Source organism: Sphingopyxis bauzanensis, from assembly GCF_002205675.1.
Taxonomy (GTDB): domain Bacteria; phylum Pseudomonadota; class Alphaproteobacteria; order Sphingomonadales; family Sphingomonadaceae; genus Sphingopyxis; species Sphingopyxis bauzanensis.
The window spans coordinates 1-57058 of sequence record NZ_NISK01000006.1; the positions used below are offsets into that span (position 1 = coordinate 1).

At 58.9% G+C, this 57058-nt stretch carries 54 protein-coding genes and 4 pseudogenes (1 of these 58 cut by a window edge); 26 read left to right on the plus strand and 32 right to left on the minus strand.

The window, feature by feature from the left end; translation table 11 throughout:
• A partial coding sequence (locus CDQ92_RS19110; RefSeq protein ID WP_144035835.1) for an IS3 family transposase occupies positions 1-443 on the plus strand: 443 nt, incomplete at its 5' end.
• Between the two features lie 70 nt (positions 444-513).
• Here the strand turns inward: CDQ92_RS19110 and istB are convergent.
• The 7 genes from istB to CDQ92_RS19150 all read right to left on the minus strand — a co-directional run bounded on the left by istB (position 514) and on the right by CDQ92_RS19150 (position 9025).
• A complete protein-coding gene (gene istB, locus CDQ92_RS19115; RefSeq protein ID WP_088443804.1) occupies positions 514-1350 on the minus strand; it encodes an IS21-like element helper ATPase IstB in 837 nt (278 codons plus the stop codon).
• Positions 1347-2771, minus strand: a complete 1425-nt coding sequence (gene istA / locus CDQ92_RS19120; protein ID WP_088443806.1) for an IS21 family transposase — start codon at positions 2769-2771, stop codon at positions 1347-1349. The genes istB and istA overlap by 4 nt, the downstream gene beginning before the upstream one ends.
• Positions 2772-3421: 650 nt before the next feature.
• Entirely contained in the window at positions 3422-4828 is a 1407-nt protein-coding gene (locus CDQ92_RS19125) for an MFS transporter (RefSeq protein ID WP_158213906.1), read from the minus strand.
• Between the two features lie 355 nt (positions 4829-5183).
• Positions 5184-6107, minus strand: a complete 924-nt coding sequence (locus CDQ92_RS19135; RefSeq protein WP_088443812.1) for a fatty acid desaturase — start codon at positions 6105-6107, stop codon at positions 5184-5186.
• A 233-nt stretch (positions 6108-6340) separates the two neighbouring features.
• On the minus strand, positions 6341-6838 hold the full coding sequence (locus CDQ92_RS19140; protein WP_229667515.1) for an aromatic-ring-hydroxylating dioxygenase subunit beta: 498 nt from the start codon (positions 6836-6838) through the stop codon (positions 6341-6343).
• Positions 6835-8010: an aromatic ring-hydroxylating oxygenase subunit alpha gene (locus tag CDQ92_RS19145; protein WP_088443813.1), complete on the minus strand. Its 1176-nt coding sequence runs from the start codon at positions 8008-8010 to the stop codon at positions 6835-6837. The genes CDQ92_RS19140 and CDQ92_RS19145 overlap by 4 nt, the downstream gene beginning before the upstream one ends.
• 28 nt (positions 8011-8038) lie before the next feature.
• Positions 8039-9025: a dihydrodipicolinate synthase family protein gene (locus CDQ92_RS19150; protein ID WP_088443815.1), complete on the minus strand. Its 987-nt coding sequence runs from the start codon at positions 9023-9025 to the stop codon at positions 8039-8041.
• A gap of 166 nt (positions 9026-9191) precedes the next feature.
• Between CDQ92_RS19150 and CDQ92_RS19155 the strand changes: the two genes are divergently transcribed.
• Positions 9192-9977 carry a 1,6-dihydroxycyclohexa-2,4-diene-1-carboxylate dehydrogenase gene (locus tag CDQ92_RS19155; RefSeq protein WP_088443817.1) on the plus strand — a complete coding sequence of 262 codons (786 nt, stop codon included), beginning with the start codon at positions 9192-9194 and terminating at the stop codon, positions 9975-9977.
• Between the two features lie 26 nt (positions 9978-10003).
• Here the strand turns inward: CDQ92_RS19155 and CDQ92_RS19160 are convergent, their stop codons facing one another.
• A complete protein-coding gene (locus CDQ92_RS19160) occupies positions 10004-11230 on the minus strand; it encodes an NAD(P)/FAD-dependent oxidoreductase (protein ID WP_088443819.1) in 1227 nt (408 codons plus the stop codon).
• 106 nt (positions 11231-11336) lie between these two features.
• Positions 11337-12977: a sigma-54-dependent Fis family transcriptional regulator gene (locus tag CDQ92_RS19165; protein ID WP_088443821.1), complete on the minus strand. Its 1641-nt coding sequence runs from the start codon at positions 12975-12977 to the stop codon at positions 11337-11339.
• 218 nt (positions 12978-13195) lie between these two features.
• Here CDQ92_RS19165 and CDQ92_RS19170 point away from each other — a divergent pair, with 218 nt between their 5' ends.
• The 6 genes from CDQ92_RS19170 to CDQ92_RS19195 all read left to right on the plus strand — a co-directional run bounded on the left by CDQ92_RS19170 (position 13196) and on the right by CDQ92_RS19195 (position 19409).
• On the plus strand, positions 13196-14542 hold the full coding sequence (locus CDQ92_RS19170; protein WP_088443823.1) for an aromatic ring-hydroxylating dioxygenase subunit alpha: 1347 nt from the start codon (positions 13196-13198) through the stop codon (positions 14540-14542).
• Positions 14535-15062 (plus strand): aromatic-ring-hydroxylating dioxygenase subunit beta, encoded by a 528-nt coding sequence (locus tag CDQ92_RS19175; protein WP_088443825.1) that lies wholly within the window; start codon positions 14535-14537, stop codon positions 15060-15062. Before CDQ92_RS19170 ends, CDQ92_RS19175 begins: the two co-directional genes overlap by 8 nt.
• A gap of 26 nt (positions 15063-15088) precedes the next feature.
• Positions 15089-16456, plus strand: a complete 1368-nt coding sequence (locus CDQ92_RS19180) for an aromatic ring-hydroxylating dioxygenase subunit alpha (protein ID WP_088443827.1) — start codon at positions 15089-15091, stop codon at positions 16454-16456.
• A 14-nt stretch (positions 16457-16470) separates the two neighbouring features.
• Positions 16471-17022: a 3-phenylpropionate/cinnamic acid dioxygenase subunit beta gene (locus CDQ92_RS19185; protein ID WP_088443829.1), complete on the plus strand. Its 552-nt coding sequence runs from the start codon at positions 16471-16473 to the stop codon at positions 17020-17022.
• A gap of 111 nt (positions 17023-17133) precedes the next feature.
• A complete protein-coding gene (locus CDQ92_RS19190; protein ID WP_088443831.1) occupies positions 17134-18237 on the plus strand; it encodes an alkane 1-monooxygenase in 1104 nt (367 codons plus the stop codon).
• 131 nt (positions 18238-18368) lie between these two features.
• Positions 18369-19409 carry a 2Fe-2S iron-sulfur cluster-binding protein gene (locus CDQ92_RS19195; protein ID WP_088443833.1) on the plus strand — a complete coding sequence of 347 codons (1041 nt, stop codon included), beginning with the start codon at positions 18369-18371 and terminating at the stop codon, positions 19407-19409.
• A gap of 131 nt (positions 19410-19540) precedes the next feature.
• Here CDQ92_RS19195 and CDQ92_RS21875 read toward each other — a convergent pair whose 3' ends face one another.
• Together CDQ92_RS21875 and CDQ92_RS19200 are read right to left on the minus strand one after the other, a co-directional pair.
• Positions 19541-19675 carry a hypothetical protein gene (locus CDQ92_RS21875; RefSeq protein ID WP_268239179.1) on the minus strand — a complete coding sequence of 45 codons (135 nt, stop codon included), beginning with the start codon at positions 19673-19675 and terminating at the stop codon, positions 19541-19543.
• A 35-nt stretch (positions 19676-19710) separates the two neighbouring features.
• Positions 19711-20202 (minus strand): annotated as a pseudogene (locus CDQ92_RS19200) (ATP-binding protein); the annotation flags it as partial.
• A 118-nt stretch (positions 20203-20320) separates the two neighbouring features.
• Here CDQ92_RS19200 and CDQ92_RS19205 point away from each other — a divergent pair.
• Positions 20321-21346 (plus strand): annotated as a pseudogene (locus CDQ92_RS19205) (IS256 family transposase); the annotation flags it as partial.
• Positions 21347-21444: 98 nt separating this feature from the next.
• Here the strand turns inward: CDQ92_RS19205 and CDQ92_RS19210 are convergent.
• Positions 21445-22632: an IS110 family RNA-guided transposase gene (locus CDQ92_RS19210; protein ID WP_229667517.1), complete on the minus strand. Its 1188-nt coding sequence runs from the start codon at positions 22630-22632 to the stop codon at positions 21445-21447.
• Positions 22633-22692: 60 nt separating this feature from the next.
• Between CDQ92_RS19210 and CDQ92_RS19215 the strand changes: the two genes are divergently transcribed.
• The 3 genes and pseudogenes from CDQ92_RS19215 to CDQ92_RS19225 form a co-directional block, all read left to right on the plus strand.
• Positions 22693-23876, plus strand: a protein-coding gene (locus CDQ92_RS19215) for an IS3 family transposase (protein ID WP_088443920.1) whose coding sequence is annotated in 2 segments (ribosomal slippage) — positions 22693-22987 and positions 22987-23876 — 1185 coding nt in all. Because the reading frame shifts where the segments join, the coding sequence is not laid out codon by codon here.
• Positions 23877-24193: 317 nt separating this feature from the next.
• A pseudogene (locus CDQ92_RS19220) lies at positions 24194-24415 on the plus strand (transposase); the annotation flags it as partial.
• Positions 24416-24458: 43 nt separating this feature from the next.
• A pseudogene (locus CDQ92_RS19225) lies at positions 24459-24893 on the plus strand (integrase core domain-containing protein); the annotation flags it as partial.
• Positions 24894-25291: 398 nt separating this feature from the next.
• Here CDQ92_RS19225 and CDQ92_RS19230 read toward each other — a convergent pair.
• A complete protein-coding gene (locus CDQ92_RS19230) occupies positions 25292-26152 on the minus strand; it encodes an alpha/beta fold hydrolase (protein WP_088443837.1) in 861 nt (286 codons plus the stop codon).
• Between the two features lie 129 nt (positions 26153-26281).
• On the opposite strand from CDQ92_RS19230, the gene hpaH reads away from it, so the two are divergent.
• Genes hpaH through CDQ92_RS19245 form a run of 3 tightly spaced genes read left to right on the plus strand, consistent with a single transcriptional unit; the run spans position 26282 to position 29099 of the window.
• Entirely contained in the window at positions 26282-27124 is an 843-nt protein-coding gene (hpaH, locus tag CDQ92_RS19235) for a 2-oxo-hept-4-ene-1,7-dioate hydratase (protein ID WP_088443839.1), read from the plus strand.
• Positions 27125-27132: 8 nt separating this feature from the next.
• Positions 27133-27930: an HpcH/HpaI aldolase family protein gene (locus tag CDQ92_RS19240; protein ID WP_229667637.1), complete on the plus strand. Its 798-nt coding sequence runs from the start codon at positions 27133-27135 to the stop codon at positions 27928-27930.
• A complete protein-coding gene (locus CDQ92_RS19245) occupies positions 27927-29099 on the plus strand; it encodes a CaiB/BaiF CoA transferase family protein (RefSeq protein WP_088443841.1) in 1173 nt (390 codons plus the stop codon). Before CDQ92_RS19240 ends, CDQ92_RS19245 begins: the two co-directional genes overlap by 4 nt.
• A gap of 368 nt (positions 29100-29467) precedes the next feature.
• Here the strand turns inward: CDQ92_RS19245 and CDQ92_RS19250 are convergent, their stop codons facing one another.
• The 19 genes from CDQ92_RS19250 to CDQ92_RS19340 all read right to left on the minus strand — a co-directional run bounded on the left by CDQ92_RS19250 (position 29468) and on the right by CDQ92_RS19340 (position 45599).
• A complete protein-coding gene (locus CDQ92_RS19250) occupies positions 29468-29848 on the minus strand; it encodes a hypothetical protein (RefSeq protein WP_088443843.1) in 381 nt (126 codons plus the stop codon).
• Between the two features lie 58 nt (positions 29849-29906).
• Positions 29907-30722: a 3-(cis-5,6-dihydroxycyclohexa-1,3-dien-1-yl)propanoate dehydrogenase gene (hcaB, locus tag CDQ92_RS19255; protein WP_088443845.1), complete on the minus strand. Its 816-nt coding sequence runs from the start codon at positions 30720-30722 to the stop codon at positions 29907-29909.
• Between the two features lie 24 nt (positions 30723-30746).
• Positions 30747-32246 (minus strand): aldehyde dehydrogenase family protein, encoded by a 1500-nt coding sequence (locus CDQ92_RS19260; protein WP_088443847.1) that lies wholly within the window; start codon positions 32244-32246, stop codon positions 30747-30749.
• An 18-nt stretch (positions 32247-32264) separates the two neighbouring features.
• Positions 32265-32546, minus strand: coding sequence for a 2Fe-2S iron-sulfur cluster-binding protein (locus CDQ92_RS19265; protein ID WP_088443849.1), 282 nt, complete (start codon positions 32544-32546; stop codon positions 32265-32267).
• A gap of 1 nt (position 32547) precedes the next feature.
• Positions 32548-32760 carry a 2-hydroxymuconate tautomerase gene (locus CDQ92_RS19270; RefSeq protein WP_088443851.1) on the minus strand — a complete coding sequence of 71 codons (213 nt, stop codon included), beginning with the start codon at positions 32758-32760 and terminating at the stop codon, positions 32548-32550.
• Positions 32761-33531 (minus strand): 2-keto-4-pentenoate hydratase, encoded by a 771-nt coding sequence (locus tag CDQ92_RS19275; protein ID WP_088443853.1) that lies wholly within the window; start codon positions 33529-33531, stop codon positions 32761-32763.
• Between the two features lie 9 nt (positions 33532-33540).
• Positions 33541-34572, minus strand: a complete 1032-nt coding sequence (gene dmpG, locus CDQ92_RS19280) for a 4-hydroxy-2-oxovalerate aldolase (protein ID WP_088443855.1) — start codon at positions 34570-34572, stop codon at positions 33541-33543.
• Complete coding sequence (locus CDQ92_RS19285; protein WP_088443924.1) at positions 34569-35507, minus strand: acetaldehyde dehydrogenase (acetylating); 939 nt, start codon at positions 35505-35507, stop codon at positions 34569-34571. The genes dmpG and CDQ92_RS19285 overlap by 4 nt, the downstream gene beginning before the upstream one ends.
• 22 nt (positions 35508-35529) lie before the next feature.
• Positions 35530-36342: a 2-keto-4-pentenoate hydratase gene (locus CDQ92_RS19290; protein WP_088443857.1), complete on the minus strand. Its 813-nt coding sequence runs from the start codon at positions 36340-36342 to the stop codon at positions 35530-35532.
• 4 nt (positions 36343-36346) lie between these two features.
• Positions 36347-37831, minus strand: coding sequence for a 2-hydroxymuconic semialdehyde dehydrogenase (locus CDQ92_RS19295; protein WP_088443859.1), 1485 nt, complete (start codon positions 37829-37831; stop codon positions 36347-36349).
• 39 nt (positions 37832-37870) lie between these two features.
• Positions 37871-38263, minus strand: a complete 393-nt coding sequence (locus CDQ92_RS19300; protein ID WP_229667638.1) for a GlcG/HbpS family heme-binding protein — start codon at positions 38261-38263, stop codon at positions 37871-37873.
• A 41-nt stretch (positions 38264-38304) separates the two neighbouring features.
• Positions 38305-39228, minus strand: a complete 924-nt coding sequence (locus tag CDQ92_RS19305; protein ID WP_088443863.1) for a catechol 2,3-dioxygenase — start codon at positions 39226-39228, stop codon at positions 38305-38307.
• Between the two features lie 20 nt (positions 39229-39248).
• Positions 39249-40100 carry an alpha/beta fold hydrolase gene (locus CDQ92_RS19310; RefSeq protein WP_088443865.1) on the minus strand — a complete coding sequence of 284 codons (852 nt, stop codon included), beginning with the start codon at positions 40098-40100 and terminating at the stop codon, positions 39249-39251.
• 180 nt (positions 40101-40280) lie between these two features.
• The gene (gene gstA, locus CDQ92_RS19315; RefSeq protein ID WP_088443867.1) at positions 40281-40886 is read right to left on the minus strand and encodes a glutathione transferase GstA; all 606 of its coding nucleotides are present in this window, start codon (positions 40884-40886) and stop codon (positions 40281-40283) included.
• A 56-nt stretch (positions 40887-40942) separates the two neighbouring features.
• Complete coding sequence (locus tag CDQ92_RS19320; RefSeq protein ID WP_088443869.1) at positions 40943-41422, minus strand: aromatic-ring-hydroxylating dioxygenase subunit beta; 480 nt, start codon at positions 41420-41422, stop codon at positions 40943-40945.
• Positions 41419-42699, minus strand: a complete 1281-nt coding sequence (locus CDQ92_RS19325; protein WP_088443870.1) for an aromatic ring-hydroxylating dioxygenase subunit alpha — start codon at positions 42697-42699, stop codon at positions 41419-41421. Before CDQ92_RS19325 ends, CDQ92_RS19320 begins: the two co-directional genes overlap by 4 nt.
• Positions 42696-43712 carry a PdxA family dehydrogenase gene (locus tag CDQ92_RS19330; RefSeq protein WP_229667639.1) on the minus strand — a complete coding sequence of 339 codons (1017 nt, stop codon included), beginning with the start codon at positions 43710-43712 and terminating at the stop codon, positions 42696-42698. The genes CDQ92_RS19325 and CDQ92_RS19330 overlap by 4 nt, the downstream gene beginning before the upstream one ends.
• Positions 43696-44181, minus strand: coding sequence for an aromatic-ring-hydroxylating dioxygenase subunit beta (locus CDQ92_RS19335; protein WP_229667643.1), 486 nt, complete (start codon positions 44179-44181; stop codon positions 43696-43698). Before CDQ92_RS19335 ends, CDQ92_RS19330 begins: the two co-directional genes overlap by 17 nt.
• A gap of 5 nt (positions 44182-44186) precedes the next feature.
• Positions 44187-45599, minus strand: coding sequence for an SRPBCC family protein (locus CDQ92_RS19340; RefSeq protein WP_088443874.1), 1413 nt, complete (start codon positions 45597-45599; stop codon positions 44187-44189).
• A gap of 302 nt (positions 45600-45901) precedes the next feature.
• Between CDQ92_RS19340 and bphC the strand changes: the two genes are divergently transcribed.
• The 11 genes from bphC to CDQ92_RS19395 form a co-directional block, all read left to right on the plus strand.
• Positions 45902-46801, plus strand: a complete 900-nt coding sequence (gene bphC / locus CDQ92_RS19345) for a biphenyl-2,3-diol 1,2-dioxygenase (protein WP_088443876.1) — start codon at positions 45902-45904, stop codon at positions 46799-46801.
• Between the two features lie 53 nt (positions 46802-46854).
• The gene (locus CDQ92_RS19350; protein ID WP_088443878.1) at positions 46855-47181 is read left to right on the plus strand and encodes a non-heme iron oxygenase ferredoxin subunit; all 327 of its coding nucleotides are present in this window, start codon (positions 46855-46857) and stop codon (positions 47179-47181) included.
• Position 47182: 1 nt separating this feature from the next.
• Positions 47183-47671: an aromatic-ring-hydroxylating dioxygenase subunit beta gene (locus tag CDQ92_RS19355; protein ID WP_088443880.1), complete on the plus strand. Its 489-nt coding sequence runs from the start codon at positions 47183-47185 to the stop codon at positions 47669-47671.
• Positions 47672-47692: 21 nt separating this feature from the next.
• Positions 47693-48955: an aromatic ring-hydroxylating dioxygenase subunit alpha gene (locus CDQ92_RS19360; protein ID WP_088443882.1), complete on the plus strand. Its 1263-nt coding sequence runs from the start codon at positions 47693-47695 to the stop codon at positions 48953-48955.
• Entirely contained in the window at positions 48952-49539 is a 588-nt protein-coding gene (locus CDQ92_RS19365; RefSeq protein ID WP_088443884.1) for a 2-hydroxychromene-2-carboxylate isomerase, read from the plus strand. The genes CDQ92_RS19360 and CDQ92_RS19365 overlap by 4 nt, the downstream gene beginning before the upstream one ends.
• A gap of 348 nt (positions 49540-49887) precedes the next feature.
• Complete coding sequence (locus CDQ92_RS19370; protein ID WP_088443886.1) at positions 49888-52341, plus strand: TonB-dependent receptor; 2454 nt, start codon at positions 49888-49890, stop codon at positions 52339-52341.
• A 149-nt stretch (positions 52342-52490) separates the two neighbouring features.
• Positions 52491-53096 (plus strand): UbiX family flavin prenyltransferase, encoded by a 606-nt coding sequence (locus CDQ92_RS19375; RefSeq protein ID WP_272897564.1) that lies wholly within the window; start codon positions 52491-52493, stop codon positions 53094-53096.
• Positions 53097-53227: 131 nt separating this feature from the next.
• Positions 53228-53665, plus strand: a complete 438-nt coding sequence (locus tag CDQ92_RS19380; RefSeq protein WP_229667640.1) for a hypothetical protein — start codon at positions 53228-53230, stop codon at positions 53663-53665.
• Positions 53662-55221 (plus strand): FAD-binding oxidoreductase, encoded by a 1560-nt coding sequence (locus CDQ92_RS19385; protein ID WP_088443890.1) that lies wholly within the window; start codon positions 53662-53664, stop codon positions 55219-55221. The genes CDQ92_RS19380 and CDQ92_RS19385 overlap by 4 nt, the downstream gene beginning before the upstream one ends.
• A gap of 43 nt (positions 55222-55264) precedes the next feature.
• On the plus strand, positions 55265-56710 hold the full coding sequence (locus CDQ92_RS19390) for an aldehyde dehydrogenase family protein (protein WP_088443892.1): 1446 nt from the start codon (positions 55265-55267) through the stop codon (positions 56708-56710).
• A gap of 24 nt (positions 56711-56734) precedes the next feature.
• Positions 56735-57058, plus strand: the 5' portion of a protein-coding gene (locus tag CDQ92_RS19395; RefSeq protein ID WP_072673796.1) for a non-oxidative hydroxyarylic acid decarboxylases subunit C. It continues 1131 nt past the right edge of the window; only the first 324 of its 1455 coding nucleotides appear in the window; its start codon is at positions 56735-56737; the stop codon falls past the right edge of the window.

Sequence of the window (57058 nt, forward strand, 5' to 3'; positions counted from 1 at the left end):
TCTGGCTCGCCGACATCACCTATATCGCGACCGGCGAAGGGTGGTTGTATCTGGCCGCGGTGCTCGACCTTGCAACCCGCAAGATCGTTGGATGGGCAATGCGCGATCACATGCGGACCGAGTTGCCACTGGCGGCCATGATGATGGCTGCCCAGCGGCAGAGGCCCGACCGCGGTCTCATCTGTCACTCGGATCGCGGATCGCAATACGCAGCGGGCGCCTATGTCGATCACTTGGCCGTGATCGGTGCGACGCCCTCGATGAGCCGCACGGGCAATTGTTACGATAATGCCCCAATGGAAAGCTTCTTCCACACCCTCAAGGTCGAACTTGTCCATCAGTGCCGATGGACGACGCAGGCCGAAGCGCGGCAGGCCCTGTTCGGATACATCGAAGGCTATTACAACCGGCACTGTAGCGCGACGATCTGGATGAGACGTTAGCGACGATCAGGATGAGAAGCGCTGATCGCGACGAGGTCGTTTTGGTGTGTTTGATTGCCGCTGGCAAGACCTATGTCTCAGGTTGATTGTCGGGGAGCGACACACCGGTATTTTTGGCTGTGGCGACCTTGGCAGGGCGACCTGCCCCCTGCTGTTTTCGCTCAATAGCCGTGCGCCGCCGATAGCTTTCGACATTCATCTCGAAGATGGTGGCGTGGTGCACGAGGCGGTCGACGGCGGCCAGCGTCATCGCGGGATCGGGGAAGACCCGGTTCCATTCGCCGAACGGCTGGTTGGCGGTAATCATCAGCGAACGCCGCTCGTATCGCGCGCTGATCAGCTCGAACAGAACCGAGGTTTCAGCCTGATCCTTGGCGACATAGGCAAGCTCGTCGAGGATCAGAAGATCGAAGCGATCAAGCCGATTGATCGCGTTCTCGAGCGCGAGCTCGCGGCGCGCGACCTGCAGTTTCTGGACGAGGTCGGAGGTGCGGACGAACAGCACCCGCCAACCCTTTTCGATCAGCGCGAGCCCGATGCCCGACGACAGATGCGATTTTCCTCCGCCGGGCGGGCCGAACAGGATCAGGTTTGCGCCATTTTCGAGCCAGCTGTCTCCGGCGCAGATCGCCATCACCTGCGCCTTCGATATCATCGGAACCGCGTCGAAGTCGAACGTATCGAGCGTTTTTCCCGGCAGCAGTTTCGCCTCCGCCAGATGCCGCTCCATGCGGCGGCGACCGCGTTCGGCGATCTCATGCTCGGTGATCGCGCTGAGGAACCGCGCCGCCGGCCAGCCCTCCTTGTCGGAACGCTCGGCGAACGTCGGCCAGAGCTGTTTGATTGTCGGCAGTCGCAGCTCGTTGAGCATCAGCGTGAGCTTTGTGACATCAATGCCCTGGGTCATGCCATTTCCTCCGCGCGAGGAGCCAGTAGCGCTTCATAGGCGCTCAGCGGGACGAGCTCGACGATGACCTCGGGCAACGCCGCGGGGTCGGGCGCGAACCGCGCTCTAAGCGCTGCCATGTCCGGCATGCCTTGCGGCGTCGCTAGCAGGGCTTCCAACACAGCGGCGAGCTCAGCCTCGCACGCCCGCTCATGCGCGAGGCTAAGAAGCTCGACCATTGTCCGGCACGCGACCCGTTCGGCGAGCCGCTCCAGCAGCCGATCGAACATGCGCCGGTAGGCCTCGCGCGGGAAGAGCTGGTGGCGATAGACAAGATTCAGCAGCGCCATCGGTTTGCGCCGAAGCGCATGGATGACATGGCGATAATCGACGACATGGCCATGTTTGCCGCTGCGTTCGGCGCGGCCGCGCGGAAGCGTAAAGAGCGGTGTGCCGCCGAGGAACAGCTCAAGCCGATCGTCGTAAAGTCGCACTCGCAGTCGATGGCCGATCAGCCGCGACGGCACGGTGTAAAACACCTTGCGCAGCGTGAACCCGCCCGAGGAGGTCACCATGACAAGCACCTCTTCATAATCGCTGGTGCGCATGCTCGGTAGCGACTGAAGCACCGCCCGTTCGGCGTCGATCCGCTTCGCGCACCGCGCATTCTTGCGCGCGACGATCTCGTCGACGAAGCAGCGATATTCCGCAAGATCGTTGAAGTCGGCCGATCCGCGCATCAACAGCGCGTCGCGCACCGCCGCCTTCAGATGCCCGTGCGCGCTCTCGATCGCGCCATTTTCATGCGCAACACCGCGGTTATTGCGGGTCGGCTCCATCCGGTAATGACGACAAAGCGCGTCATATCTATGCGTCAGATCCTCGCGCGCCGATGCATCCAGATTGCGGAACGCCGCCGACAGACTGTCGCTGCGATGCTCGCGCGGCGCGCCGCCCAGTGCCCACAGGGCATTCTGCAGCCCCTCCGCCAACGCGATATAACTCTCGCCGCCCAGGATCACATGGGCATGCTCGAAGCCAGAACAGGCGAGCCGGAAGTGGTACAGCCGGTGATCGAGCCCGACCCCGGCGATGTGTACGCCCAGATCGGCCATGTCGGTAAAATCCGACAGCCCCATCCGCCCCGGCTCGTGCACCTGGCGGAAGATCACGTCGCGATCCGGGCCTTGCAGCGCCCGCCAGCTTCGAACCCGACGCTCCATCGTCCGCCGCACCCCATCGGGAAGCTCAGGATGACGACGCTGCATTTCTTCGAACACCGCGACAGCCCGGAGTCCCGGCGCCGCCTCCAGCAGCGGTACAACTTCGCTATCGAAGATATCCGCCAGCGGATCGGGGCGCCGGCGACCGCGCGGCGACACTGTCTGTCTCATCTTCATATATAATCTCACCTGATGATCGTTGATATGTCTCCCGGGCACCGCATCTCCCCTTCCAAAGGAGGCGGCACCTGGCAGGTCACGATCACCAAAAGCGCCCTTCCAAAAGAAAAGACGCTTGCGGGGGTGTGTCTGTCGCTCCTCGGGGCTTCGCCCCTCGTCCCGACAGACACACCCCCGCCATTCTCATCTAGATTGTCGCGCTGTTCTCACCTTGATTGTCGCGCAGCACGGCACCGCATGCACTCGGCCCTCGGGTATCTAACCCCCGAGCAAGCCGAGCAGAGCATGACCGGATAACCCAGTGTGTCCGCCGAAACGGGGGACGATCAGTTCAGCGTTGCCGCTACATGACCCTTGAGAGCGTCTCGGGATTAAGCGATGATGCCATCATCACATTGCCCGCTATGGCAGCATGATCAACCCGGCTTCGCCAGAGATCGCTAAGGCTACGCCGGCGAACCTACACCGTCAAATGGGACACGACCAAACTCCCGACCCACGTGGCCCAAGGTTGGGCAGCAGTGCATGTTTGGCATTGGCCGGGCCAGTTTCTTCGGATGAAAGAGCGCTTATTAGCAAGATGGTGTTCGTGACATCTTTCAGGGCCGATCATGCCCAATCAGCTTTTTGTCAGCCGTCAACTGCCCCGCCCGCAACCTACGGTCAAACCCCAACCGCAGCGATCAGCGTCAGGTCCCTGCGGCCGGGGTTGCCTCGGATTTCGCGCTGGGCGGGATGTGCCTCCTCACCAGCAGCAACGCGATCGCCGTCACGGCCATGGCGGCGGCCACTACATAATAGAAGCCCACCGGGCCGAAGCCGGACAGGGCCGCTGCACCGATAAAGCTGCTCAATACCGCACCGACCCTGCCGATTCCCGCCGAAAGGCCAACCCCGGTTGCGCGCAGCAACGTCGGATAGACGTGCGACGCGAGCACGTAGAGTATAACTTGAAGGCCTACGATACAGCCACCAAGCAGGGCCAGCGCCGTCAAGAGCAGCAGCTTGGGCGCGGCCGGGTCAAACCCTATGCGGCTCAACGCCAAGGCTCCCCCGGCACCGCCAAGCGCCATAATCAGCATTGGCAACCGCGACCCGGTGAAAAGTATTATCCAGGATACCAGCACCGCAGCCACAATCGCCCCCACATTGAACGTCAGCAGGCCGCGGCTCGATGTCGAAAGGTCGAAGCCGGCATCGGCGAGCATCGTCGGAAGCCAGTTAAACGACATGAACACCGCCAGCAGGCAGCCAAAAAATGCCAGCCATAAGAGCAATGTATCGCCCAAGTAGGGAGGGCGGAGAAGGGTTGTCGCCGAGGGCTTGTTGACCCCCGATTCGGTGCGATCGACAAACACTGCGTCCGACGGCACGTCTAACCGCATCCGTTCGAAGATCTGGCGCAATTCGTTCGACTTCTCCGGCCGGGTCACCAGAAATCGCGGAGATTCCGGTAGCAACAGAAACAGCGCCAATGCCAGCACCAGCGGTAAGGCGCCCGCCACAGCGAACAATCCTCGCCAGCCCAATGCCGGAAGCGCTTCGGCAGAAACAAACCCGCCGAACACTCCGCCGACCGCCATGCAAACCAAACTAAGAGTAACCGCAAAACTGCGACGGTGCTGGGGCGTATACTCTGCAACCAGTGCGGTGACATTTGGGAGCGCTCCGCCCAGACCGATACCCGCAATAAAGCGGAATAGTCCCAGCGTCGGCAAGTCATTGGCAAAAGCGATGGCGCCCGTCATTGATCCGAAGATGATCGTGCTGACCAACAGGGCTATCTTGCGTCCAAACTTGTCGCCGAGGATCCCGCCGATTGCGGCGCCGATGGTCATGCCGATCAGGCCGATCGCCAGCACCGGCGCAAGTTCTTCCTTGGTAAGGTTAAGGTCGGGCAGCATCGCCGGGGCAGCAAACCCGAGTGCCAGTGCATCGAAACCATCGAGCACTATCACCAAAGAGCACAGCAGCAGCACCAGCTTCTGATAGGGCGCCCACGACGATGTGTCTGAAGCAAACCCGACGTCGAATTCGGGGCGACCCGCCGGGGTGACATTAGATGGCACGCCGCCCCCAATCTCTTTGGCACTCATAATGGACATCCTCGCCTTTGCTGTTTTCGCTGGCCTGCATGTTGAGCAAAATTGCGCCGTCCTGCCTAACGCCCCTTTGCTTGGTTCCCAAATACTCTTCGTCGGCCGACTTTATCCGCTCGAGCTTCGTGGGGATGATGCTCCGCCCCGTCGATTGTGCCAGCACCTTAACCAGCCGGGGCTGGCAATCGCCTGGCTTGTGCCTTGGATCGGCGCAGTGGGACGGCGGGAACTCCCGCAGCGTAGAGCCCGTCCACGATTCGCCGAGCTTGGCCGATCACGCCGAGGGGCAGTTCGCAGCGGCAAGAACGGCGAAGACAGCAGTGATCTGACGGGCAGCCGGTCGAGCCAGCTATTATTCAGCAGGCTGCAATGCCGCGTCTCTTTCCTGTCGGTAGGCTAAATGAGACGCCATGTTTTCCGGTTTGACCCCGAAGGCTGTTTGCCGACTGATGTTCTGGCGGTTTATTTCATCGAACTTGATGAAATAGGCCTTATGCATCCTGTAAAAGGGGATCTCTGGATAAAGGTGATGGATGAGATGGTAATTCTGATAGACCAGCAACGGTGTCAGCAGCCATTCCCATCCGTAGCGCATCGTCGTCGCCATATAGGGCTCTTCATCTTGGGCGACCATTGCCGGATAGTGGGGCAGGATGACGAAAACGACGGCAATCAGGAACAGCGTGATCCGCGAGGGAAGAAACCACAGCATAAAGAGTTCGAATCCGAATCCGAAGTAAATCGCTGCCCCGAACAACGCGAACAAAGCTCCGTAAAAAGCAACAAGTTCCCTGCCATGCTTCTTTCGAACGTTTTGACCGTGCTTGATGAAGTAATAAATGTAGGCACCGTCAAACATGGTCCAGCGAAACGGTACCTGCCACCATGGCGACTCGTGTTCATAGAGATCAGGGTCTAGTGGGCCATTGGCATAGCTGTGGTGCTTGTTGTGCACCCAACGCAGAAGTACCATCGGCGCATAGGGAAACAAAAAGAAAAGGCCGATCGCCCCAATCGTCTCGTTTAACCATTTGACCCTTGAAAGGGACATATGGGCCGCATCATGTATTACGCTGAAAAGCAGATAGGTGATCAGGCCGTTGGCGATGGTTCCGTACCAGATCGGTATTTGCCCGGTCATTGCGAGATACCAGACAAGTCCGATGCCACCCATCGAGGCAACGAAAAGCAAGGCGGTCGGCAGCGCTAGTAACGGTGCCCTTCGCAACTGCTCGAAATACTCTTCCTGGTTTTTTGGAAAAACACTCGCCACCATATGATCTCTCCCAGAATCTGGTCCATCCATGGCCGCCAATTCGTATTTTAGCTGTCCATGATACGCCATCGCTCGCCAAGCGCACCCAGCACCCGAATGATAGCCGTTTGTTGGATAATATGCAACTCTTATCCCGCATTGCCTTCGCAATCGGGCAGGCCATTGGACGCCCGATCGTCCTGTACGCAGGGGCAGCCGATCTGGAAACAAGCGAGGAGCCTTTGGTAGCTCCGTTAGATCGGATAAACGAGGTATCGCGGCAATACCGAGGTGTCGAGTTCAGCCCGGCGTGATAGCAGCTTGAGTTCACCGTTCTTGCCTTGGCGCACAGAATCGAGATACTGTCCCGCCGCCAGAACCTGGGTAATCCCGGTGTCCTTAGGCGTCATGAACACCGAAAAGTTGGATCGCATTCCCAGGGTGGTTGCATCGATACGATCAAAGCTGGTGAGCTGGACGAAATGACGGGTGCGATAGTCCTGAAAGGTTCCGGCCCAGATGTCGTTCACGAAGGTAACGCGATCCTCGAGCCTAGAGCGGCAATCGTCGTACATGAAGCCGAGCGCGAACCCGTGCTCCGAATTCTCTGCCGAACGACAGTAGTATGAGGCAGCCTCCTCTTCCGCATAATTCCCTAACCAACCCGACATGTCTTTGCCGTCGAGTGCGTGCGCATCGGCCAGCAGCAAGGCGTTGAGCGCCGCTTCGAGCGATATATCTGCCTGCATCATGCCGCCGCCCTTTTGAAACCCATGACCGAACGATAATATTCCCAGCGCGGCAAGTTGCCGCTCTCATCATTCTGAAGAAACTCGGATTCCAGCTTCAAAGGGTCGTGCACGCCCTTCTGGAAAATAGCCGAACCGGGGGTGTGGTTTCCGATGTGGATGCGGTGAAAGACCGAAGCATCCTCCATACTGATCAAGCCGCACGGTCCGAGCAGGTTGGAACTTTGCCGCAGGCGATGGCGAACCATTTCCTCGTCGTCATCCTGATGGGCGAAATAGGCATAGTGGACTTCAACCGTCTCCGCATCGATCGGTGTGGCGAAGCGCAAATTGATGACATCAAGATGCTTGGTCGAAACAAAGGTTGGAAATAGCGAGACGATCCGGGAACCGACCGCCGGATCCTGGCCCTTGAACTCGATCAACGACTTGTCCTTGAGCACGGATGGGCCGGTTGCCACCGAAAGCGCCGATTCGAAGCAGATGTGGCCGCGGTGCGTTGCCGTGTATTGGCGACCCTTGCCGCCTTGCCAGTTGAGCATCTTGAACGCCTGATGCAGCAAAGGAGCATGATAGCCATCGTTATCGGTATACGACTTCCAGTTCGTATCATAACGGACCTTCTGGTAGCCCAGCAGCTTGAGCCGCCCGTCTCCCGCAAGCAGCTCGCGCAAGCAATTCTGCGAGTCGCCCAGATAATCGAGCAGCGCCTCGGTTTCCGCCGAAATCGTCACGAAGATCAGGCCGAAAAAGATGTCGAACCGCGGCTGGGCCAGCGGATAGTCGGCTTTGTTGAAGCCGGGCAGAAATTCCCGTGGGTTGGGGCACCCGACCAGGTCACCCTTGGAATCGAACAGCCAGCGGTGGTACGGGCATTCGAATTCGGTCTTGTTGCCCATGACCGCCGTCTCGAGCTGATTGCCGCGGTGCGAGCAGGCGTTGTAAAAAACCCGCACCACGCCATCGACGTCCCGACCAATAAGGAGCGGCACGCCGGCTAAGCGGTAGGTCTTGAAATCCCCTGGGTTGGGCAATTCGCTTTCATGGGCGACCGGGTGCCATTCGGTGCCATGAAAAATGCGCTTGACCTCTTCCGCATAGATATCTTCGCGAACGAAGGCTTCCTTAGGAATTTCATTATAGTTCTTCGGCCACGACAGCTTGATGTCCGTCATCCACTTTCTCCCATTTTTCGCGCTTATTTTATTTCTCGGCTTCGAGTGCCTTGCCAAGTTCAGCCCACATTCTGCCCGAAAGACGCGCGCCCTCGAGGTAGGGTTCGGGACAAAGATGGTAGGGCGGGCGGACCGGACCGGCGTTCATCCAGCCGCCTGCGTTCATGCGTGCTTTTTCAAGCGCTATGTTGTAGGTCGAGAATTCCTTGAAGCTGCCGTTAGGGAACAGCGGCGCCGCCGTTGGGCCGAGCCGGCCCATAAAAGCCCGCGCCGCGCTCCAATCACCGCTCGCGCGCGCTTGCGACACAAGGTCGCGCAATGTCGTGGTCACCAGCGGGTGACACACGGCACCGCTCGACCAAAAGGCGTCGATCGAGTCGTCCATACGGGCTGCGCCGTAGTAATCGAAGTCGATCGGCAGCAGTTTGATACGGCCCCGAATCGCTGCAAGGTCTGGCAACAGGTTGCCGACGCCGATATACTTTGCTGTGACGACCTGCGGAAGCTCAGCCACCTGGCCCCAGAATCCACGCGGGAAATCGAACTTGAAGGCTTCGGGATTGGCGTAGATGGCAATGTTCATTTCGGGAACGGCCTCAGCGACATCCTTGTAGAACTGGACAGCAACATCAAGGCTGGGCGCGCACCACATCGGAATTCCGAGCATCGTGCCATCCGCGCCGAGTTCCAGCGCTTGCCGGGTCAACGCGACCGTGTCGCGGGTGTTGATGCAAGTGGTGCCAACGAAAATCGGCACCCGGCCGGCTGCTGCGTCTACCAGCGCCTTCATGAAATCGAGCTTTTCGTCGTGGGTCATAGTCGCCGCTTCACCAAGCGTCCCCATGCTCAAAATTCCGTTGATTCCTGCATCAATCAGGCCGTTCACCACGCGCGCGGTCTCATCGAGATCCACCGTATTTGTCGCGCGCCAATCGGAGGCGTTATCCTTCGCCGGAGTGGGAATTATCGCCCATGCGCCTTTGACGTCGTTCGGGTCAATAAGTGTACGGGCCATTTCGTTTCTCTCCTCAAATCCGGTCCGGTGATCGCCACTGCAGCGTCCGATCATTCGACATTGCGCAACGCATTTCCTTGCATGACATAGATCATGAATATAGGCAAGGCAACCATCCAGCCTTGCGTTTCGTGGCAGGAATGAGGGATAAAGGAGGAGCCAGATTATGACTTTTGCCAAGAGGTTCGACAACCAGATCGCGGTTGTGACCGGTGGAGCTCAAGGCATCGGGCTAGCCACAGCCAGGCGTATGGCCGAGGAAGGCGCGATCGTGATCATTGCCGACCGAGCGGCTGACGCAACGCAGGCTACGGTCGATCGCCTGCGGGACAATGGCTGCGATGTCCACGCCGCCATCTTCGACCTCGAGAAATGCGAGGGAGCGACCGAACTGTACCGGACGGTTACCGATCAATTCGGCCAAATCGACGTGGCGGTCCACAATGTCGGCGGCACGATCTGGGCTAAGCCCTATTGGGATTATAAACCCGACGAGATTGTGGCTGAAATCAACCGTTCGCTGTGGCCAACTCTTTGGTGCTGCCACGCGGTGGTGCCGTACATGCTCGCGGCCGGGCGCGGTTCAATCGTAAATATCGGTTCAGTGGCCACGCGCGGCGTGAACAGGGTTCCCTATGCCGCCGCCAAGGGCGGAGTCGCTGCTTTGACCGCCGCTTTGTCGCTGGAACTGGAAACCAGCGGTGTCCGAATTAATTGTGTAGCGCCAGGCGGAGTCAACGTCACACGGGTCACCCCGCGCGATCCCGCACCGATGAGCGATGTGGTCAAGGCGGGTTTTGCAGGAGTGATGGAGCAGACCTTGCGCGACACTCCGATGGCCCGCTTCGGCGAACCCGATGAACTGGCCGCTGCAATTTGTTTTTTCGCCTCTCAGGAGGCTTCCTACGTCACCGGGCAGACACTCTTCGTCGCGGGCGGCGGGATCGGATAAGACCGCTCTCCCGCCGCGCCCAGACATCAAGTCGTCTGCTTAAGCAACTCGCGCAACGACACGTCCGCATCAGCAAGCCGATCCGCGCTCGCGCTCACCCGTCGTTCGACCAGCCGCTTGCCAATCCCCATGTCGGCAGGACGGTTGACGGTCAGGACGCCGTCGATGGTTCCACTGGACAGGAAGAACGCGACAAAGGCGTTGCTTTCGGTGTCGCCGCGAACCACAACCTCGGCCTGCACCGGGATTTGTCCGCAGAACTGTATATTCAGATTGAACTGATCGCTCCAGTACCACATTGGCTTGCAGTAATCGACTTCCTGGCCAAGCATGGCCAAAGCCGCCGCCTGTGCCTGGTCGGCCGCGTTCTGATATGTTTCCTGTCGGAAGCGACCGCCGAAAAAGCCGTCCTGTTCGGCCACGTCACCGGCGGCGAACACCACCGGATTACTGGTCTGGCAACGACGATCGACAACAATCCCGTTGTTGACCGTCAACCCGGCATCGACCGCGAGTGACGTTGCGGGAATGATACCCACGCCGACAATGACAGCGTCGCAGGCGATGAGGGTTCCATCGTCGATCTCGACGGCGGAGACGCGCCCGTCCGCAAACTTGAGCCCCGTTACCCCCCGGTTGAAATAGGTTTTGACCCCTCGCTTGCCGTGCTCCTCACCCAGCCACTGGCCGAAACGCTTGCCCAGCGCCCGCTCCATCGGCGCGGCCATCGGCTCGATCGCGGTCACCTCGCAGCCCAGCTTGATCGCGCTGGCGGCCACTTCGGCACCGATCACACCCATGCCGACGATTACGACCCGCGCCCCTTGACGAAGGTCGAGGGCCATTCTGGCTGCGTCGTCACGGGTGCGCAGATAATGGACATTGGCGCAATCGGCTCCGGCCAGATTGAGCTTGCGCGCGTGTCCGCCGGTCGCCAGCAGCACCTTGTCGGCGGCGACCAGTTGGCCGCCGGAGAGGCGCACTCCTCCCGCATTGAAATCGAGCGCTTCGGCGCGCGTATTCAGCAGAAGGTCGATCCGGTTGTCCGCGTACCAGCCCTCATCCTGCAGGAAAAATTTGTCCAGGACGTCGCTTGTATTCCATAGGAATTCCTTGGACAGCGGCGGGCGTTCGTAGGGTCTCCAGGGCTCTTCGCCGATAAGGGTGATCCGGCCTTCGAATCCTGCCTGCCGCAGCGCTTCCGCCGCCCGGCCACCTGCGAGATTGGCACCTACAATCGCTACCGAACGCACTCGATATCTCCCAGTTTCACGGACTCACCCACCTCCTAATCCTTGCACGCAGAAGGCGGGGTCGTTGTACATGATGCAATATATTGTAGAAACGTCAACGGCAACACTAGCCGTCACGTTGCATTTTCTCAAGCCTGAAAGCGAGTTGCCGCCGCGTCAGCCCCAATTCTCTGGCCGCTTGAGCAACGTTGCCACCGGCGGCTTCGACTGCAGCCCGCACGATCGCATTTTCTACCGTCGAAAGCGTTTCGCCGTTCTGGCGAAGCAAGCTGACCAGCTGACAAACCGAGGACTGTTCTTCATGCCTCGGCTCCGCTTCGACGACGCGACCATCCCGGGCAAGCGTCAGCCCGCTTGGGATGCGCACTCTGTCCGACCCGATGAAAAGGTGTCGTAAATCGATAGCGCCAGATTCATCGGCAAGCAGCACGGCACGCTCGACCATCCGCTCCAATTCCCTCACGTTACCGGGATAATCGTGCATCAGCAGCGCGTTAATCGACCGCGCCGTGAAGCCGCCAACAGCACGCCCGTGGCGCATGGCATACTTGGCGCGGAAGTGCTCCATAAGTCCAGGGATGTCCTCACGCCGCTCTCGCAATGGCGGAACCCGGATGGGGAGCGTTGAAAGGCGGAAGTACAAGTCGGCACGAAAAGTCCCCTCGGCCATAGCGACCTCGAGATCGATGTTGGACGCTGCGATCAGGCGGACGTTCACCTGGATGGTCTTGGTGTCGCCAACACGCTCGAATTCGCCTTCTTGGATGGCTCGCAGGACTTTGCTTTGTGCCAGCGGCGAGAGCATCGAAATCTCGTCAAGAAACAGCGTGCCGCCATGCGCGAGTTCGAAACGCCCCGGCCGGTCGGCCACGGCTCCGGTAAATGCACCCTTGGCCACACCGAACAGTTCGGCCTCAATCAGGCCTTCGGGAATTGCGGCGCAATTGAGCGCGACGAAGGGCGCATCGCGGCGAAGACTGAGCCGGTGCGCCATCTTCGCAAACACCTCCTTGCCGACTCCCGTCTCCCCCAGAAACAGCAGAGTGGCATCGGTGCCTGCTGTTCGCTCGATCAGGTTGCGTACCGCGTGGAAGCCTGCCGATACTCCCGCGACGAATTGGTCGTCCTGGCTTTTGGGGCCGGCTGACTGGAACGAAACTACCGCCGTTTCGACATCGTCCAGGTTAGGCCATTCGTCTTCCGGCTTGCCATGAAGCAGGCAGGCCGGGTGGCCCATTCCCTGGCACTCGATTTCACGCATGATTATGGGTTGACCCGCGAAAGTGCTGGCAAAGCCGCTGGCAAAGCCGGTCTGCAACCAGCACACCGGATCGGCGTTGACGCCTTCGGTCTCAAGATGGATTCCCGCTTCAATCGAATCGTGGACCAAAAACCGTCCTTCAAAATGGCCGCTCGCGGTATCGCTGTCCAAAGTTTCGATCTCGGTCCAGCCGAACCCGGTCAACGCGTGGGCTTGAGGGCCGACCGCAAAGGCTTCAAGAAAACCGCGGCCGGGCCGCAGATACTTTGCCTCGACCGCGCAACGTGCGCCTTCCGCAAAGCCCATCTGCCAGAACAACCGGCGCGCGCTGCCCAGGCCCAACTGGACAACCAGTTCGTTGCGCAACATGGCCAGGGCGGAATTGCTCAGCAACACGCAGCGCTCGCTGTCACGCCAGATGCGGCCCTGCTCGGGCGAAAAACGGAGCCGGCTGGTTAGGTCGGTGTAGGCGGGGAGATGCTTCACGCTAACTTGATAACAAATATGTGCACCAGACGCCACATAATCACCTCATGATCGACAGATACGTCAATTTTGAACACAGCCTCCGGCAAAGCTCGAAGGTGCCTTTCAGGAATTTCGTTTTTTTTTCAGTTTGGCACGAATTATGCTTAGCTAGGGGAAAATTAAGACATGGCTGACCGCAAGAATATTGCGGCGGCGAATGAGAGGAGAGCTTAGGCATGGATGTTTCCGGACTGGTCGATACGGCCACGGGCCGACAATCGCGGACAATATATTCCAGTGAGGAACTCTACAAGCAGGAGCTTGAACGCATTTTCGCTCGCTGCTGGCTGTTCCTCGTCCACACCAGCCAGATACCCAAGGCCGGTGATTATTTCCGCACTTTCATGGGTGAGGACGATGTCATCGTCATTCGCCAGAAGGACGGGTCGATCAAGGCCTTCCTCAACAGCTGCACCCACCGCGGCAACCGCATTTGCCGCGCCGATCGCGGCAACGCCAAAGCCTTTACCTGCAACTATCATGGCTGGTCGTTCGCGCCGGACGGTTCGCTCGCCGGGGTTCCGCTGGAAAATGAAGCCTATTTTGGCGAGCTCGATCGCAGCAAACTGGGCCTGGTTCCGGTAACCCATGTTGCTGAATACAATGGCCTCGTCTTCGGTTGTTTCGACCCGGACGCGCCATCGCTCGAAGACTATCTTGGCGATGCCAAGTTCTTCCTCGACGTCTGGCTGGACGCGATGCCCGGTGGCACGTCGCTCGTTGGCGAAACCCAAAAGATGGTGCTGGGCAGCAACTGGAAGCTGCCGGTGGAGAACGTCTGCGGCGATGGTTATCATCTCGGCTGGGCGCACGCGGGGGCGATGATGGCGGTGCAGTCCTTGGACCTTTCCGGTCTCAGCGTCGGGAATTCGAGCGCCGACCTGGACGGCGGGCTTTCGGTTGCCGGGATGAATGGCCACATGGCCCTGACCGCGCTCGACGGGGTTTCGGGCTACGCCTTCTACCCCGATCCGAAGCCCATGCTGGACTATCTCGAGGCCAATCGTCCCGAGGTGATAGAGCGGTTGGGCAAGGTGCGCGGCGAACAGCTCTGGGGTTCGCAGATCAACATCACGATCTTTCCCAACCTTCAGTTCCTGCCGGGCCTTAACTGGTTTCGGGTCTATCACCCCAAGGGTCCGGGACAGATCGAGCAATGGACCTGGGCAATGGTCGAGAACGACATGCCCGAAGAGGTACAGGCGACGATTCTTGACAATCAGTGCCTGACCTTCGGCCTAGCCGGGCTGTTCGACAATGACGATGGCGATAATCTTGCCGCCTGCACCGAACAGTCCCGTGGCTGGCGGACGGCACAGATGGACGTCTTCACCAACATGGCGCTCGGCCGTTCGGGACCGCGCGAAGGTTTCCCCGGCGACATCGCCGCCGGTCTGGTTAGCGAGCACAACCAGCGTTATTTCTACCGCCGCTGGCAAGAGCACATGCAGGCTGAAAGCTGGGCCGAAGTTCCCACCTACAACATCAACCCGCTGTCCGCTCAGGAAACAGTCGATGCATGAACTGAGCCCCGCCCCGGTGCCGGTTGACGTACTAAACACTCTGACGCAGCGCCTTTATCACGAAGCGCGCCTGCTCGATGCCGAACGCTTCGAGGATTGGCTGGAGCTGTTATGCGACGATGTAGGCTACCGCATGGAACTGAAGAGGCGCCGCTTCCGGGCGGATCGGTCGCCGCCTGCGGCAGTAGGAGTCGGGGTTGTTTTCAACGAGACCCTTGCCCGTCTTAAACTCAGGATCGATCGCCTGCGCTCCGGATTTGTATGGGCCGAAGATCCGCCCAATTTCGTGCGCCGCGTCGTTTCGAACGTCGAAGTAGAGCCCGCGGATGCCGAAAACGAGGCGATCGTTCACTCGGTGATCGTCATTCACCGCAACCGCATCGACGGCCTGACGCGCGTGTTTACCGCCGGACGCACCGATCGTTGGCGCCATGGGAAGCAAGGCTGGTGTCTCGCGGCGCGCGACATCGCACTCGACCATGCCGTGCTGCATGACAGCAACATCAACGTTTTTTTCTAAGACAGAGTTATAGGGAGAAGAATGACATGCGAATCGAAGGGATCGGCCGTGAGCCGGAGTTTTCGCGTTACATGGACCTCAAGGAAGGCTGGCTCGATCGCCGGATCTTCAGCGATGCCGAGATCTACGAGGAAGAACTGTACCGTATCTTCGCGCGGTCCTGGCTGTTCGTGGCCCACGAAAGCCAGTTGCCAAAGGCAGGCGATTTTCTGACCACCCATATGGGCGAAGACGCCGTCATCGTCGCGCGCCAGCCGGATGGCTCGATCAAGGTTTTCCTCAATTCTTGCCCTCATCGCGGCAACAAGGTGTGCTTTGCTGATGCCGGCAACACCCGCCGGTTTGTCTGCAATTATCACGGCTGGGCCTTCGATACCGCCGGTGAACTGAAGGGCATGCACGAGGAATACTGCTACGACGATAACGATATTGATCGCCGTAAAAACGGCCTAAAGCAGGTTGCCCGGGTTGCGGGTTACAAGGGGCTGGTCTTTGCGACCTTCGCCGAAGATGGTCCCAGTCTCGATGCCTGGCTGGGCGACTTCCGCTGGTACCTCGACATGCTGCTCGATAACGAGGAGGGCGGAACCGAATTGATCGGCGGCTGCATCAAGTCGGTGATGAACGCCAACTGGAAGTTCGGCGTCGAAAACTTCATCGGTGATGCTTACCATGCCGGCTGGACCCACGATTCCGGCTGCCGTTCAATGAACAATGGCCAGCCCTTCCCGCCGATCGACATGGAAAATTCTTATCATGCCAGCGTCAACGGTCACGGGTGGGAGTTCGGTACCGAAGGGGTCGGCGATCTCTTCCTCCTGGGCCGACCGAAGGTTCTCGAATACTATGAAAGAATCCGTCCCAAGATGGCCCAGCGGCTGGGCGAGATGCGCTCGAAGATCTTCGGATCGGTCGCCTCCGCCTCGATTTTCCCCAACGTGTCATTCCTTCCTGGCATTTCGACCTTCCGGCAGTGGCAGCCCAAGGGTCCGATGGAGTTCGAGCTCAAGACCTGGGTGATCGTCAACAAGTCGATGCCCGATGACATCAAGAATGAAATTACCAAGGGGGTCATGCAGACCTTCGGCCCCGGGGGTACGTTCGAGATGGACGATGGCGAGAACTGGAGTAACTGCACCACCGTCAACCGAGGTGTGGTCACCCGCCACGAACGCCTGCACTACCGTTGCGGCATATCGCGCGAAATCGAACACGATACGCTGCCGGGCATCGTCTACCGCGGCCAGTACAATGACGCCAACCAGCGCGGCTTCTACCAGCGTTGGCTCGACATGATGGAAGCCGACAAGCTGGAGGCTATGCCAGACCGGCCGGAATCACGCCTTTCCGGCGTTGGCGAGACGCGCAACCTCCCCGGCCTATTCGCGCTCTGAAAAGGATCATCACTATGACACAGAACGCCACGTTGGAACGCCCGCAGACGGGCCAGGGCGCCTCGCTCGAACTGACGCACGCCTTGACCCAGACGGTCTACCGCGAAGCGCGCATGCTCGACGATGAGAACTACGCCGATTGGGTTGATATGCTGGCCGACGACCTGCTGTATCATATGCCCGGCATCGAGACGCGCTATCGCCGCGACAAGACCGACCAGATCACCGATCTGACCAGGATGGCCTATTACAACGACAATCTGACCGAGATCAAAAAACGGCTTTCGCGGCTGGAAACCGGCACGGCATGGTCAGAGGATCCGGCCACGCGTTACACGCACATCATCACCAATGTTGAGGTAGAGCTGACTGAAAAATCCGGAGAATACCGGGTCTATTCCAACTTCTATGCCTATCGCAATCGCAATGAGCGCGAGGAAGATTCACTTATCGGCAACCGTGTCGATATCTGGCGCGAAGCGGAATCTGCATTTCAGCTAGTCACACGGCGGATCATACTCAAGCATAACGTACTGCTCAGTAAAAACCTGAACATCTTCCTTTAGGCAGGCGGTACCGCGAACCCAACGTTGGTTCGCGGAGACCCTGCCTGCGACCGCAACCAATTTCTGTTCTGCTCACACAAATCTGCAGGACGGTTAGATCGGAGAGAATAAATGGACGCATTGCGGTATTATCTGGTGCCCCTGATGACTCTGACGGGAATCGCAGGGTTTGTCCTTGGCGGCCCGTTCGTGTGGCTCGGCATTGCCACCTTCCCTGTGCTGATGATGCTTGACATTGCCCTACCAAGTGACAGCAAAATGCGCGCACGTGGCATTTCGTCCGCCGCCGATTTCGCGATCTACCTGCAGCTGCCGCTGCTGATCGCGCTCTATATGGCTTTCGCCCACTCGGTTAATTCTGGCACAAATCCGATACTGGGGGGCCAAGCTTCGGGTTGGCAGATCGCCGGATCGATCGCAAGCCTTGCCTGGCTTTCCGCGGTTCCGACCCTGCCCGTCGCACACGAGCTGATGCATCGTCGGCACTGGTTCCCGCGCGCTGTCGCAAAGGGGTTGAGCGCCTTCTATGGCGATCCCAATCGCGATATTGCGCACATTGTCACTCATCATGTCCATCTCGATACGGCGAAGGACAGCGACACGCCCTTGCGAGGACAGACAATTTACAGCTTCGTGTTATCGGCGACCTGGGGCTCCTACAAGGACACCTGGGAAAAGCAGGCAGAGATCCTCTCACGTCTGGGCCTTTCGAAGTGGAGCTGGCGCAATGCGATGTGGCTACAACTGGTTCTGATTGGCGCAATCATCGGCGTGATGACGGTTCTCGCGAACCCGGTCGCTGGCCTGATGACGGTGGCCGCGATGTTCTTCGCCAAGATGATGGTAGAAGGCTTCAATTACTTCCAGCATTACGGCCTGCTACGGATCGAGGGCGAGCCAATTGCCAAACATCACGCCTGGAACCATCTCGGCATGATCGTGCGTCCGATCGGGGTGGAGATAACCAATCACATCAACCACCACCTCGACGGGCACACCCCCTTCTACGAACTGCAACCAGAGCCCAAAGCACCCCAGATGCCGTCGCTGTTTCTGTGTTTCCTGTGCGGACTGGTCCCGCCAGTCTGGAACCGGTTCATCGCCCAGCCGCGCCTTAAAGACTGGGACCAGAGGTTTGCATCGCCCGGCGAGCGCAAACTGGCGCAGGCGGCCAACGCGCGTGCCGGCTGGCCGCAGTGGTTCTCTACCGTATGAGACACAGTCCACCCGCATGAAGATGTATCTCTCCGATCATCGACATGTCACTTGAGCGTTGTTCCCCCGGGGATGACGCTCCTTTTTCCTTGCACTCCACCGCCCCACATCTAGCGTAGTAGATCGCATTCATGTTTTCCTTCCTGAAAAAGCCCGGGCCCAACAAGGTGACTTTGGCATCCGAAACCCGGACGTTGCTGGTCGCCCGCGACAAGACCCTGCTCGAAGCAATGCTCGCCGAAGGCCTGGCCATGCCGCACGATTGCAAAGTCGGCTCGTGTGGAACCTGCAAATTCAAGCTTCTGGACGGCAAGATACGGGAGCTCAGTCCATCTGCACTGGCACTGGAACGCGACGAGCTGGCGGCCGGATACAGGCTCGCTTGCCAAGCGTTGCCGCGATCGGACCTGACTATTGCGCTCGACGCTCCCTTGCTGAGCCAGCAAGCTGTTGAAAGCTATTCCGCGACGATCGTCGCGGCCCGCAGGCTTTGCCCGGATATAATCAATCTCGTTGTCGAGCTTGACCGGCCGCTTTGCTTTACCCCCGGCCAGTACGCCGATCTGAGCGTACCCGGCATCGACGGTCCTCGCAGCTATTCCTTCGCATTCGCACCCAAGGCCGGACCGGCCCGGCAATTGCAGTTCCATGTCCGCCATGTTTCGGGAGGCGCTTTCACCGACTGGCTGTTCGGAAGTGAGCCTATCGGAACGCAGTTGAAGGTGGCAGCGCCCTATGGCGAGTTCCGCCTCAATACGAGCACCGCGCCAATGCTCTGCATTGCGGGTGGCAGCGGTCTCGCGCCGATCATGGCCATCTTGCAGGAAGCTCTGGCGAACGGTGCGACGCGGCCGGTTGTCCTGTTGTATGGTGCCAGGAGCCAGGCGCACCTTTATTGCCTTGGTGAGATCGGCGAACTCAAAGCCGCCTGGAATGGGCCGTTTGAATTCATCCCGGTCTTGTCCGATGAAGCACCGGATAGCCCCTGGGAAGGTGCACGAGGGCTGGTCACCCAGCAGATTGCGGGAATACCGGATCTGGCGAAGTGCGAAGCCTATCTCTGCGGTCCGCCCGCGATGGTTGACCACGCCGAAGAAGAGTTACTCAGTGCAGGCGTGTCTCGCGATGCGATCTCTGCAGATCGTTTCCTCGACCACAGCAGCGCGCGGTAATGTTCGCTTACGCGCGCCTACCGCCGCCCCGCGGGATGTATGATGGCTTTCGTGATCGAGCACCATGCGCACCGCCCGCTGGCGAACCTCGGGTGCGGTCCTGTTCTTTGTCCGTTTGACGCCACCTGATTTTAGTAAAAGATGCAGAAGCCCCGCAGTCTGCCATGCTCCCATGGCTTGCGGGTTCCGACGATCCCGCGCAGGGATACCGACATGATCACGCGCATCGTTCCGATCTGATGCCGCGCACGGCTCAGAGCCGTCATCGACGTGATTTCCTTTCACACTATTCGTATTTTGGTCAAGCAGTCTGTGGGTGCGGGCGTCGCAGCGAGTCTCCCTCGAGAGTGACGCGGTGGGCGATGTGAACGAGGCGATCCAGGATGGCGTCGGCGTAAGTCGCGTCGCCGATCAGTTCGTGCCATTTTGTCACGGGAAGCTGGCTGGTGACGAGGGTGGATCGATTGCCGTACCGGTCCTCAAATATCTCAAGCAGATGATGGCGGGCATTGGCGTTGAGCGGCTCAAGTCCCCAGTCGTCGAGGATGAGCAGGTCGATGCGCGCGAGGCTTTTCAGCCGTACCGCAATACGTCCATCGCCGCGCGCCATGCTCAGTTCGTCGAGCAGCTTGCCAAGCCGGACGTAGAGGACCGACAGATTGTCGCGGCAGGCCTGGTGCCCAATGGCACAGGACAACCAGCTCTTGCCCGTTCCGGTTGGGCCGGTGATGACGAGATTGTCGTGACCTTTGATCCAGTCACCCTTGAGAAGGGTTTCCATAAAGCGCCGGTCAGCAGTTGGTCGAGAAGCTCATTAGGTATAGCGGGTTCTTTGCGTCGGGACGTAGGGGGACGGGACTGTCAGGATTTCCGTGTGTGGGCGGGCATAATGGGTAAGAAGGAGTCCCATCATGTCCCGACGCAAAGAGCCGGCGATCCCGTCTGATTTACTCGATCAACTTTTGGCAGGCACGGATGCGGCGACGGCGCTGGATCAAGGCGGTTTGCTCGACAGCCTGAAGAAGGCGCTGGCCGAGCGCGCCTTGAACGCGGAGATGGATCACCATCTGGGCGGCGTGGCGGAAGCTGGCAACAACCGCAACGGCTATGGCCGCCAAACCGTGATCACCGACAGCGGCAAGATCGAGATTGATGTGCCCCGCGACCGTGCGGGTAGCTTCGATCCGCAACTGATTGCTAAGTACCAGCGCCGCTTTCCGGGCTTCGACGACAAGATCGTGTCGATGTACGCACGTGGCATGAGCACCCGGGAGATCACTGGGCATCTGCGCGATCTGTACGGCATCGACGTCTCGCCCGACCTGATCTCGACCGTGACCGATGCCGTGCTGGAGGAGGTCGCCGCCTGGCAGGCCCGCCCGCTCGATCCGGCCTATCCGCTGGTCTTCTTCGACGCGATCCGGGTCAAGATCCGCGACGAGGGCATGGTCCGCAACAAGGCGATCCACATCGCGCTGGGCGTCCGCGCCGATGGTCACAAGGAGGTTCTCGGCCTGTGGATCGAGCAGAATGAGGGGGCCAAGTTCTGGTTGCGCGTGATGAACGAGCTCAGGAACCGCGGCACCGAGGATATCATGCTGGCGGTCGTCGATGGCCTCAAGGGCTTCCCCGATGCCATCACCGCCGTGTTCCCCGAGGCCGTAGTGCAGACATGCATCGTTCACCTGCTCAGGAACTCGATGGACTTCGTCTCGTGGAAGGATCGCAAGCCGCTGGTGACCGCCCTGAAGGGGATCTACCGCGCCGTCGATGCCAAGGCTGCCGAAGCGGCGCTGAGCGCCTTCGAGGCCAGCGAATGGGGTCAGCGCTACCCAGCCATCGGCCAGAGCTGGCGGCGGGTCTGGGCCGAGGTGATCCCGTTCTTCGCCTTCCCCGAGGCGGTGCGCAAAATTCTTTACACGACGGATGAGATGGACAAGACCTTTCCGTGCAAAATTGTGCTATGGCCCTCGTGCGCGGGCGACTCCGTGGCGAAGAACGGAACTCCGGCTGCAAGGTCCGTCAGGCCGCCTTATCACAGCCCTGCCGGCTTGGAGCGTCCGCGCACCTTTTCTTTTGGACGGGTCTCCCACTGCGCGACGAACTGTTCATACGCCTGCTCGGCGCGGCGGGCGACTTCCATTTCCTGATCGCGCAGAACCTTGATGTTGTAGGCGTAAGCCGGGCCAGGCTTGTTCCCCTTCGCCTGCGGTTTGCCGGCTTTGAGTTCCATGGCCCTGCGCTTGTTCGCGATGAGCGCGGGTCTCGCCCACCGATAGTCGGCCTGATTGGTGAGCAGGTGCCAACACAGGACCGTCAGCTTGCGCGCGAGGGCGACCGCCGCGATCTGATGGCCGCGCTTTGCTCGGATTCTGACGAAGAAAGCGTGCAGCGGCCCCGGCGTCTTGGCGGCAGCCCAAGCCGCTTCAACCAGCATGGCCCGCGCGTGGCTTCGCCCGACCTTGCTGATCCGTCCATGGTGCGCCGGTCCCAGGCCGGACTGACGAACCCGTGGATTAAGCCCGAAATAGCTCACCAGCTTTTGCGGGCTGGAAAAGCGGCCGATGTCGCCAATCGCAGCAATGATTCCCGCTGCTACCGTCAGGTTGATGCCCGTTATCGTCAGCAGACGGGCAACGGCAGGATCATCGAGCGCGTCGGTCGCTATCTCCCTGTCGATGATCGCGAGATCTTCACCCAACCGGTCCAGCTCGCGAACATGGCGCTCGATAGCCATGAGCTCGTCTTCTGGGATAGGCTGGCGTAAGAGCCAGGCGCGCCCAACACCGCTGAACAGATCTGCATGCGGGCAGCGAGGAATAAGATGCGAATGAAGGATCGCATGCACCTCATTCTTGATCCGCGTCCGGTGCCGAACCACCTGAAAGCGCCGGGCGGTCAGTCTGCGCCGCCGTTCCGTTCCCACATCCGGTGTCCAGATCTCGGGCAGATAGCCTGCCGCATGGAGACTTGCCAGCGTGCCGGCGTCGATCTTGTCGGTCTTCACATGAGCCTGGGCAATCGCTTTCACCTGGAGCGGATTAGCGATGATCACCCGCGCCACGAACGGAGAAAGAACCCGCGATACCGCCATGCAGTTACCGGTGGCCTCGATGACCACTTCATCGGTCGGTCGCAGCCCTTTCCCGAACCCTTCCAGCGCCGTCCGGGTCATGTCGACCCGGCCCGCATGCTTCAATATCCCCGCATCCCAAATCACCACTGATCTTCCCTCGATTTGACGGACACCGATGATAGGCTCCGCGGAGCCAGGAGGTGTAAGATGACGAGTACGACAAAACGTCGGTTTACGGATGAGTTCAAGCGCGAGGCGGTAGCGCTGTGGGAGACCAGTGGTCGCATGCAGACCGAAGTGGCAGCTGAGCTCGGGATTATGCCAACAATGCTGCGTCGTTGGCAGCGCAAGTTGCAGGATAGCAACGACATGCCCGTAAGCCCGGCGGCGAAGCCGCCAGTATCGGCGATCGGGTCGCCAGCGGATCAAGCGTCCGAGATCGCTCGTTTGCGGCGCGAGTTGGATCGGGCGCGGATGGAGCGCGACATCTTAAAAAAAGCGGTCGGTATCTTTGCGGAGATGCCGCGATGAAGTTCGCCTTTATCGAGCAGCATGCGTCCACCTGGCCGGTGAACGTCATGTGCTGCATGCTCGGCGTGTCGCGGAGCGGCTATTACGACTGGTGCGTCCGTGCGCCGAGCGCGCGGACCACGGCGAACTTGGCATTGCTGCACGACGTGCGCCGGCTCCAGGCGCGGCATCAAGGACGATACGGATCGCCCAGAATGCATGCCGCCCTGCGGGCGGAAGGTCATCGATGCAGCCGTGGCCGCGTCGAGCGCCTGATGCGTCGGCACCGTATTCGGGCACTGGCGGGGCGCCGGTTTCGGCCGTGCACCACCGACAGCCGTCACTATTTGCCGATCGCGCCGAATCTGCTGGCTCAGAACTTCGTGGCAACCGCGCCGAACCGCATCTGGCTCGCCGACATCACCTATATCGCGACCGGCGAAGGGTGGTTGTATCTGGCCGCGGTGCTCGACCTTGCAACCCGCAAGATCGTTGGATGGGCAATGCGCGATCACATGCGGACCGAGTTGCCTCTGGCGGCCATGATGATGGCTGCCCAGCGGCAGAGACCCGACCGCGGTCTCATCTGTCACTCGGATCGCGGATCGCAATACGCAGCGGGCGCCTATGTCGACCACTTGGCCGCGATCGGTGCGACGCCCTCGATGAGCCGCACGGGCAATTGTTACGATAATGCCCCAATGGAAAGCTTCTTCCACACCCTCAAGGTCGAACTTGTCCATCAGTGCCGATGGGCGACGCAAGCCGAAGCGCGGCAGGCCCTGCTCGGATACATCGAAGGCTACTACAACCGGCACCGCATGCACTCGGCCCTTGGGTACCTAACCCCCGAGCAAGCCGAGCAGAGCATGACCGGATAACCCAGCGTGTCCGCCGAACCGGGGGAAGATCACCACCTCCCCGAAGGTCCGGTGGATATCCATGCCAATTACGCGTCGCATAAGCGCCTCCTATCAGCCAAGATGACGGGAGCGGCGGGCGACACGACAACTACGGATCCGCGCTCGCAGCGCAACCGGGTGAGTCGCAGAGGCGGCCAGCTAACTAACTCGAGCTCGCAGCTCATCGAGTACTTCGGCCTGCCCGCACTTTCGTGCTCCCGGTGCCTCTGTCCCGGATGGTCGCACCATATACCGCGACGGCGAGTCGCGGTAGGAACTTAGGCACCGCCATCCTCATACCGGTTACCAACGCCATCGAGGCGCTGAACTCCAAGCTCAGGCGGGCGGTCCGGGCCAGGGGACACTTCCCCAGCGATGATGCCGCAACCAAGCTGCTCTATCTGATCTTGAACCGCTCGGAGAAAGAGTGGAAGATGCCCCCTCGTGAGTGGTCCATGGCCAAGGCCCAGTTCGCCGTCCTGTTCGGAGAACGCTTCATCAAAGCCATGGCGGCGTAATGTTCAACCGCCCGCCCGCACACGGAAATCCTGACAGTCCCCGGCCACCGCCTTTCTGCGGGTTCTGATCAAAACCGTGCCGTATAAAATCCACACCATCCTGACTGACAATGGCGTGCAGTTCTCCGACCGCTACAAAGGCGATGGCCGCGGCTGGATCAGTCACATCTTCGGCCACGTCTGCGGGCAGAACGGAATCGAACACCGGCTCACCAAACCCTATCACCCCTCGACCAACGGCCAGGCCGAACGCATGGTCCGAACGATCAAGGAAGCGACCGTAAAATCCTTCCACTACAATTCGGTCCAGGAACTGCGGCGTCATGTCCGCGACTGGCTGACCGCATACAACTTCGCCAAGCAGCTCAAGGCGCTCCGGTTCAAAACGCCCTACGAAGCCATCGAGGAACTCTGGAAATCAAAGCCAGAGATCTTTAACGTCAAGCCTCTCAATCACATGCTGGGACCAAACACTTAATCCAAGTCGAACTCGTTATTGCTGTAGAGCGAGATTGTATCGTTTATCTGAGGCAGAAGGCCTGGGCAGAATGATTTGCTTCAGACCGTGGATTCTGAGACGAAGCAGGTGAAGCGCATCGCCAGTTCGCGGGGCTCGTGTCGACCTCTTCCAACGCCACTTCGACGATCTGATTCTGGATTTTGACACCGACCCGGAGCCACACCCGGCTCGGCGCCAGTGCCCCTTCCCCCAGCGCTTCCGGCCCGCATTCAAGAAACGGTCATGCCAGCTATTGAACGTCCGACGAAGGGTGCCATTCTGGTCCAGTGAAAACTGCCAAAACACCGAGGCCGTAGTCTAATCCATGCTGGTCGTTCACACGCCAGGGCCCCCGGGCCATCGGAACGCAAGGAGCGTCAGAAGCTGCGCGCGCCGAAATGGATTTCCATCATCGGCCGCATGACATCCCAACGCTCAAGCTGCGACCAATGGCCCGACCGGTCGAGCACGTATAACTCGGCGTGTTTCAGATGCTCGATCAGATAGAGGCTGGTATCAAGCGGTACGATGCGGTCCTGCCGGCCGTGGAAGATCAGCACCTTGTGCGGCATCTTGCACAGGAGCGAAGGCGGCATGTTCAGCCCTTCCATGCCTTGCTTCATCGAATCGATCATCTTGACCGCAGTCTTCATGATCTCGGGATCGGTCGCAATCTTGTAACGGTTGTTGACGATCTCCTCCATGCCTTCGAACTTATCGGCGTCATAGGCGAAACTGTGCATCAGCTGGCGGTAACGCGACGGGCGCGGATCGGAATAGAACGACAGCAGGCGGATAAGCTCCGGAGTCCGGGGGCCGGGAGCGCCGATCGAACCCATCAGCACCACGCGGTCGAGCCGGTCGGGCTCTTCGCTCATCATCTGCAGGGTGAGCGCGCCGCCCATCGAATTCCCGACGACGTGGGTTTTCTTGATTCCTAGAGTGTCGAGCAGACCGAAGCACTGTTCGACTCGCGTGCCGATCCACGCCATGACGTTGTCAGGCCAGGGATCGGGAATGACCGACTGCCCGAAGCCGATCAGGTCGGGCGCGATCACGAAGAAGTTTTCTGCCAAGTCCGGCATGAGGTGGAGCCAGTTAGAGCCGGCGTGAGCTCCCGGTCCTGCCCCGTGCAGCAGAAGAACAGCCGGCTTGCTCGGGTCACCGGCCAGCAGTGTGTGCGAGGTGAGCCCTCGCCCCGTGATTTTTTCTTCTCTAACGCTGGTATCGCCTGTCATCCTGCTTTTCTCCCTTGAAAACTGCGTGTTCTCGCCGCGCCCGGCTGATTATGAACAGGCGAGGGTATAGACTACCGTTCACATCTATGCAATGCGTTCGCCGTCTTTGACAGGGATGAGGAGCATTTTATGGGCCGCAATAATGTCAGTGACGGCGAGATTACGGCGGGTCTTGATGAGGCAGATGTAGCGGCGTTTGCGACCGAACTTGATCAGGCCGAACGGACACGTCAGCAGATTCGCCAGTTCACGGCGCGCCGACCGGAAATGTCGATCGCCGATGGCTATCGCATCAGCAAAAAATGGGTCGATCTCAAGCTCGCTTCCGGGAGAAAGGTCGTCGGCCACAAGATAGGCTTGACCTCGCGGGCAATGCAGCAATCGGCCGGAATTACCGAGCCTGATTACGGAACATTGCTCGACGATATGGTGTTCGAGCAGGGGGGCGACGTGCCAATCGGCCGGTTCATCACCCCCAAGGTCGAGGTTGAGCTGGCTTTCGTTCTGGGAAAGCGCATCGAAGGCCCCGGTGCGACCATGTTCGACGTGCTACGGGCGACCGAATATGTAATCCCAGCGGTCGAGATCATCGACAGCCGCACCTTTCCCGTCGATCCTAAAACCGGCACGCGCCGCAAAGTGCAGGACACCATCAGCGATAATGCTGCCAATGCCGGGATCATCGTCGGCGGATTGCCGATGCGGCCTGACAAGATCGACATGCGCTGGGTCAGTGCCCTGCTCAGCCGCAACGGTGTGATCGAGGAAACCGGCGTTGCCGCAGGCGTGCTCAACAATCCGGCAATCGGCGTGGCATGGCTGGCCAACCGTCTCTCGCCCTGGGGTCAAACTCTGGAGCCGAGCGAGATCGTGCTGGGCGGATCGTTCACCCGCCCGGTTGAAGCCTATGCGGGCGATGTGTTCAACGCCGATTTTGGGCCGTTGGGCGCCATCGGCTTTCGATTCGTTTAAGGCAGGGGATGATGCAGACACCGCAAAACCGCTTCAAAGATCGTCTCGGCGACGGTCCGCCACAACTTGGTTTCTGGTTGGCGCTCGCCAATCCGGACATCGCGGAAATCTGCTCTGGTATCGGCTATGACTGGGTTCTTATCGATGGCGAGCACGCTGCCCAGACCCTGCCCGCGATTGCCAACCAGCTACGCGCGGTCGATACCATTCCCACCTGCTCTGCCATCGTGCGCGTGCCCGGTCACGATCCTGTAACGATCCGCCAGATCCTCGATCTTGGTGCCCAGACAATCATGGTCCCGATGGTTGACACCGCACAGCAGGCGGTGGCTATCGTTAAGGCCTCGCGCTATCCACCGACGGGTGATCGCGGGATCGGCGGCGCGCGCGCCGCACGCTGGGGCCGCTACCCTGCTTACGTAGCTGAGGCCAACGAGCGCCTGTGCATCATCGCCCAAATCGAGACCGCCGAGGCGCTCGACAATATGGAAGCTATCGCAGCGGTCGATGGCATTGACGCCCTGTTTGTCGGACCGGCTGACCTTGCGGCCTCGCTCGGCCTGCTTGGTCCCGCCAATGCAACGGCTCTCGCCCAAGTGACCGGAGAAGTTCTCGCCCGAATCCGCGCCACCGGCAGCCCCTGCGGCACTCTGTCGCGCGACGAACGTTTGGTGCAGCAATATCTGGACGGTGGCGCCCGGTTCCTCGCGGTGGGGATAGATTCTTTCACCTTGGCCAAAGCAGCGGGCGATATGGCGCGGGACTGGCGCAAACGCATTGCTTCGGCAGTCGCAGGCGCGCAATGAAGGGGTGTGGCTGGGGCGCAACGCCAACAGAGGCATTCACAAAGCCGCTGAGCGGCATAAGGGTTCTCGAACTCGCGCGTATTCTCGCGGGACCGTGGTGCGGGCAATTGCTGGCCGATCTCGGTGCCGAGGTTATCAAGATCGAGCGCCCCGGCAGTGGTGACGACACCCGCCACTGGGGCCCACCGTTCGTAATGTCGGATTCAGGGGAAAACCTTGGTGCCGCCTATTATCATTCGGCCAACCGGGGAAAGCGGTCCATCGCGGTCGATATCGCGACGCCAGCAGGTCAGGATATCATTCGTAGCCTTGCGGCAAACGCTGACATCATGATCGAGAATTACAAGGTGGGTGGGCTGGCCAAATACGGGCTTGACCATGCGGCCTTGTCTCAACTCAATCCGCGACTCATCACCTGTTCGATCACCGGCTTCGGACAAACCGGGCCCTATGCCGACCGACCGGGATACGACTATATCGCGCAGGCCATGGGCGGGCTTATGTCGATGACTGGAGAGCCGCAGCGCGAACCGCAAAAGGCAGGCATCGCCGCCGCTGACCTGTTTACCGGGGTCTACAGTGCTGTTGCGGTGCTGGCAGCATTGAACCGGCGGCGAGAAACCGGCATGGGTGCCCATATCGACATGGCGCTGCTCGATACCCAAGTCAGTGTCATGGGCAATCAGGCACTGAACTGGATGACCTCGGGGGTGGTGCCGCGGCGGGTCGGCAATGGCCATGCAAATCTGGTACCTTATCAGGCATTCCCGACCCGCGACGGCGATCTGATCATCGCGGTCGGCAATGACGGCCAGTTCGCCGCCCTTTGCCGCGTGCTGGACATTGCACTCGACCGCGACGAGCGCTTTATCACCAATCCTCAACGGATCCGCAATCGGGTAGACTTGATTGAAGCGATCGAAGTGATCACGGCGCAATGGGGCCGGGAAGAGCTTTTCAAACAACTCGAACAGGCAGGGATTCCCGCAGGCCCGATCAACGAGTTGGACCAAGTCTTCGCCAACCCGCAGGTCATCGCACGGGGCATGGCGGTCGAACGTGACGGTCGCCCCGGTGTAGCCAGTCCCATCATCATCGATGGAGTCCGAATGGTGTCGGACCGTCCCGCGCCCGGGATTCCAGAAGAGATCGAGCCAGATTTTCAGTAGTTTCGGATCAAGGTTGTAGTTTCGAGTCGCCCGATTTGTCGGGTATCTTCGATTTTATTAGCCAGCTCTCGCTGGATTTGATGTAATATTAATTTGAAATTATCACCCAACGCGGACCGTATTTGTTTGCCGTTTTGCGGACAGCGATTGATCCCAAGGCTGATTGACCAGAACTCTTCGAGCCCCTTCCACGACGAGGCTGGCGAAACTATGTTGGGAACTGGCATTACTCAAAGCCGGAATGTCTCGCGATGCGATCTCCGCCTAATGTTTCCTCGCCCGCTCCAACCGGCACGAACAGGATGTCCAGTACGCCAAGCGCTGTCAAAATGCCCGTCTATCCAGGGACGGTGGATACTGAGCCCCAGTCAGTTATCGACTCGGATCATCTTGCTGACCATTTCCTGGATATCCACCTTATCGGTGTTGTCGAGCAGAACTGCTACGCGGTTCATGGTCGCAATGACCGACGTGTACTGACCATGCGCGTAATAGGCGTCGATCGGATAGACGACCGTCTTGTCAACCGGCGCGCGATGGTAGCTGAGTTGCCCAATCCCGTAAATTGCGAGCCCACCGGCTTCCGCGTGAGCCATCATCCGTTCCGCACGATCTCTTGTCAGATCTCCGCCGAATTCAACCAGTTGGGGAGGGGCAACAGTGCGTCCAAGATGCGTCGGCTTCCATCGTGCAGTTCCAATGACACCCGAAATGACGAGCAAGTCGGAAAATTGAAATTTCTCAGCCATGGCCTCTATCCTCCTGTCATGCGCTTGCTTCTAACGACCTTGGCTAAATGCAAAGTACTCACCCGTCAGGACGTTTGCCGATTCCGATACCGCCATCGCTGAGAAGCACCGTGCCAGTCATGTATGAAGAGTCCCGCCGCGAAGCCAAAAGCGCATAGAGACCAGTATGGTCGGCAGGTTCGGCGATCCTTCCAAGCGGGGTCATGCTGGAAATCAGATCGTCAAGCCCGGGCATCTGTTCCATCTTCGTCTCAGCAAAGCCGCCCGTCTGAGTACCGCTGAGTGGAGTCCGTGTCCCTCCCGGGGCAACGCCGTTGACCCGGATGTCAGGCGACAGCTCCCAGGCCAGTTGCTTGATCAGCCCAAGCACCGCGTGCTTGGAGGCGACGTACAGAGTTCCGCCGCCGCCGGTGTAGTAGCTCGAGGTCGAGGCGGTGAAAATAATGCTTCCCTTGGTTTTCCTTAGCTCTGGAAGCGCGGCGCGGGCGCCAAGAAAGTAGCCCTTCAGGTTTACGTCGAAGATCTCGTCGAAGACCTTGCCGAGTTGCTCGGGACCCTGCTGTTCGAGCGGGACCATGAAATCCCAGATCCCAACGTTTCCGACAAACACATCGAGCTTGCTGAAAGTCGCCACGGTTTCCGCCACGGCGCGGGCATTGTCTGCATAGGAACGCACGTCTCCCGCCACGGCCAACACGCTATCCCCATGCCGCGAACGCACGAGTTCTACCTGCTCATCGTCCTTGACCAAAACGCCAACCTTGGCGCCCTCCTCAATATAACGCGCGACCACCGCCGCCCCTATACCGGTGGCGCCACCGGTAAGTAGCGCCACCTGTCCATCAAGCCTGTTAGACAATTTTCTCTCCTCCATCTCCGGTTATCCATCAGTCTGGGATTACTGATCGAACATCCCCGTGCGACCTTCTTGCAAGTTCACCACGACCGACTTGGTCTGGGTGTAGTGGTTGAGCACTTCATGGCTGAATTCACGACCGAACCCGCTCTGTTTGTAGCCGCCGAGTGGCATGTTGGCCTTCAGATTGTAGTAGCGGTTGATCCACACCGTGCCTGTTTCAAGCTTGCGTGCCATGCGGTGCGCGCGCGCGATATCGCGGGTCCAGATACCGCCGGCGAGGCCGTAATTGGTATCGTTCGCCACCTTCATCATTTCGTCTTCGTCCTTCCAGCTAATCACGCTGGTAACCGGGCCGAAGATCTCTTCACGCGCAATACGCATCGAGTTGTTGACGTTGGTAAAGACCGTCGGGCTGATGAAGTGCCCATCGGCAAGATTGCCGTTACGGCTGCCGCCGGTCAGAACGGTGGCGCCTTCTTCGGTAGCCAACTGGAGATAGCTCTCGACCTTGTCCATTTGCATCTTCGACGCCTGCGCGCCGAGTTGGGTCGCAAAGTCCAGCGGATCACCCTGACGAATGCCTTCGAGCGCTACCTTGAACTTCGCAAGAAACTCGTCCTGGATCGATTCGTGCAGAAACAGGCGCGAGCCAGCCAGGCAAACTTCGCCTTTGTTGAGCACGGTCGACATCGTGGCGCTTTCGACCGCGGCATCGATATCAGCATCCCCACAAACGATGTGCGCGGACTTACCGCCCAGTTCGAGCGTCTGCGGGATGATATTGGCGGATGCATACTGCATGACCCGGCGGGCCGTCGCCACCGACCCGGTGAAGGCGACCTTACGGACGTCCTCATGAGTCACGAGCGCCTCACCGACATCAGGACCGTAGCCGGTGACCACGTTGACTACCCCAGGGGGCAGAAGATCGGCCATTTCCACGAAGAATTCGATCACCGAAAGGCAGACCGTCTCGGCGGGTTTAAGCACAACCGTGTTACCCGAAGCGAGCGCGGGCGCGATTTTGCAGGCCATCATCAGCATCGGCACGTTCCACGGAATAATCTGGGCGCACACGCCCAGCGGCTCGCGGTGAACGATGCCGACAGCATCGGGAAAGTCCAACGTCTGGCCGTGAAGGCCATAGGCCGCGCCGGCAAACAGCTCGAACTGGCCGATGGCCTGGGGCATGTCGAAATGCATCGATTCGCGGATTGGCTTGCCATTGTTGAGGGTCTCAAGCGTGGCATAATGCTGATGGCGCGCCTTGAGCCGACGCGCGACCTCGATCAAAATTTCCTGACGTTCGGCTGGCGAACTGTCCGCCCACTTCGGAAAGGCAGCCTTAGCCGCGGCCACTGCACGCTGAATATCCTTAGCATTGCCGGCCTGGATTTTGGTCAACACCGCCCCGGTGGCAGGGTTAATCAGGTCGATCGTCTTTCCGCTATCACTGGAAATCCACTCGCCGCCGATAAAGTGACCGTATTCGCTCTTAATTCCGTACTCGTTGGTACCACTTTTCAACTGTGTAGCCATTGCATCTCTCCTAAGATTTCATCCAACTTCGATCAAAAGGTCGCTCACCGGAAACACTCTGCAGGCTAGGGCGAAGCCCGCTGCGCGCTCGGTCTCCGAAATCTTCGCCGCGCTCATCTTACCGGTCGTGTAATCTCCGCCGACCACCCTGACCCTGCAAATTCCGCACCCGCCGCCGCGGCAACCAACGCCGATATCGCTCGATCCGCATCGCTCCATGGCAAGCAAGATCCGCTCGTCCTCACCGCAGCTGAACTCTCCGCCGCCGACAATCCGGATCCTGTGCAGCCCGGTTGTCATGCTATTCCTTCCCGGCGGCCTTTGCAGCCGCTTTCGGCGCAAAGGACTGTCCGCCGACCGCGAAATGCCCGGGCGGCATTTCGCGCAAGATAATGCGAACGGATTCACGCGGCGCCCCAATCGAAGTGATGGCAGCATCGGTCAGGGCTTGGATAAGCCGTTCTTTGTCGTCCGGCGATCTACCCTCGAGCATGTTGACCTCGATGATTGGCATTTACGCCTCCACCTGAAACATGACCGAGCCAAGCCCCTGAATCGTCGTGCGGACGGTTTGACCGGGCGCGAGATTGGGAGCGGCGGTGATGCCACCTGCCATGACGATGTCGCCTGCTGAGAATTCTTCTCCGCCTTCAGCGACAAGTCGCGCCGCTGCGACCAACGACCGCAAGGGATGGCCGAGAATAGCTGCAGTCGAACCGACCTCGATCACATGGCCGTCGATTTCGAGAATAACCCCGAGGTTCGAGAAATCCTTGGCCGGATCGTTCCATTGTCCGATCACAAGGCCAGAGGACGAGGTGTTGTCAGCAATAACATCAGACAAAGCGAACTTGAAGTTCTCGTACCGGCTATCAATGATCTCCATTGCCGGAGCAATCGCTTCGACCGCCGCCAGCGCCTCCATCGCTGTGACCTTTCCGGAAAGCGGCGCCTTCATAAGAAAGGCCACTTCCGGTTCAACCCGTGGGTGAACGAAACGTGCGCGAGACATCGACGCGCCTTCCTCGATCAGCATCGCGTCGGTCAGGCGGCCCCATGCCACCTCGTCGACTCCGACCTGCAGCATCTTGGCCCGGCTCGTCAGACCCATCTTGACTCCGATTCGGCGTTCACCGCGGCTGAGGCGACGATCGACCGACAGCTTCTGCACCAAATAGGCATCTGCCACGCTCAGGTCGGGGTCGGTATGCGTCAGTTGGGGTGTTGCGCGCGCATGAAGCGCCGCGCTGTCCAGTGTTTCCGCGTAACGTTCAATCTTGTCCATTGCCATCGCCTATGCTGCCCGCGCGGAAACGAGATCGAGCGCAACATCGACAATCATGTCTTCCTGCCCGCCAACCATACGCCGTTTACCCAGTTCGATCAGAATTTCGCGGGTGTCGAGGCCGTATTGTTCGGCCGCCTTTTCCGCGTGACGAAGGAAGCTTGAATAGACCCCGGCATAACCCAGGCTCAGCGTCTCGCGGTCGACCCGCACCGGGCGATCCTGAAGTGGACGGACCAGATCTTCCGCTGCGTCCATTAGTGCCATCACGTCGCATCCATGGTTCCAGCCCTTTCGGTCGGCCGCAGCAACGAACACTTCGAGCGGGGCGTTGCCCGCCCCTGCCCCCATACCTGCAAGGCTGGCATCGATCCGTACTGCGCCTTCCTGAGCGGCAACGATCGAATTCGCGACACCGAGCGACAAATTGTGGTGGGCATGCATGCCGCGCTGGGTTTCTGGCTTGAGAACGCGGTCGTAAGCCCGCAGCCGATCGCGCACACCGTCCATGTCGAGCGCGCCGCCGCTGTCGGTCACATAAACACAGTGCGCGCCGTAGCTTTCCATAAGCAAGGCCTGCTGGGCCAGCGCCTCGGCGTCGATCATGTGGCTCATCATCAGAAAGCCCGATACATCCATACCAAGATCGCGGGCGATACCGATGTGCTGCTTGGCAACGTCTGCTTCGGTGCAATGGGTTGCGACTCGTACCGAGCGAACACCCAATGCGTAAGCGCGGCGAAGCTCTTCGACAGTGCCGATGCCGGGCACCAGCAGTGTGGTCAACACCGCCCGTTTGATCACGTCAGCTGCCGCCTCGATCCACTCCCAGTCAGTGTGGCAGCCAAAGCCATAATTGAAAGACGTGCCGTTAAGACCATCGCCGTGTGAGACTTCGATGGCGTCGACACCGGCATCGTCCAGGGCCTTGGCGATCGTGCGGACGCTGTCGGTGCCGTACATGTGGAGGATGGCGTGCATCCCGTCACGCAGGGTGACGTCCTGGATGTAAAGCTTGCCGGTTTCAGGGTTGAAGGTCATGCTGCCACCTTTTCTAGGTTCTGCAGTGCAAGCCGCTCGCCGGCCGCCTTGGCCGCAGCGGTCATAATGTCGAGGTTGCCGGAATATTTGGGCAGGTAGTCGCCCGCCCCCTCTACCTCGAGGAAAACACTGGTTTTGAGACCGGCGAACTCGCCATAACCAGGGATTTCGAGGGGCCGGTTCGAGCCGAACCGTTCGAACTGCACTTCCTGCTTGAGGCGATAGCCGGGGACGTATGACTGGACGGTCTGCACCATGTCCTGCACCGACTGGCGGATAAGATCCTCGTCAACCTGATCGGTCAACGTGAAGATCGTATCGCGCATGATCATCGGCGGTTCAGCCGGATTGAGGATGATAATCGCGCGTCCGCGGCCCGCGCCGCCGACGACCTCGATCGCCTTTGCTGTGGTCCGGGTAAATTCGTCGATATTGGCGCGGGTGCCCGGCCCTGCCGAACGCGATGATACCGATGCGACAATTTCTGCGTAATGGACAGGACTCACGCGCGATACGGCGGCAACGATCGGGATGGTTGCCTGGCCTCCGCAGGTGACCATGTTCACGTTGCGGACGCTGCTGTCGAGCACATTTCCTACCGGGGGCACGAAAAACGGCCCTAAAGCAGCAGGCGTCAGGTCAACGACCAGCTTGCCGTCCTGCTGCAGCGCGGCATCATGCACTTTGTGGGCGTAAGCCGAGGTTGCATCGAAGACGATTCCGATCTCCGGATAAACCGGCAGCTTGCGCAGCCCGTCCATCCCTTCATGGGTGGTCGTCACACCGCGCTCGCGGGCCATCGCCAGCCCTTCCGATGCTGGGTCGATGCCGACCACCGCAGCGAGTTCGAGCACATCCGAACCCTTGAGCATCTTGATCATCAGGTCAGTACCAATATTGCCTGAGCCGATGATCGCACATTTCATCTTGGGCATACGCTTGCCTTTCATCAAATCTTCAGTTGCCGTCCGCGGCGAATTCTGCGCGAACTGTTCCAACTCCGTTGATTCTCGCCTCGACGACATCGCCGCGTTTTACCCCGGCCATCGGGCCGAGCGCACCGGACAGGATCACATCGCCTTCGAGTAGCGGCCGGCCGACCCGCGCCATGACCCGCGCCAGCCACAACGATGCGGTGATCGGGCTGCCCAAGCAGGCGATACCAGCGCCGACCGAAATGGGTTCGCCCTTGATCTCCATCACCATTCCGCATTCACGCAGATCGAGCCCATCGAGCTTGCGCGGAACCGCGCCCAGCACGAACAGCCCGCTCGAGGCGTTATCGGCCACGGTGTCCCAGATGCGGATGTCCCAGTTGGCCACCCGGCTGTCGACGATCTCGATCGCCGGCACGACATATTCAACCGCGCGGATCATTTCTGCGGTCGTCAGATCGGGATGCGGCAGGTCGCGACCGATGACAATCGCGATCTCGGCTTCGACCTTGGGCTGAATCACCTGATCAAGCGAAACCGGTATGCCTTCAGGCACGTCCATGTCGGCAAACAGCATGCCGTAATCGGGCTGGTCGACGCCAAGCTGCCGCTGGACCGCAAGCGAAGTGAGGCCGATCTTGCGGCCTACCAGTCTTCGTCCGCTGTCGACATAGTGCCGGGTATTGACCTCCTGCACGGCATAGGCAGCATCAACCCCGCCCGCCGAAATGAGATCGCGAACTGGCGCCACGGGTGTTCCGCTTGTCGCAGCTCCACGCAGCATTTCGGCGGCTTGTTGAATGACCCGAGGGTCTATCGTGGTTTCCATGGTCATAATCTCAGAGCTTCACGCAAATGTTTGCGGTTTCGGTGTAGAATTCGAGGCTGTGGACACCGCCCTCCCGGCCGATCCCGGAATGGCCAGACCCGCCAAACGCCGTGCGCAGATCGCGCAGGAACCAGCAATTGACCCAGCACACACCGACCTGCATCGCCGCTGCCACCCGGTGCGCGCGCGAAAGGTTTTCGGTCCACACGGTCGCGCACAATCCGTAGTCGGTGTTATTGGCCAGCGCGATAACCTCGTCTTCGGAGTCGAACGGGATTACCCCGCAGCACGGACCGAAGATTTCCTCGCGCATCACCGTGGCGTCGTGCGCAAGTCCGGTCCACAGCGTCGGCTCCACGTAGAAGCCGCGCGCCTGATCGCCATCGACTTTCGGAACGCCGCCGCCGGTGACAACCGTCGCCCCTTCTTCGACCGCTTTCGCGTAATAGCCGAGCACCTTATCGCGGTGCTCTGCGCTGCTCAGTGGCCCAAGGTAGGCCGGATCCTCTATGGCACCGGGCTTGAATGCCTGCGCCGCCAGCGTCATCCGCCGGACGAACTCATCAAACAGCGGCCGCTCAACATAGACCCTCTCTGTGCCGAGACAGACCTGCCCGGTGTTGAGGAAGACCGAGCGTGACAGGCCCTCTATCGCCTTGTCGAGATCAGCGTCGGCGAAGACGATCGCCGCGTTCTTGCCGCCGAGCTCGAAAGAAACGTCGCGGACCCCGACTGCAGCCTTTTGCATGATCGCCTGCCCGGTTCCGGTCTCGCCGGTAAAAGTGATCGCATCGACATCCTTGTTGGAGGTCAGAAACTCGCCTGCCGAGCCGCCGCCGAAACCATGGACGACGTTGTAGACGCCTTCGGGCATCCCGACCGCGTTCATGACTTCGCCCAGAAGCGCTGCTGTTCGGGGGGTTTCCTCCGAAGGCTTGACTACCACTGTGTTTCCGCAGGCTAGCGCCGGTCCGACCTTCCAGGTCATTAGCAGCAACGGGAAGTTCCACGGGCAGATCACCGCGATCACGCCCTTGGGCTTGCGCACGGCATAATTGATCGCCTGCCCACCATCGGGCGTCGGTGTGGTGAAGGATTCACCTGGCATCGTCGCGATAACGTCGGCGAACATGCGGAAATTCGCCGCGCCGCGAGGAATGTCGATGTGCGAAGCGACGTGACGGGGCTTGCCGGTATCGGCCACCTCGGCATCGAGAAAATCATCCGCACGACGCTCGATTTCGGCGGCTACCGCGACGATCAACTTGACCCTCTCGGCAGTCGTCATCTTTCCCCACGGTCCGTTGAGCGCCGCGCTCGCCGCCGCGACTGCATCGGCGACATCGGCTTCGCTTGCCTCATGAACCGTGCCGATCGTTTGTCCGGTTGCAGGATTGACGTTGTCAAAGGTCTTTCCCTGGCTGCCCTTGCGAAAGGAGCCCCCAATGAAATTGAGTATGGTGTCGGTTACAGGTCGAGGCGGATTGGTAGTCATTTGATTTCTATCGCTCCAATGTATTGAGGCACCAGCCGCTCACTGTTTCTCTGCGCCGATCGCGGAGAGGCCAGCATTGGCGCAGGCAATGTCGAGTTCTTCAGATCCACCAGAGACGCCAATTGCGCCGGCGAATTCGCCGTCGATCACGATCGGCAGCCCTCCTCCAAACATCACGATCCCCGGCTGAACGGTTATCCCGATGCTCAGCGCCGGATTGCCCGAAACCATCTGGTACACTTCAGGGGTCGAAACCCTGAAGCTGGCGGCAGTGTAGGCTTTGTCTTGGGCGATCCGCGACGAGGGAAAAGGTGCGCCGCTCGCGCGCAGTAAGGCCACCAGTTCACCCCCTCCCCCAATGACGGCGGCAACGACCGGGCAACCGGCTTCCTCACCCTTGGCGACGGCGGTCGAAACCGCTTGTGCGGCCAAGCCGTGTCCGATTGTCCGGATTGTCACCAAGCAGTCCACGGTCAAGTGTTTACCGTCATGAAGCGGTCGGTTAGCGCCTTCTCGTAATAGAAAATCGCCTTGCCCGCGTTTTCCGCCTGCCACGTACGGCGCGGGTTGTCGGGGTAGTAGAAATAGCCTCCGCTAAACGTCTCATTGCGGTTGCCGGACGGGTCGAAGAAATAGATCGTTTGGCCCCGCGTGATGCCGTGGCGCGTCGGCCCGATATCAAGCGAAACATTGTAGCGGCTTATAATGTCGGCCGCATTTCCAACATCGTGCCAAGATTCGAGATTGAACGAAGTGTGGTGAATCCGACCGTCTTCTGGATAGCTCAGGAAGGCGACATCATGGGCTTTGTTGCTGCATGACAAGAAGATGCCGAGACGTGCCCCGGTACTTTCGTCGACCAATTCCTCGGTTACCGAGAAGTCCAGAACTTCCACAAAAATCTTGGCGCTCGCCGAGATGTCCACGCCGTTGAGCGCGCAGTGATCAAAGCGGGTTGCCCGCATGCCGCGCGGTTCGGCTATCCAGACATCAGGATTGCGGACCGCCGGTCCGGTTTCGGACAGCTCCATTTCTGCGTATAGGTCAAACACATGCGCGGTCGGCGTGTTAAAGCGGATTTTGCGTCCGACTCCCGGATCTTCGCCAGCGGGAATGACCTCGACGTTCACACCCGCGTCGAGCAGGCGTTCGGCAAAATGATCAAGATCGGAGTCTTTCGCGACCTTGAACGCCATCCGGTCAAGCCCAGCGGTATCGGCTTCGCGCAAGATAATGCTGTGGCGGTCGAATTCGTCGAACGCCTGAAAGAAGGCACGCCCATCCTCGAAGCTGACGAGATTGAGACCAATCCGGTCACGGTAATGAACAATAGCCTCGTCGAGATCGAGGACCCGCAGTTGCACGTATCCTGGGCGGAGTACACCGGTCACAGCCATTTCAGTTCTCCTTGTATGCGTCAGCCTTTGAGGCCGTTGGTGAAAAACTCAGACACAATTCGGTTAAAGCTGGCCATGCGCTCAATCTGAACCCAGTGCCCGCATTCGCCGAAAACGTTCAAGTCGACACGAGGCAAAAGACTGGCCAAGCGAACGCTCGCCTCCAGCGGGATGACCTGGTCGAACAGGCCATGCAGCACCAACATTTCGTGCTGCAGTGCAGCAATGTCTTCTTCGCGGCTTGCCAGCATTGCGATATTGCCTTGACGGTCCGCGCCACCAAAGGTCGCATGGTAAGGTTCATGCGCACCCGGACGGATGCTTGCTTCATATCGTGACTTGACCAGATCGTCGGTCAACCTGCTATGATCCCAAGCCAGGTATTTGAGCGAGGAGCGCATGGCCTCGACGGAAGGTTCGTAGCCCCAAACTTCCTGGAGCGCGGGCGTGATCGGGAAGTTAAGACCGGCCGGTCCCATCAGCACCGCCCGCTCGACTCGATCCGGATGAGCGATCATGAACGCAAGGGTAATGCCGCCGCCGAACGAATTGCCGACCATCGACACCTTGTCGAGGCCAAGACCGTCAAGCAGGGTCGCCAACTGATCGACCCAGATCTGCTTGTTCTCAATGCGGCCCTTGGAATCGGAATAACCGAACCCGAACATGTCGGGCGCAATGACGCGAAAGCTCTTCGCAAATTCGGGAAGGTTTAGCCGCCAATTGGCCCAGGCCGTGACGCCCGGACCCGAACCATGGACAAATAGGACAGGATCCCCTTCTCCCAAATCATGGTAGTTCGTAACACTGCCACCGACCACCAGCGACTTGCCGATCTCGGGGCGTGCGACTTCATTTGTTGCGGCGTCCATGGCTCTCCCAATCATGTATTATCCGCCTCCGGCCCAGGGCATTGCCCGTTATACCGACGGCGATGCCCTAGCGTGGGGCGCTTCAAGCGATTTCGCTTGTTATTGCACTAAACAGAACGCGTTTGCAATTGGGGAATATATTCTGCAGTCAGCTGCCTGCGAGAATTATCCCGCGCAGACTCAGGCCAAACCCTCAGCTTTGAGCGCCGCGGCCACAGCAGGACGCTGCGCGATCTTGCCGGCATAAGCGCCGAGCGCGGGGTATGCAGACATATCGATGCCCACATATCCGGGCCATCCAAGCATCACGAACAGGTAGATGTCGGCAACGCTGAACGAATCGCTGGCGTAATGATCCCGCCCGGTCAGTTCCTTGTCGAGCGCGGCAAGGTGGTTCTTGACCGCCACTGCGGCCGCTGCCTTGGCTTCATCGGACGTTCCGGGAGCAAACAAGGGCACAAAAGCCTTGTGGAATTCTGAGCCGAGGAAACTGAGGCGACTCAACAACTGGTAACGCGCGAGGCTGCCCTCGGCTGGCGCCAGGCCAGCTGCGGAGCCCTGATCGGCGATATAGAGCAGGATGGCCGGGTTCTCTGTCAGGGTATCGCCGTTGTCGAGGATCAAAGCCGGGACCTTGCCGGATGGATTGACGGACAGAAAATCGTCCCCTGCCTCGGTTTTGCGGGTTGCGAGATCGACCTTGACCGACTCGAAATCCGCGCCGGCTTCGAGCAGGGCAATATGCGGCGCAAGCGAACAGGCACCCGGACTGATGAACAACTGCATTCTGTTTCTCCTCTTATGTCTTATCGGCTTAAATTTGCCGTTGGAAATCCTGGCCTTCAGATCGGCGTTGCCAGCAGGGTCGCGATCCGATGGGTGTCGTAGACGCACGTCCGGCTCACCAACTTTGCCGTGCCGTCCGTAATCAGAAAACGGTCGACATACTTCCCGGCATTATAGATGCGCGTTTCACCGTCGTTGCGGGTTTGCAGTACGGCATAGCTGGCCTCCGCCGTCACCGTGTTCCCGTCGCTCCCGGTCACCACTGCCCGAGAGATTAGATGACGACTGAAATGTTCTGGGAATACGTTGGCATGGCGCAGGGCCACCACCCGATCAACCAGCATCCCCTTGCTATCGCAATACATCACTGCGGCAGGCAGCCCATTGTCGACATTCTCGCGCGCAATCACCTGATAGAGGCAATCTTCAACAAAGAACTCGGGCCACTCTTCAAGGCGTCCGTCATCGAGGCATAGACCGTAAGCGGCGTTCAGGGAATCGACCAGACCTTGTAGAACGGGATCGGCGATCGTCATGCCGGCCTCTCCACTGTCGAAGAAGACAAGGCATCACCCATCAATTCCAGATACCCTTTCCAGAATCCACGCACGGCGTTCTCATCCATGCCCATCGGCGCGTAATATTCGCGCACATCGTCGCCACCCATTTCGATGAAATTATACTTGCCTTCCGCCCCGATGGTCCCTTGCTGGCAAAGCTCGACCGCTTCGCCGTCCTCCATCGATATCAGGCCGGAAGGCCCAACGAGGTTCAGGTTGCGCAGGCGGTGCCGCGTAGTTTCCTCATTATCGTCGGCATATCCAAAGTAGGTCCAGACCAGCTCTGTCTTGTCAGGGCCATGCGTCACGATCTGGCGGGTCGCCAGCGTGTTCTGGATTTGCTGCAACACCACGTTGGGGAACAGCGACTGGATGTGCAGCCCCACATCGTCGTCAATTTCGGGCCGGAATTGCAACAGTCTTTCATCCTGCAATTTCGTGGCCCCTTGCATCTCCCGATTGGCTTCGTCGCCGAACGACGTGTAATCGATGTCGCCCTTGGGCTTGGACACGGTAAAGACGTTATGGAAGCCCTGCTCGGCAAGTTCCCCCGAGCTGTCCTGGCTTTGGCGGTAAATGCCGAAGGTCGGGTAGAACAGATGCAGCAAGGCGCCGTGATAGCTGTCCCGGCTGTTTTCGGAATAGAGCTTCCAATTGCCGGACATGTACTGCCGCGCGTAGCCCAACACTTTGATCGGGCGATGGAAAACCCGGTCGATATATTTGCGCATTACGGGGCCGAGGAAATCCTCAAGCGCCTCCATCTCGGACGAAAACGTACCGAAAATCATGCCCTTGTAGCTCTCAACCCGCAACTTTTCGAGCGAGTGATTGGCCGGATTGAAATCCTTATCATACCCGCCGACGCCCTTCATGCCACGCCGGAACGGCACGCCAACCAGTGTCCCTTCGGAATCGTAAGCCCACTGGTGATAGACGCAGACAAAAGCACCATCGGCCTGATTACCGCGCAGCGAGCGGCACACCGTCGCCCCCTTGTGTGCGCAGCGGTTGACCCAGGCGAAAACCTTGTCCTCTTGACCGCGCACCAGTACCACGGGTGTTTCACCGACGTGGCTCGTTCGAAAATCGCCAGCATTGGGAATTTCGGCCTCCAGCCCCAGATAGCACCAGGTACGGCCCTTGAAGACGTTGCTCTGTTCCGCAGCGAAGATCTCCGGATCGTGATAGACCTTGTAGTCGATCGCCGTGGGGATTGATCGCTGGGCCTCAACCCGTACGTGAGAATTCATGCCATCTCTCCTTCAAATCCCTGCCCAGATGCGAGCTTCCCACAAGTGCGCATCGCACTGAGCATCATCGCCGCGTCCGCCTTGCCTGAACCGACGATGTCGTAGGCTGTGCCATGGGCGACCGACATGTGTAGATAGGGCGGCCCCATCAAGATTACGCAGTTGCCCGAAAATCCCCAGGTCTTGACAGCAATATGGCCCTGATCGTGGAACATCGCGAGGACCATGTCGTAGCGGCCCTCGATGCACTGGCGAAAGACTGAATCCGGCGCGACCGGTCCTTCGACGGCAATCCCCATGGCCTTGGCCCGCTCGACACCCGGCGCAATGGCCAGCCGCTCCTCATCGCCCATCGCGTGCGGATTGAGCCCGGCAACCGCAATGCGCGGCTTGGCAATGCCCCACGACTGCATGGCATCATTCACCTGACCGATGGCCTTGGCCACCAGATCAGCAGAAATGACATCGATCACCTGACGCAAGGACATATGATCGGTCAGATGCGCGACCCGCAAGGGGCCGGTCAGCAAAACGAGATAGCTCTCGCCGGGCGTGGGGCTGATAACCTTGTCAAGCTTACCGGCCATCTTTAGCGAACCGGTACTGATCGGTCCCATGATCGTCGCCGCAAAGGATCTGTCCCGCGCCAGCGCATCAAGCTCATCAAGCCACTGCGCCGTCGCGTGCCCCGCCGCCTCGGTGTCTTCGCCCAGCGGCAGAACCCCGGCAGGCAAGGCACCGGTATCGATCACGTCGATCACGCCCGGATCGTCACTGGGCGTCTCGAGTGACTTCATGGCACGCACTCGCGCTTTGACCCCAGTCATGTCGATGGCCCGTTCGACGACCGCAGACGACCCGACCAGAACCGGGACCGACACTTCGTGAACCTGCCCGCTTGCGATCGCCTTGACCGCAACCTGCGGACCGATCCCGGCAGGGTCGCCGATCATCGTTCCAACGACCGGCCGTGTGCCAAGCGAACCCATCGCCCGGTCAGATACTGTAAACATCGAGCATGGTGTTGGCGACGTCGTTGATTACGATCGTCTTCTTGCGCTTGATCACAAAGGAATTGCCCGCTGGCGCAAGGTCGTAGTGCCCGGATCCGCTGTAAACGGTGACATCTCCTTCAAGCACCGAAGTGACGGTCCATGAGGTTCGCACCTGCAAACCAGCAGCGGTGTCATCGACCGATAGCAGCGTGAACATATGCTGCGTCCGCGGAGCAGGCGTACTGGATGAAGACCGGCCGGTCCGGATGCGGAACACGCGATCTTCCAGCCCGCCCCGGTTATGATAATAGATCAGCGAGATTTCACGCTTCGGATCGGCGGTCAGGCGTTCGCTATCATCCCAGGCCGGGACCCAATATTCAGCATCGTCGTCGTAGAGCGCCAACCAGGAATCCCAGTCCTTGTCGTCGAGCGTTTGCGCTTCCCGACCCAGAAAGCGGCACACTGACAGCCATTTTGCATCCATGTCAGTCACGAAATCGGTTCCTTGTCCCCAAAGGCCATCAGTTCAGCGCTTTCGCGGTCGATCGCCGAATTCATGCGCTTCACCCATTCATCATGGATCGCGACATAAAGGCCTTCGTCGGCCACGGCGGGACTGCTGAGGACGGCGTCCACACCTAGTCCTGCACCGAAATGTCCAGCGTTTTTCTCCCACCTGGGAGCGCCGCGCGACATATCGTTCATCCGGCCTTCGCCGGCAGCGAAAGAGATCTGGCAATTGTTGAACTCGGTCAGGTCATCGGGCGTCGCCATGCCGCTGGCGTTGAAGAAGTCTTCATACTGCCGAATCCGCAAGGCCCGGGCCTCAGCACTCTCACCAACAGGCGCGATGCAATAGGTCGTGACTTCCGTTTCATCGACCGAAATCGGATGAATGATTCTGATCTGGCTGCTGGTCTGGTCCATCAGGAACACATTTGGGAAAAGCTGGAGGTTGCGGATCCGCTTGTTCATCCACAATGCCTTCTCCTCTCCACAATTGGCGGTCAGCCAGTCGATCCACTCAAAATTCGGACGATCTCTAAAATTCGCAAAGTCAGCCCACAGGACCGTATGGCCATTCTTGAAAGAGAACGACCCCCCATCCTGTCGATTGAAATTGGCAAAATCGATAGCCTTGGTATCGTTCTTCGATTCACCCAGAACACGCCGCTGAACGGTCATGAAGTAGTTGGCGTGAACAGTGCTGACGTGGTATCCGTCCAGACCGTTTTCAACCTGCATCTTCCAGTTGCCCCGATAACGATATCGGGTCGCGCCAGGGATTACCTCAAGCTCTCCGGTCTGGGATTGATCGACAAGCAGGTCGATGAACGTTTTCGACCCTGCAAGATAATCTTCAAGCGGCAAGACGTCGTCGGAAAGGCTCGCGAATATGAAACCGCGATAGCTTTCAAGGCGCGCAATTTGCGGCAGACCAAAATCAGCCTTGTCGAATCCAGGCGCATAGCCACCAGCCGCCTCTTCCGTGACGTCCAGCAAATCGCCTGCCGATGAATAGGTCCATCCATGAAACGGGCACATGAAATTCTTTTTATTTCCGGCCTTTTCACGGCAGACGCGCGCGCCCCGATGGGCACAGGCATTGATCATGCCACGAAGGCTCCCGGCCTTGTCTCGCGTAATAAGGACAGGCACCCTGCCGATTTTTGTTGTGATGAAATCGTTGGGCTTAGCGACCTGACTTTCATGCGCAACGAACACCCAGTTGCGTTCGAAAACGTACTTTACCTCAAGCTCAAACATTTCGGGGTCGGTAAAAGCTGCGCGATCTACCTGAAAGATGCCGCGCGTTTCATCCTTGGCCAGCCAGGATTGCAGCCGCCCCCGCAGGACCTGCAGGTTGGCAATACGCCCCACCAGTTGTTTTTTCGCGTTCACTACCTGTCTCTCCCGCATCGTCCTCTTGGCCCGGCGTCGCTTTTGCGATCACTTGGTCCCGCTGCCATTGCAAATACCGGTCGCTGAACTGTTTCCGGCACTCCAATAACCTATCAGCGAATCGACTAGCCAATCGCAGACAGCCGAGTCATAACACTAAAATTATTCTGTGCAACGTATTGCACCCTGCGAAACATTCAGCTAGAAAATTTTCGAATCTGGTAGCCGAGGCCGCATGTTTAGCGTCGTCGAGCATGCGGGACTCAGCGCCAAAAGGCGGCAATTTTGGGAGAATTCAGTCAATGTCATCGGTCACCGAACTTGGATATCTGGGCATGTCCGTGACAGATCTCGATGCGTGGCGAGCCTACGCAACCGAGGTTGCCGGAATGGAAGTCGTCGACGAAGGTGAGGGCGATCGGATCTATCTCCGCATGGATCTATGGCATCATCGCATTGTACTGCACAAAGGCGACACTGACGATCTGGCCTACATGGGCTGGCGGCTTGGTGATCCGACCGAGTTCGAGGCAATGGTTGAAAAGCTGACCAGCGCCGGGGTGGCAGTGACTGTGGCGAGCGATGCCGAGGCCCGCGAGCGTCGCGTACTAGGCCTGGCCAAGCTGACCGATCCCGGCGGAAACCCCACCGAAATCTTCTACGGCCCGCAAGTGGATGCCCACAGGCCTTTCCATCCGGGACGCGCCATGTTCGGCAAGTTCGTCACAGGGTCGGAAGGGATCGGTCACTGCATCCTGCGCCAAGACGATGTCGAAGCCGCAGCCGCGTTTTACCGCCTGTTGGGGCTGCGCGGATCGGTTGAATACCAGTTGCACCTGCCCAACGGCATGGTTGCCATGCCGTACTTCATGCATTGCAATGAACGGCAGCACTCGGTCGCCTTCGGCCTCGGCCCGATGGAAAAGCGCATCAACCATCTGATGTTTGAATATACCGAACTGGACGACCTCGGGCTCGCTCATGACATCGTGCGCGAGCGGCAGATTGATGTCGCGCTTCAGCTCGGCAAGCATGCCAACGATTTGGCCCTCACCTTCTACTGCGCCAACCCTTCTGGCTGGTTGTGGGAATTTGGTTGGGGTGCTCGCAAGGCGCCCGCCCAGCAGGAATTCTACACCCGCGACATTTTCGGTCACGGCAATGAGGCCCAGGGGTACGGCATGGATATTCCTCTCCAGTAAGCCGCCCCCAGAATCGCTGTTATATCAAATACATCAAAGGATTACGAAGCGCGATGACAAGTAAGGTGCGTCTTTGCCCGGTTGCTGACGTCAAGGATGGCGAACCGGTCGGCGTGTTTGTGGAGCAACTGCCGGCGCTGGCTGTCTACAACGTCGATGGTGACATCTTCGTGACCGACAACATGTGCACCCATGGAAACGCAATGCTGACTGATGGGTACCAAGATGGCGGCATCATCGAATGCCCTTTTCATGGTGGATCGTTCGATATCGCCACTGGGGCGGCGAAGGCCTTTCCATGTCAGGTTCCGGTCAAGACCTACCCCGTCACGATCGACGACGAGTGGGTTTGCATCGATCAACCAGACGGAGTTGCCTGAGATGGATCTCGCCATCTTCGAGCGCCTTCGCTTGCAGCATCTCGCAACCGAACTCAACGCCATCCACGCCGAGTGGATAGATGATGATCGACTTGAGGAATGGCCAGAGCTGTTCACGGACGATTGCATTTACAAGATTATTGCGCGCGAGAACCATGAGCGCAATCTGAGCCTCTCGGCGATATTCTGTGATAGCAAAGGCATGCTGGTCGACCGCATCATATCGCTGCGCAAAGCAAATATCTTTCCGGTGCACAGCTATCGGCATATTCTTGGGCCTACTCGCATCGTGTCAGAACACGAGTTAAAAATCACGGCACAAACAAATTACACCGTATTCATGACGCGAGCGGACGGCCGTACGGAAATATACAATTCCGGCAAATACATCGACGAAATAGACTGCAGCGGAGAAAGACCGCGCTTTACATCGAAAGTCGCTGTATTTGACACGAATGTCATAGATACAATGATGGTCCGCCCAATCTAAGAAAATTGTGAGATTTTACTTATGACAGAAACGGCGCTTAGGGTTAGTCAAAATTCTGATGCATCGAAGGTCGCGGGGTACCGTGTGCCCTATCGCGTATTCACCGATCCGGAATTTTATCGGCGAGAGCAGGAGAACATCTTCCAGGGGGAAACCTGGTCTTTCGTTGCCCTGGAAGCTGAAGTGGGCGAACCAGGAGACTTCAAGTCGACTTTCGTCGGTGAGACCCCGGTCATAGTGACCCGTGCCATTGATGGTAAAGTGCATGCCGTGGTCAATCGTTGCGCGCACCGCGGTGCACTGGTTTGCCGCGAAGTGCGCGGCAACCGCCCCAATCTGGAATGCATATACCATCAGTGGGCCTATGATTTGGAAGGCAATCTGATTGGAGTCCCATTCCGCCGTGGCCTCAGGGGTCAGGGCGGTATGCCCGGTGACTTCGACATGAAGCAGCACGGCCTGAGAAAGCTCCGTGCGGAAAGCATTGGCGGCCTGGTTTTCGCCAGTTTCTCTGAAACCGTTGAGCCGCTTCGCGACTTTTTGGGGCCGATCGTGATCGAGCACATCGAGCGCATCATGTGCAAGCCTATCAAGGTGCTGGGCGACCAGCGCCAGCATGTGCACGGCAACTGGAAGCTATACGCCGAAAACACGCGCGACCCATATCACGCGAGCCTACTCCACCTGTTCCACAACACGTTCGGACTGTACCGTTCGACACAGACGGGCAAAAGCGTGATGGACGCAAGCAAGCGTCATTCGCTGCTTTATTCGATCGCTGCTAGCAACGACGATGCCGCGGATAAGCAGGCCTATGGGGATTCCCGCACCTTTGACACTGAGTTCAAGCTGCAGGACATGTCGCTCCTTAAAGGCCGGCAGGAATTCGATGACGGCATAACCCTCGTTATCCTAGCCGTGTTCCCGAACCTGGTGCTCCAGCAGATTCAGAACACCCTAGCGGTGCGCCAGATCGTAACCAAGGGGCCTGATGCCTTCGAGCTCGTCTGGACTCATTTTGGCTACGCTGATGATGATGCAGAAATGCAGGCTATCCGGCAAAAACAAACCAACCTGATCGGTCCGGCTGGGTTGATCTCCATGGAAGATGGTGAAGCTGTCGAAATCGTCCAGAGGGCCATCATCGGCGAAATGGAAGCAAAATCGTACATCGCCATGGGCGGAGGCCGTGCGGAGAATGCAGATCACCTGGTCACCGAGGGCTCAATTGTGGGATTCTGGGAAAACTACGAAAAGTTAGTGGGTTATGGAACCATGTCATGACCAAAACTATTGATTTCTATTTCGATTTCATCAGTCCGTTCAGCTACTTGGCGCAGGTGAAATTGCCGGACTTAGCCCGCCGAACTAGCTGCAAGATCGAATATTGGCCGATCGACATTCCCGAGGCAAAGATTGCCGCTGGCAACTATGGTCCGTCCAACCGCGAAGTTGCTCCCAAGATAAAGGTCCTGATGGCCGATCTGGAGCGCTGGGCGGCCAAGTACGGGGTGCCTTTGGCGTTTCCCGCGAGCTTCGCCTGCGCGGATTGGAACTGTGCAGCGCTCTACGCCCGCAGCCAAGGCCGGGCCGAAGCATTTGTTAGTGCCGCCTTCCGCCGAATCTGGGGGCTCGGGATCGATCCGCGCGATCAGAATGAGTTGCGCGGCTGTGCCGAAGACGTTGGCCTCGATGCCGATGCACTGTGTGAATTCGTCGCGTCACCCGCGGGCCATGGCGAATATCGCAAGGCGCGTACGCAAGCCTACCAGCGGGGCGTATTCGGCGCGCCGATGATGTTTGTAGATGAGCAAATATTCTGGGGCAACGATCGCCTCGATTTTCTTGAGAGTTATCTTCTTGCTTAAGCTGCAAAGTATTAAATTTGCAAAAGATTAATACGGTTGGGAGCGTCAGAGGTGTAGGGCCAGAAATATCGTCGGTCTCGACAGCATGGCGTCTGGCTGCGCGCGATGCAAAGCTACACATATGTATCGTCGTAATAACTGCTTTCGGAGAGAAGGTGTTGAGTGCAACGAACCAATATTTCCTTAACAATTTCAAGAATTCTTTTGCCCGACATTTGGCAGCGAAGTGTGGCCGCATGAGAGCCCATGCCAGCATAACCTCTGTTAAAAGACATTGAGATTTTCTGAATGAATTCCTCACAGACACTTAGTATTTACAAAAAGAGAATTATTTAAAGGGAGAGAGAAATGAATAAAAATAATTGCAAAGTTAACAGAACATTGCTCCTGGCTAGCAGCGGTTTAGCTTTGGTCGTGTCATCCGCCCCCGTTTGGGGGCAGGATGCGGCAACTGACGAAGCATCTGTTGCGCAGAGCAGTGGCGGCCTCGATGAAATTGTGGTGACCGCACGCAAACGCGAAGAAAATGCGCAGGAAACCCCGATCGCAATTACCGCGATGAGTGGGGACATGATTGAGAACCGACAGATCGCCAACGTCGCGCAGGTTGCTTCCTACGCGCCGAACGTGAATATCCAACCGGTTGGGAATATCTCCGGATCAAGCGCCTCGCTCACAGCTTTTATCCGAGGCGTTGGCCAGACCGATTTCAATATCACTGTTGACCCTGGCGTGGGCATCTATGTTGATGGCGTTTACGTATCTCGATCGGTTGGCGGACTGCTCGACATGGCCGATATCGGAAGTGTACAGATCCTTCGTGGCCCCCAGGGAACGCTTTTCGGCAAAAACACCATTGGCGGCGCGATCATTGTCAACAGCCGGGAGCCTTCCGACGAATTTGAACTCAAGCTCGAAGCCGCCACGGGTCGGTTCAACCGGGCCGACATCAAGGGCATCGTTAATATCCCCGTCAGCGACACGCTCGCTATGCGAGCGGTCGCATCCTATGAAACGCGCGACGGCTACCAGCTTCGGCTGGTTGACGGTGACCGGCAGGGCGACAAGGACAGTTTCGCGGGACGCGTAGCCTTCAAATGGGAACCCAGCGATGTTTTCACCGCGACCCTGGCAGGCGACATTAACATCCGACGCGAAGCGACCGCAGCAAGCACTCTTGTCGAGAACCGGGATTCGCCCGATCTGTTGCAGATCGTCACCACGCCAAACGGGACCTTCGCTTTCCCCAGTTCAAATTTTGGATACAACAAGCTTGGCGGCGGGGCCGGTCAGTGCGGTGCTCCCGGCGAACTTGCACCCGTCGATAATCCCAACTGTGTCTCCTCTCGCTGGGTTACCGGTGACATCGATACTACGTGGGCCGGCGGGCCCAACCAATCCGATTTCGATTTGTGGGGGGCTAACCTGACGATGGAATATGACTTGGGCAATGTAACCCTCAAGTCGATCAGCGCGTATCGCAACCAGAAATCAACCATCGAATTCGACTTTGACGCGACCCCCTTCGAGGTGTTGCAGCTCACCAACAATATCGACCTGTGGCAGGCATCGCAGGAACTTCAGCTGGTCGGAAGCATACTCGATGACAGGGTTAAATTTACCTTAGGAGGTTTTTACCTGAAAGAAAAAGGTGAGGATATCGAGCCATTGCGGTTCGGCTTCGCCAATTTTTTCAGCGGCGGCAAGATCAACAACGACAGCTACGCCGCCTTCTTGCAGGCTACTTTTGAAGTTACGGATCGTCTGTCGATAACACCTGGCATTCGCTACACTGACGAAACAAAGCGCTTCGATCCTTCGGCGCAGGTCATTACCCGCGATTTTACGGCCGGCGTACTTCCGGACTATCCCGATGGTGTGTTCATTCAGTTTGCTCGCTGCATCACCGGGCAGGATGCGCCGCAGCTCCTGCCCAATGGGTTCCCTGACCCGTCCTGCGTTCCCTCGGCAACCAATCCGGGCGGGAACCACACTCTCCCGGCGGTGGAGGTTTCCGCCAAGGCCAAGGAATGGACCCCGGCGGTATCGGCAAACTACATGTTCAGCGATGATGTCATGGGCTATGCCTCTTATTCGAAGGGCTTCAAGAACGGTGGCTTCAGCCAGCGTATCTTCCCGGGCGAACTGGTAACCCCGGCCTTCACACCTGAATTCGTCGAGTCCTACGAAATCGGCCTCAAGACCGAGTTGTTCGATCGCCGCGTGCGGCTGAATCTGGCGGTGTTCCAGTCTGATTATTCCGATATTCAGATAGTCGTCAACGAGGGGATTGCCCCCAAGGTTCGCAACGGTGGTGAAGGACGGATCAAGGGCTTTGAAATCGAGGGACAGGCTGCCCCGACCGATTGGCTGAGGATTGACTATGGCGTAGGGTACCTGGATGCCAGCTATCGCACGGTGGATCCGAGCGCGTTTCCTGTTACAGTCGACTCCAAGTTCGCTTTCGTGCCTGAGTGGACAGGAACCATTGCAGCAAACGCGACTGCATTCGACAATGAAAGTGGCAAGCTGGTAATCCGTGGTGATTGGTACCATCAGAGCGGTACTTTCAAGGATGCTGTGAACAGCCCGCAACTGTACCAACCCGCTTACAGCGTGTTTGGCGCGAACGCTTCGTACACCATCCCCGGAGATCAAATCACGATCACCGCAGGCGTCACCAATCTGACTGACGAACGGTACATCCAAGGCGGGTATGTCGATCGGGATGTTGGCGGCGTTGCATTGGCGACATATTCCCGCCCACGGGAATGGTTCCTCAAGATCGGTTATGAATATTGAAACTTACGATCAGGGGGCGGCTTCACTTGCCGCCCCCTATTGTCTCAGACGAAGAGGAAGGGTGACAGATTGATGATAAGTGCATCTTGTCTATTCGTTGAAATTTCAGAACCAACCGTAGTGGTGGCTATTCGCTCGTGAAACGGATCGTGGTTGCCATAACCGGAGCAACCGGTGCGATCTACGGGTTGCGTCTGCTGACAATGCTGAAAGACCAAGGTGGCTGGGAAACCCATCTGGTCATGTCGCAGGCCGCCTTGCTCAACATCCGCGAAGAACTTGACGATGGGCGGCGGCAATTCGAGGATGCTGCAAACGTCGTGCACAACAGCCGCAATGTAGGGGCAAGCATCGCGAGTGGTTCGTTCCTATGCGAGGGCATGGTGATCGCGCCATGCTCCATGCGGACATTAGCTGCAGTCGCCAATGGACTATCCGATAATCTGATCACACGCGCGGGGGACGTCATGCTCAAGGAGCGGCGCAAGCTGGTTCTGATGACGCGCGAAACGCCGCTCAATCTGGCGCACCTCCGCAACATGACTGCGTGCACCGAAATGGGCGCGGTGATTTTCCCCCCAGTTCCGGCGTTTTACAATCGCCCACACGACATCAACGACATCATCGATCACAGCTGCATGCGGGTGCTCGATCAATTCGGACTTCATAACAACCTGGAGGATCGCTGGCAGGGATTGACTGGCGAAAACCCCGATCCGGCATTGCCGCTCAAGAAAATCGAAAGGCAGGCATGATGGCTTGGAAGCTAACGCGAAGGGATGTTTTGGGAGCCGGAGCGCTCGGCACTGCTGCCGTGGGGCTGGGGACCCTTGCGCGGTCGAAACCGGGCAGGGGCCGCACTGTCACCCTGGTTGAGGAAAGTGGCGTGCCTGAAAGCCGCCAGTTCGCTGCCGCTCTGATCGACAGCGGCTTTGCAGGTGAAGTGATCCGCATCGACCAATCGCTCAATGGCTTGCTGCACGAACTTGAAGCAACCACCGGGACGATCATCGGGATGACATCTGACCCCGCCGCGATGATCGCAGGGCAGCTGCTGGGCGAACGCGGCGCCCATTCGCGGCATTTCTGGCAGCATCACTATACCAATGGCAGATGGCGCCATCGGATCGAAGGAGGCGCACGCCTGATTGGGAACACGACACACGCCTGGCCGGTGGCGATTGCTCACCAGTTGCAGAGCGCCATTGGAAACAGATCACCTCAAGTCTCAAACGCCTGCACTTCCGGGGCCTGCGCGTTACTTGCCAGCAGTCCTGGTATGCTGGTGTCATGGGTTTATGAATTTGAAGGGCATCAATCGTGAGCAGCATTGGTCCGCAAGGGGTTGCCGCAGCCGATTTCTCCAATGCGCTCGACGAGTTTGCAGGAGTCGTCGGAAAAGACCGCGTGTACGTCGATGAACAGCCGCTGTCGAGCTATAGGGACGCTTATTCCCCCCTCGCCGATGGTGAATTTCTGCCTTCAGCGGCCGTTGCTCCTGACGGCGTCGAACAGATTCAAAAGACCCTCAAGATCGCCAACGCCTATAAAATACCCATCTGGACAATCGGTACGGGGCGCAATTTCGCCTATGGTGGTCCCGCCCCCCGCAAGTCCGGCTACGTCATGCTCGACCTCCGGCGGATGAACCGGATTATCGAAGTCAACGAGAAATACGGGTATGCTCTTGTCGAGCCCGGTGTTTCGTACATGCAGCTTTACCGGCATCTGCGCGCGATCGGCAGCAAGCTCTGGATCGATCCCGCAGCGCCAGCATGGGGCGGCGTGATGGGCAATGCGCTAGAACATGGTGCAGGCTACACCCCTTATGGCGACCATTTCATCATGCAGTGCGGAATGGAAGTGGTGCTGGCCGACGGCGAAGTGGTACGGACCGGCCAGGGAGCACTCGCGGGATCGAAACACTGGCAGGTGACCAAGCACGCCGCCGGTCCGCAGTTCGACGGCATGTTTACCCAGTCTAATTTTGGTGTGGTCACGAAGATGGGCATCTGGCTGATGCCAGAGCCTCCCGGCTACAAGCCGTTCATGATAACCTACGAACGCGAGGAAGATCTCGAGGCGATCTTCGAGATCACCCGGCCGCTGAAGGTCAACCAGATCATCCCGAACGCCGCCGTGGCAGTCGATCTACTGTGGGAAGCATCTGCGAAGGTCACACGTCGCCATTACTTCGATGGCAAGGGCCCGCTCCCGCAGTCGGCCCGCACGCGGATCGCCTCGGACCTCAAGCTGGGGATGTGGAACTACTACGGTGCGCTCTACGGACCACCCCCTATTATCGAGAACAACTGGAAGATCGTCGAGGAAGCCTTGATGAGCATCCCCGGCGCGAAGCTGTACCTCGACCGGGAGAATGACCCTGCCTGGGATTACCGCGTGCGGCTGATGCGCGGCGAGCCGAATATGACCGAATTCAGCATTATGAACTGGATAGGTGGTGGCGGGCACGTCAATTTCTCGCCGATCTCAGCGCCAAGCGGAGCGGAAGCGCTCGCACAGTACAACATGATAAAGCGGCGCTGCCACGAATACGGTTTTGACTATATAGGGGAGTTCCTTGTCGGTTGGCGTGACATGCATCACATCCTGATGATCATGTATGACCGGGCCGACGAGGCGATGCGCACTAGAGCCTACGATCTCTTCGGTCTGTTGGTCGATGAGGCGGCAGAAATTGGGTTCGGCGAATACCGCACCCACCTCGCCTTCATGGACCAGATTGCCAAAACCTATAAGCACAACGATGGCGCATTGTGGGACCTACACCACCGCATCAAAGATGTGATGGACCCCAACGGCATTCTTTCACCGGGCAAGCAGGGCATCTGGCCCAAAGCGATGCGAGAAACATCGTGAGCGAAACGGCAGCTTGGACCCCTAAGTCAAGGATCGAAGAAGTATGAAGAATATAGACCACTGGATAGGCGGAGCCCGGGTAGCGCCAGGCAGTGGCGCCTATTTCGACGACCTCAATCCAGTCGATGACAGTGTCTACGCAAGGGCCGCTGCAGGCACAGCCGATGATGTCAACCGCGCGGTTGAGGCTGGCGTGGCAGCATTCTGCATGCACCGCAACCTACCTGCCGCAGTTCGTGAGGGCTGGATGTTCAAGGCGGCGGAGATCATGGAACGCGACGTCGCCAAGTTCCAGGAAGTGCTGATCGATGAGGTCGGCTCGCCGGTTGCCAAAGCAGGCTTCGAGACCCGGTTCGCGATCGGGTTCCTGCGTGCTGCCGCCGGGGTTCCGCGCCGGGTCCGCGGCGAAACCATTCCTTCGGACACACCGGGCCGCTTCAGCATGAGCCTGCGCCAGCCGGTGGGTGTCGTTGCCGGCATAACGCCGTTCAATGTTCCGCTGATCAAAGGGATCAAGCAGTCCGCCATGGCGCTTGCAACCGGCAACGCCTTCGTTCTGCTCCCCTCCGAAGCCGCACCGCGCCTAGCTGACTTGCTCGCAGATCTGTGGCGTGAGGCGGGCGTTCCTGATGGCCTGTTCAACATCGTCTACGGCAATGGTGCCGAAATCGGCGATGCGCTCACCGGTCATGCCAATGTCGCTGCGATTACTTTCACTGGCTCCTCGCGCGTCGGCAAGCACATTGCCGGGATCGCAGCCAGGAACCTCAAGAAATATACGCTTGAGCTTGGCGGCAAGAGCCCGCTGATCGTCTGCGCCGATGCCGACCTGGAAAAAGCGGTTGGAGCGGCACTCTTCAGCATTTTCATGTTCCAGGGCCAAGTCTGCATGGGCGCGTCGCGCATCTATGTCGAACGCTCCATTTTTGATGATTTTGCGAAGGCCTTCGCCGCCGCAGCTTCCAAAGCCAAGATGGGCGACTTGCGTGAACCCACCACCATGCTTGGCCCCATCATCTCCGAACGCCAACGCGATCGGGTGCGCAGCCACGTCGATGATGCCCGCGCAAAAGGTGCCGAAGTGCTGGCCGGTGCGGAGTGGACTGGCAACTACTGCTCCGCGACGGTGCTGCGCGGCGTTACTGCCGACATGACTGTCTACTACGAAGAAACCTTCGGGCCGGTCACCTCGCTCTATCCGTTCGACACGCTCGAAGAGGCGATCGAACTGGCGAACGATACCGAGTACGGCCTATCCGCCTCGATCTTCACCCGTGATCTCGACAAGGCCTTGCGCTTTGCTCACGAGGCCGAAAGCGGGATGGTCCATATCAACGCCCCGACCCTCCATGACGAGCCGCACGTACCGTTCGGGGGGACCAAGGCTTCCGGCTTCGGACGCGAGGGCACCGAAGCCGACCTCGAGATCATGACCGAGTGGAAATGGGTTACGATCCAGTCCGCCACGGCCAATCCCAGTGGTCACTAATCCCGCTCGCGTTAGGAACCGAATATGAACGACTTGGCCAATAAAGCGCGCGGCATTTCCTCGTTGCGGGACTTTCTTGAACTTCTTGAAGGCGAAGGCCAGGCGATCACCTGGAGCGAACGGGTGCTGCCGGAACCCGACCTGCGCAATGTCGCGGTCGCGGCTTCGCGCGATGCCAATGGTGCGCCCGCGATCTTGTTCGACAACATCGCCGGCTATCCCGGCAAGCGTACCGTGGTCGGCGTCCACGGTTCATGGGACAATATCGCGTTGCTGCTGGGCCGGCCCAAGGGCACGACAATCCGCGAGCTGTTCTTCGAGATCGCCGGTCGCTGGGGCGATGCCGAG

What these genes read in the sequence shown, in the direction of transcription:
- CDQ92_RS19295 (WP_088443859.1), bottom strand. Translation starts at nt 37,831, where the DNA reads ATGACTACCAATCCGCCTCGACCTGTAACCGACACCATACTCAATTTC.
- CDQ92_RS19350 (WP_088443878.1), top strand. Translation starts at nt 46,855, where the DNA reads ATGACAAGTAAGGTGCGTCTTTGCCCGGTTGCTGACGTCAAGGATGGC.
- CDQ92_RS19145 (WP_088443813.1), bottom strand. Translation starts at nt 8,010, where the DNA reads ATGACGGACATCAAGCTGTCGTGGCCGAAGAACTATAATGAAATTCCT.
- CDQ92_RS19175 (WP_088443825.1), top strand. Translation starts at nt 14,535, where the DNA reads ATGCATGAACTGAGCCCCGCCCCGGTGCCGGTTGACGTACTAAACACT.
- CDQ92_RS19325 (WP_088443870.1), bottom strand. Translation starts at nt 42,699, where the DNA reads ATGAATTCTCACGTACGGGTTGAGGCCCAGCGATCAATCCCCACGGCG.
- CDQ92_RS19250 (WP_088443843.1), bottom strand. Translation starts at nt 29,848, where the DNA reads ATGGCTGAGAAATTTCAATTTTCCGACTTGCTCGTCATTTCGGGTGTC.
- CDQ92_RS19135 (WP_088443812.1), bottom strand. Translation starts at nt 6,107, where the DNA reads ATGGTGGCGAGTGTTTTTCCAAAAAACCAGGAAGAGTATTTCGAGCAG.
- CDQ92_RS19190 (WP_088443831.1), top strand. Translation starts at nt 17,134, where the DNA reads ATGGACGCATTGCGGTATTATCTGGTGCCCCTGATGACTCTGACGGGA.
- dmpG (WP_088443855.1), bottom strand. Translation starts at nt 34,572, where the DNA reads ATGACCTTCAACCCTGAAACCGGCAAGCTTTACATCCAGGACGTCACC.
- CDQ92_RS19390 (WP_088443892.1), top strand. Translation starts at nt 55,265, where the DNA reads ATGAAGAATATAGACCACTGGATAGGCGGAGCCCGGGTAGCGCCAGGC.
- CDQ92_RS19270 (WP_088443851.1), bottom strand. Translation starts at nt 32,760, where the DNA reads ATGCCAATCATCGAGGTCAACATGCTCGAGGGTAGATCGCCGGACGAC.
- bphC (WP_088443876.1), top strand. Translation starts at nt 45,902, where the DNA reads ATGTCATCGGTCACCGAACTTGGATATCTGGGCATGTCCGTGACAGAT.
- CDQ92_RS19290 (WP_088443857.1), bottom strand. Translation starts at nt 36,342, where the DNA reads ATGACCATGGAAACCACGATAGACCCTCGGGTCATTCAACAAGCCGCC.
- CDQ92_RS19330 (WP_229667639.1), bottom strand. Translation starts at nt 43,712, where the DNA reads ATGTTTACAGTATCTGACCGGGCGATGGGTTCGCTTGGCACACGGCCG.
- CDQ92_RS19275 (WP_088443853.1), bottom strand. Translation starts at nt 33,531, where the DNA reads ATGGACAAGATTGAACGTTACGCGGAAACACTGGACAGCGCGGCGCTT.
- CDQ92_RS19320 (WP_088443869.1), bottom strand. Translation starts at nt 41,422, where the DNA reads ATGACGATCGCCGATCCCGTTCTACAAGGTCTGGTCGATTCCCTGAAC.
- CDQ92_RS19150 (WP_088443815.1), bottom strand. Translation starts at nt 9,025, where the DNA reads ATGGCCCGTACACTTATTGACCCGAACGACGTCAAAGGCGCATGGGCG.
- CDQ92_RS21875 (WP_268239179.1), bottom strand. Translation starts at nt 19,675, where the DNA reads ATGACGGCTCTGAGCCGTGCGCGGCATCAGATCGGAACGATGCGCGTG.
- CDQ92_RS19170 (WP_088443823.1), top strand. Translation starts at nt 13,196, where the DNA reads ATGGATGTTTCCGGACTGGTCGATACGGCCACGGGCCGACAATCGCGG.
- istB (WP_088443804.1), bottom strand. Translation starts at nt 1,350, where the DNA reads ATGACCCAGGGCATTGATGTCACAAAGCTCACGCTGATGCTCAACGAG.
- CDQ92_RS19285 (WP_088443924.1), bottom strand. Translation starts at nt 35,507, where the DNA reads ATGCCCAAGATGAAATGTGCGATCATCGGCTCAGGCAATATTGGTACT.
- CDQ92_RS19180 (WP_088443827.1), top strand. Translation starts at nt 15,089, where the DNA reads ATGCGAATCGAAGGGATCGGCCGTGAGCCGGAGTTTTCGCGTTACATG.
- CDQ92_RS19155 (WP_088443817.1), top strand. Translation starts at nt 9,192, where the DNA reads ATGACTTTTGCCAAGAGGTTCGACAACCAGATCGCGGTTGTGACCGGT.
- CDQ92_RS19370 (WP_088443886.1), top strand. Translation starts at nt 49,888, where the DNA reads ATGAATAAAAATAATTGCAAAGTTAACAGAACATTGCTCCTGGCTAGC.
- CDQ92_RS19365 (WP_088443884.1), top strand. Translation starts at nt 48,952, where the DNA reads ATGACCAAAACTATTGATTTCTATTTCGATTTCATCAGTCCGTTCAGC.
- CDQ92_RS19260 (WP_088443847.1), bottom strand. Translation starts at nt 32,246, where the DNA reads ATGGCTACACAGTTGAAAAGTGGTACCAACGAGTACGGAATTAAGAGC.
- CDQ92_RS19265 (WP_088443849.1), bottom strand. Translation starts at nt 32,546, where the DNA reads ATGACAACCGGGCTGCACAGGATCCGGATTGTCGGCGGCGGAGAGTTC.
- CDQ92_RS19195 (WP_088443833.1), top strand. Translation starts at nt 18,369, where the DNA reads ATGTTTTCCTTCCTGAAAAAGCCCGGGCCCAACAAGGTGACTTTGGCA.
- CDQ92_RS19335 (WP_229667643.1), bottom strand. Translation starts at nt 44,181, where the DNA reads ATGGATGCAAAATGGCTGTCAGTGTGCCGCTTTCTGGGTCGGGAAGCG.
- CDQ92_RS19125 (WP_158213906.1), bottom strand. Translation starts at nt 4,828, where the DNA reads ATGAGTGCCAAAGAGATTGGGGGCGGCGTGCCATCTAATGTCACCCCG.
- gstA (WP_088443867.1), bottom strand. Translation starts at nt 40,886, where the DNA reads ATGCAGTTGTTCATCAGTCCGGGTGCCTGTTCGCTTGCGCCGCATATT.
- CDQ92_RS19310 (WP_088443865.1), bottom strand. Translation starts at nt 40,100, where the DNA reads ATGGACGCCGCAACAAATGAAGTCGCACGCCCCGAGATCGGCAAGTCG.
- CDQ92_RS19305 (WP_088443863.1), bottom strand. Translation starts at nt 39,228, where the DNA reads ATGGCTGTGACCGGTGTACTCCGCCCAGGATACGTGCAACTGCGGGTC.
- CDQ92_RS19245 (WP_088443841.1), top strand. Translation starts at nt 27,927, where the DNA reads ATGAAGGGGTGTGGCTGGGGCGCAACGCCAACAGAGGCATTCACAAAG.
- CDQ92_RS19140 (WP_229667515.1), bottom strand. Translation starts at nt 6,838, where the DNA reads ATGATGCAGGCAGATATATCGCTCGAAGCGGCGCTCAACGCCTTGCTG.
- CDQ92_RS19240 (WP_229667637.1), top strand. Translation starts at nt 27,133, where the DNA reads ATGATGCAGACACCGCAAAACCGCTTCAAAGATCGTCTCGGCGACGGT.
- hpaH (WP_088443839.1), top strand. Translation starts at nt 26,282, where the DNA reads ATGGGCCGCAATAATGTCAGTGACGGCGAGATTACGGCGGGTCTTGAT.
- CDQ92_RS19230 (WP_088443837.1), bottom strand. Translation starts at nt 26,152, where the DNA reads ATGACAGGCGATACCAGCGTTAGAGAAGAAAAAATCACGGGGCGAGGG.
- hcaB (WP_088443845.1), bottom strand. Translation starts at nt 30,722, where the DNA reads ATGGAGGAGAGAAAATTGTCTAACAGGCTTGATGGACAGGTGGCGCTA.
- CDQ92_RS19185 (WP_088443829.1), top strand. Translation starts at nt 16,471, where the DNA reads ATGACACAGAACGCCACGTTGGAACGCCCGCAGACGGGCCAGGGCGCC.
- CDQ92_RS19355 (WP_088443880.1), top strand. Translation starts at nt 47,183, where the DNA reads ATGGATCTCGCCATCTTCGAGCGCCTTCGCTTGCAGCATCTCGCAACC.
- CDQ92_RS19360 (WP_088443882.1), top strand. Translation starts at nt 47,693, where the DNA reads ATGACAGAAACGGCGCTTAGGGTTAGTCAAAATTCTGATGCATCGAAG.